Source organism: Pseudoalteromonas sp. P1-8 (genome assembly GCF_001399985.1).
In the GTDB taxonomy this organism is placed as follows: Bacteria; Pseudomonadota; Gammaproteobacteria; order Enterobacterales; family Alteromonadaceae; genus Pseudoalteromonas.
Genome location: NZ_LJSO01000001.1, coordinates 57,672 through 115,342 on the forward strand (window position 1 = coordinate 57,672; position 57,671 = coordinate 115,342).

Here is a 57,671-nt window from a genome sequence, read left to right on the forward strand (position 1 = left end):
GTTTTCACTACTACTTAGTGATTACCTAGGTTTGTTGCAAACAGACTTGAAACAAATATTAGCTGTTATTCTCATAAGCCATATTGTTATTACCACACTAACCGCCATGATCTGGCCATTAATGATGTTCTTAGAGCATGAGCAGGTACTGAGTGACCTTGCTAATCGTGATTCGCTAACAGGTCTATTGAATCGTCGAGCGTTTATTAGCGTTAGTAACAATTATTTAGAACAAGCAAACAACAACCTAACAAAACTTTGCGCTTTGATGATAGATATCGATTTTTTCAAGAGAGTTAATGATCAGCATGGCCACGAAACGGGTGATGAAGCACTTAAGTGGGTTGCTAAAAAGATTAAAAGCCAGCTACGTGAGCACGATCTAGTAGCTAGGATTGGCGGTGAAGAGTTTGCAGTAATACTACCCAATACTAGCCAAGCTCAAGGAGAAATCTTATCAGAGCGAATTCGTTTAGCCATTCATAATGATAGCTTTGTACACAATGACCATGAAATAAACCTGTCTATCAGTATCGGTATCATCACCCATAAGTCGGGCACCAATAATGTTAACGAATTACTGGCTGAGGCCGACAAAGGCTTATACAAAGCAAAATTAAATGGTCGTAATCAGGTTGTGACCATGGCATTTTAACGCAACAACTTGTTAGTTTAATTTAAGCTCTCATTTAGCTGGCTTAGCTCATTGGTCACCCACTGTTTATCTAAGCATTGCTCTAAGTTCAGTTGGGCAAATTTTAAAAAGTTGCGCGCCGCATGTGATAAATGGCGATCGGTGCGCACTACAAAATACCAATGGCTGGCCAAATTCACATCTTCAACATTTAGCATGCAAAAACTCGTATCGTGAGGTGGCAGTACATGGCGCGAAACCACCCCCAGCCCCATTCCTGAGCCAACAGCAACACGAATAGCCTCGTTACTCGCCATTTGAACTGTGTTGCTAAGGACAAAACCTCTGCTTTGCAGTTCACTCTCAAACAGCATTCGCGTAGCTGAACCTGGCTCGCGAAGTAAAAAACGTTCACTCACTAAGTCATGTAAAGTTACATGACTTTTACTCGCAAGCTTATGGTTATTTGCCGCAATAAATACAAGAGGATTTTGTAAAAACCGCCCCGCTTTTGCGTGTTCTAACGAAGGGGGATGACTAAATACATAAATATCGTCTTCGCCTCTTTCAAACCGGGCAAGCACCTCAGCACGATTACCAATTTCTAGTGGCAATTCAACATGCGGATGTAAATTACTATACGGACCAAGTAACTTAGGCAAAATATATTGTGCGGTGTTAACCATGGCTATTTTACAGCGCCCGCGCTCACCGCCTCTAAGCTCAGCTAAGTAATCTTGATAGTCATCAAAATGACCAAACACCTGCTGACATGTTTGAAACAACGCAAAACCTGCTTCTGTAACATGTATACGCTGCTGGTTAACCATCACTAATGGCTCATTAACTGTTTCTTGTAAGCGTTTAATTTGTTGCGAAACCGTTGGTTGCGTTAAGTGTAACTGCCTTGCTGTTTCACTGATAGAGCGCGTTTTTACCACACACATAAACACTTCTAGTAAGCGAAAAGAAATATGTCTTAAGTCCATAAAACCCAACCCATAGATTATTATCTATAAGATACTATCACTTATTTAATTATTTACTATGTGAATTTTTATCTAGAATAGCGGCGCTTTTAACCAAGAGGAGAACAAAGTGCCTGATATTGTGGTAATGTTTTTTGTTTTAGGACTCACAGCCGGATTACTTCGCTCTGACCTAAAAATTCCGCAAGCAACCTATGAAACTCTTAGCCTATTGTTGATGCTCACCATTGGCTTAAAAGGCGGCATGGTGCTACATGGCAATTTACATTGGCAACTCTTACCCGAAATGGGCGCTGTGTTACTGCTTGGCGGCTTAATACCTTTAATGCTTTACCCAGTTTTAAACAAACTGCTAAACCTCTCTGTTGCTAATAGCGCAAGTATTGCCGCCCACTATGGTTCAGTAAGTGCAGGTACATTCGCCGTTGCTTTAGCATATGCCGAATCGAACTCACTTAATGTGGGTGCTGAAGTCACGCTTTACTTAGTAATGCTTGAGTTACCTGCCATCATCGTTGGTTTGTTACTATTCCGCCGTCTGGGAAATGGGTCTGGGCAAAACCTATCACTCAAAGCGCTATGGCATGAAACACTGACTAACAAAAGCGTGATTCTGCTTGTAGGTGGTGTAATTATTGGCATGATGTACGGCACACAACAAGGCAGCCAAGTAACTAGCCTTTTAACAAACAGCTTTAAAGTTGTATTAGCGTTATTCTTGCTCGAAATGGGTTTAATGGCTGCACAAACACTGCGCCCTATTCCATGGCATCATTGGCGTTTAGCATTATTTGCACTTATAACACCTAACCTATTGGGTGCTATCGGCGTCTGTGTTGGTACTGCCCTTCAACTCGAACTGGGCTCGGTAGTAATATTAGCAAGCCTAGTTGCTAGTGCCTCTTATATTGCTGCTCCAGCGGCTATTAAAGCAGCGATTCCTGATGCTGATATAGGCTTAGCCATGTTATGTTCTTTAGGTATTACCTTTCCTTTCAATGTATTACTAGGAATTGGCTTGTATCATCAAATAGCATTGTATATGAATTAAAAGATTCGCTAACTATCACTTTATGCATGAGATTTTTTAAAAAGTCGTTTAATATAAATAAAAAAGCAGTGCAAGGACATGCTATGTTCAATCAAACGCTTAGCACTGAGCAACAGCATGTAAGTGATATTTTTATGCGCTTATGTACGCTTTGCCAGGTGCAAAATAATTTAGAATTAGAGCAACATTTATCATTACAACGTGGCTTTTGTGAGCAAAGCATTGAGCTTGCAACTGTTCCTTATGAGTTAATTGATAAAGTGACTAAAGCTTCTGAGGTTAGCTTTGATTCACTACTTAATGGTAATAACCAAACCACAGCTATACTCGATGGGCCGGTATTAGAAGCAGTGAGTAACGGTATTATCAAGAGTATAAAAAAGCTATCAATGGCGGGGTTAATTAAGGGTGAAAATCAAACGCAAGAAGCACTTAGTCAACTTGCAGATATTCAGCTAAAACAAATAGCAAAAGAGCTCAAAATACAAAGCCAGGTTAAATAACCTGGCTTTTTTACTAATTCTTACCTTTGTACATTTTCTCGTAAATGTCAGATATGTTGTTTTGCTTATCGTAGTATCGCTGCAGCTCTCCAAGCGATAACTCCTTTATTTTATCGCTACCAAGCCCAGTCGGTTCTGCTAATTTAAAATTTGCAGCGTGCGGTGAAGTGCCCATTAAGGTCGCAATTTCGTTCTTTAGTTGTTCAGCTTTATTGAATAGTTTAATTGCTTTGCTGATATCTGTTTCATGCTCGGCTTGTAACGTGCACCAAACAACCTCAACAGACTTAGACCTGATTTGATCTTCAAAGATATTTTTGCGCGCAATCAACCATGTACTTGCAATCAGCAAGATGGCTAAAACGGCAATGGCTATGTAAATTAGTTCAAGCATTACGATCCCTCGGTAAACTAAATGTTACTATACACCCAAACTTGGTCCGTAATACATCAGGAAAAAGCATTATAAATGCTAGTATGAGACTGAAAATCATCTAATAATTAATGTTAAGTTTTTGTTCCAAACGGCCAGCTTGGACTAAGTAATAGTTTTAATTTGGTTTTCAAAAGACCCGGAAACAACATCACAACAGCAAGCACAATACTAATGTAGAGCACAATAAAGCTATACATGTAGTGTATATAGGCGTGTTCTTCTTGAATGTTTAAGACAACAAATTTAACCCACACAATTAAATGTGCGATTGTTACTACGATCGTAAGCTTAAATACACTTAAAAACAGCTCTCCATACTTATAGCTGAATCGCTGATGCAATTTGTATAGGATATATAAACTTAATAGGTTTATCCCAGCCACAATCAGATAAACATTTTGAGCAATTCCACTTTCACCGGTTTCTTGCACGTAGATCAGTACTTTTTCCATCAGTAGAGATGTAAGTTGATATTTAAAAACAACCACGGCTATTGATAAGAAATCACTGAAGAGCTCTCTATTTCGTAGTGCTCTATAAAATGATAGGACTAAAGCAACTGCATAACTTATTGCAATGATAACTTGCACTGAAAACACTTTATGAACAGCTGTTGCTACAAGCAACTCATTGTATAATTCGACTAAATATTGCATGAATCATCCTACTAAAGATGTTCATAATCATAATCTTATAGTATAAAAAAAACCAGCTCTTGGCTGGTTTTCTTTAATTTATATTAATTTTCTTTTTTCTTCGGGTTAAGAATGATTATCCCACCAGTTCCCTGTAATTCTTGATTTTTCTTTTTAGGGTTTAGAATAATTATTCCACCAGTACCTTGAAGTTTTGTAGTATCAAAGCTTGAAACTGGTGCTGCGTCGAATGCTAAAGTAGATAGTAATAAAGCTGATAAAGTCATTTTTTTGTTCCTTCATTGTTAAAGATAGTTTTCGTTAGCAAATACCGAGCCACTAAAATACAAATTTGGGTAAAAACTAACGACTAGACCCTATATAAGCATAAAATTAAACCGTTAGGCCATTTTTTATACTAACCGTGTATACAAAACGTACGCTGAACGGCATCAAACCGTTTAGCTCTATAAACTAGCTAGGCTCTATGCCATAATTCTGTTAATTCAAAAAATAAGTCAAAGCGGTCCTACGCTTAGCAAGGTTTAATGCATGGCATATCCAGAACAACAGCAACCAACAATTTATTGGCACGACTACGAAACATTTGGCGCAAGCCCTCAAAAGGACCGACCGAGTCAATTTGCAGGTATTCGTACCGATCTCGATTTGAATATTATTGGTGAGCCGTTAATTGAGTATTGCAAGCCAGCTGCCGATTACTTGCCCCACCCTGAAGCGTGTTTAATAACGGGTATTACCCCGCAAGTTGCGATGCAAAAAGGCTTAGTTGAAGCTGAGTTTATGGCAAAGATCCATGCTGAATTTAGCCAACCTAATACCTGCGTTGCGGGCTATAACAGTATCCGTTTTGATGATGAAGTCACACGTTACAGCTTATATCGTAACTTTTATGACCCATACGAGCGTGAATACAAAAGCAATAATAGCCGCTGGGATATTATTGATTTAGTGCGTGCCTGTTATGCACTTCGCCCAGAAGGCATTGAGTGGCCGCTAAAAGAAGACGGGTCACCGAGCTTTAAGCTCGAGCATTTAACCGTTGCCAATGGCATTGAGCACGCTGCCGCTCACGATGCTTTAAGTGATGTAACGGCAACCATAGCGTTGGCAAAATTAATAAAAGAAAAACAACCTAAGTTGTATCAGTTTTTCTTTAGCTTACGTTCTAAAAAAGCACTGGCTGATTTAGTTGATGTGTTTAACATGACACCATTGGTGCATACCTCATCACGAATTCCGGCAAGCCAAGGCTGCACCAGCTGGATTGCACCAATGAGCTTTCACCCAGTCAATAAAAACGCCATTATTTGCTTTAATTTAACTGAAGATCCGCAAGTCTTATTAGATTTATCAGTTAAAGAGCTACGAACGCGTCTTTACACAAAACACAGCGACCTTGGCGAAGATGAAGCACCGGTAGGCTTAAAACTCGTGCATTTAAATAAGTGTCCTATTCTCGCACCAGCAAAAACCTTGTTACCAGAGAACGCAGCCCGTTTAGGTATTGACCGCGAAAAGTGCTTACAAAATCTCGCTATTTTAAAAGCCAACACTGAGCTTCGCGACAAAGTAACCGAAGTGTTTAACGAGCAGCGTGATTACGGCGAAACCACTAACCCTGATTATCAACTTTATGATGGTTTTACCAGCCATGCTGATAAAGCAAAATTTGCTATGATACGTGATGCAAGCCCTGAGCAATTAGCCTCAATGCAGCTTGATTTCGATGATAAAAAGTTTGCTACCTTGTTATTTAGATACCGCGCGCGAAACTGGCCACACACCCTTAGCCAAGATGAATTAGCCAGTTGGCGCCAATATTGCCAAAACAAGCTAATGCATGGTGAAGATAGCCCGTCGATCAGTGGGCAAGATTTCATGATCACCCTGGAAAATCTGGCTCATGAAAATGATGATAACGAGAAAAATCTGCATATTTTAAAAGCGTTATACAATTACGCACAAAGCATGTAATAAAAAACGCGACAATAATTGTCGCGTTTTTTATGAATATTACTTTTTATGTAACGCTTCGATGCGCGCTAATAAACTAGAGGTGTCGTAGCGGCCGCCACCTAACGCTTGTACATCGGCGTAATATTGATCAACCGTTGCCGTCATCGGCAAAGTTGCGCCGTTTGCCTTTGCCTCATCCAAAGCGATGCCTAAATCTTTACGCATCCAATCAACAGCAAAACCAAATTCATATTCGCCAGCCCACATTGTTTTGTAGCGGTTTTCCATCTGCCATGAGCCTGCAGCGCCTTTAGAGATGGTTTCAATTACTTTTTCACCATCAAGACCCGCTTGTTTAGCAAAGTGTAAACCCTCAGCCAAGCCTTGTACCACACCCGCAATACAAATTTGATTTACCATTTTACACAGTTGACCTGAGCCTACCTCACCTAATAATTGGCTAAAACGGCTAAAAGCAGCCATAACAGGTTGAACAACATTAAAGTCAGCTTCGTCGCCACCAACCATCACGGTTAATACACCATTTTCTGCCCCCGCTTGGCCGCCAGAAACCGGCGCATCTAAAAATGCGATACCTTGTAGTTTCGCTTGAGCACCCACTTCACGTGCCACTTCAGCTGATGTTGTAGTGTGGTCAACTAAATAGCTGCCCTCATGCATGCTTGCCAGCACACCATTTTCACCATAAACAACTGAACGTAAATCATCATCATTGCCTACGCACATGAAAACGATATCAGCCCCTTTTGCTGCTTCACTTGGCGTTTCAGAGTATTCACCTTGATACTCTGAAATCCACTTTTGTGCTTTAGCCGTTGTGCGGTTGTAAACTGTCACATTGTGACCTGCGTTGGCAAGGTGACCCGCCATTGGGTAACCCATTACACCTAATCCGATGAAGGCGACTTTCATTGACATAAAACTGACCTATTTGAGTGATAAATTAGTAACAATTTCATTATCTCAACCGAATAACTAAAAAGCGAATGAAAAAAAGTTCATTTAAACCGTTTAAAAACACACAGGTAAAACATGGATAGTATATATCGTTTCAATGCCCAGCTTGCATCTGGTGAAAACTTTAGCCTTGAATCGTTACAAGGAAAAACAGCGCTTATCGTCAATATTGCCAGCAAATGTAATTTTTCAGTGCAAATGGCAAGCCTTGAAAAGTTGTATCAAGAATATAAACAGCAAGGTTTTACCGTACTGGGTTTTGCCTGCAATCAATTTGGCCACAATGAGCCACTTGATGGCAATGAGCTTAAAGCCTTTTATCAGCAGCACTTTGATGTCAGTTTTCCTATTTTTAACAAGGTGTTAGTCAACGGCCCAGACGCCCACCCGTTATTTAATTATTTAAAGTGTCATACCCGTGGAATTGCACAAAACCGCGCAATTAAATGGAATTTCACCAAATTTCTTATAAACTCAGAGGGTCAACTCGTTGCGCGATATGCCCCGCGCACCAAACCCGAAACCCTCAAAATGGTGATAGAGAGTAATTTAAATGATGAAACTGGCTTTATTCAGTGCGCAAAAGTATGAGCAACCGTTTTTTGAAAGGAATCTAACTGAATACGCTGAGTCTGTTTCGCTCAGTTATTTTGAGCAATCCTTAAACAGCAATACCACGCCCCTTTGCCAAGGTTTCGATGCAGTGTGCGTGTTTGTAAACGATACGGTCGATAAACACGTCATTGCAGATATGGCGGCTGTTGGCATTAAAGCAATCTTATTACGCTGTGCAGGCTTCAATAATGTAGACCTTGATGCTGCCAAAGAGCATAACATCAAGGTTTGCCGCGTCCCTGCATATAGCCCAGAAGCAGTAGCAGAGCATTGTATTGCCCTTATGCTAACGCTCAACCGAAAAACCCATAAAGCCTTTAACCGCGTACGTGAAGGTAACTTTGATTTAAACGGTTTACTTGGTTTTAATCTGTTTAAAAAAACTATTGGGATTATAGGCTGCGGCAAAATCGGTTTAGCGCTGGTAAATATATTAAATGGCTTTGGAGCTAAGGTACTCGTTTGCGACCCAATGGCTGGTGAAGGCCCTTATACCCTGTGCGATTTAGACACTTTACTCACACAAAGTGATGTCATCTCATTGCACTGCCCGCTCAACGAGCATACTCATCATTTAATTGATGCTAGCGCATTTGAGAAAATGAAAGATGGTGTCATGCTGATTAACACCTCTCGTGGTGCACTTCTTGATAGCCAAGCATGTATTCAGGCGCTTAAGTCTAAAAAGCTCGGACACCTAGGGCTTGATGTGTATGAGCAAGAGTCAGAGTTATTCTTTAAAGATCACCGTGAAGAAATCATGCAAGACGATATTTTTTCACGTCTTATTAGCTTTCCAAATGTGTTAGTGACAGGCCACCAAGGCTTCTTCACCCAAGAAGCACTTAGCGAAATAGCCTGCACCACATTACAAAGTGCTAATGAGATAAGCCAAGGCTTACCATTAACTAACGAAGTTATTTAAAGCAAGCGCCCCTTAAATTAAAAAGGCGTGAGGTTTAACCCCACGCCTTTTACTTTTTGTCTTTTCACTTAAAACTAGCAACTCAAATCTCTATTTCAACAACGCCACGTTCACAAAAACCGCCGTCATTAATAACGGGCAGACAAAGCGAATGTACTGGGCAAACCAATAATGAGGACCGCTCGATACTTGATGCAATTTATTACCACGCTGCCATAACCAGCCAACAGTAATGAAATAGAACAGTCCCATTAAAGGTAATTGGTACTGTGTAAGCACCATAATGACTAAACCAAATAACCAGTCAAAGTTTAAGATAATCAGTGATGAGGCAATAAACACGATTAACGTTACAAATAAGGTTGCTTTTTTGCGCTCTACACTGTGATTCTCAACTAAAAATGCTACTGGAATTTCGGTCGATGAGATGGTTGATGTCACTGAGGCAATCGACATTAATACAAAAAATAATAAGCCAACGAGTAAACCCATTTGGCCCATCGTGCTAAACAGTTCAGGTAAAATTGCAAAAATTAACTGCCCTTCACCGACCAATTTACCGCCGCTAAATACCTCTACACCGTTGTGTTGAGCAACAAAAATAGCCGGAATAATCAATAAACCCGCTAAAAAGGCTACACCGGTATCAAGCAATGCCACAGTACCAGTTAATTTAGGCAGGTTGGCATCTGGCTTTAAATAAGAGCCGTAAACCATCATACAACCAACACCTAACGACAATGAAAAGAACGCTTGTCCCATTGCCGCAATAATTAAGTTTGCATCAAAAATTTGACTAAAATCTGGCACTAAATAGGCTGCAAAGCCATCCATCGCACCATCTAGGGTGGCGATATAAGCAATTAACGCCACTAATAACACTAGCAATAATGGCATTAAGCGGCGTGACCAAGTTTCGATACCTGATTTAACGCCTTTTAAAATAATACTCGCGGTAAGAATAAGCATCAGTGGCGTAAACACAAAATTACGTGCCATAGAGTCACTGTGTAAAAAGTTACTTAACTCAGTAAAACCAAAGAAGCTTGCGACTGGCTCGAGCGCATAAGCGAGCATCCACCCGGCAACTATCGAATAAAAGCTCAGCATTACAACCGCACCAAAGAGGCCAATATAACCAGCTGCTGCCCCCACTTTAGGCGCTGTGTCTTGCCATGCGTTAGATAATGCTTTTACTGGATTCGCTTGCGCTTGGTGGCCTAAATACAGCTCAGTATACAGAGCCGGAAGCGCTAATAAGAAGATAACAATGAAGTAAACGAGTAAAAATGCACCGCCGCCATGGTTTGCCGCTTGTGTTGGAAAGCCCCAAATATTACCTAAACCTACCGCCGCACCAGAAGCTGCTAAAACGAAACCTAATCGACTTTGAAAGCCGTCACGAACTTGTGCCATACATCTACAAATCTGTTATTATTTTTCATCATTAAACCATAATTACAGTCAACTGCGTAAACTATTTGCGTTTGTTCATGCCTATAAATGTGCATCTGCTGTAAAAATGAACAAAACTAAATACGAGCCTTCGTGTAAGCGTTAAACCATGAGCAGTGACTACTTTTCGAATACTCTTATCATCGAGCAGCAAAGCCAAATAACGGTCAAAAAAATTATGCTGATGGATGCAACACATATTGATGTTGCAAGTTTACCCCTTGATAAATTACTCAGTGAGTTTGAATTAAGCGTACTTGAAAAACGCAAAGTTCCTAGCGCCAAGCAAGAGTACTTAGCGACTCGCCTAACGTTAAAGTATTTGTATCAACATGCTTACCCTAGTGATGATTTAGCTCTCAATGAAATATCAAGCCAATTTAATGACAAAGACAGTAAGCTCAAATTACACACAAAACGCAGAGAACCTGTGTGGGCCTGTTTATCACATTCGAATGGTTTAATTGGCGCAGCCCTTAACCCCGAACAGCAGCGATTTGGTTTTGATATTGAACAAAGCAGTAAGCCTCGCCCTTTTATCAAACTCGCAAAGCATTTTTATCATCAAGATGAAGTTGACTTAATTAGCCGTTTTGACGCTCCCGATGAACAGGCACAGTGCTTTTTTAGAATTTGGACATTAAAAGAAGCGCTTGCCAAAGCAAGTGCTCAGCCAATTGCGAAACTACTTGCTCCTAATGTATTTGAAGAATTGAGCAAACATAATTTCAGCGCGAGTAGTAACTCTGTTGAAGGCTTTGATATAAGTGTTGTGGCACAAAAAAGCACTGACTGGCAGTGCTCTTTTATTAATTTTAACGACTTACGCCGCGACTTGGCTTTCTAATAGTCGGCTGTGAATAGCCTGCACGACTTCATCTGACTCACTTTGCTCAACTAAGAAGCACAGGTTATGTTTACTTGCACCGTGGCAAATTAAACGAATATTAAAATCACTCAATACCTGCATTAAGTTCATTTCTTGCTGACGTAATTGAATTTCAGAACCAATTAAAGCCACCAGCGTTAAGTTATTCTCAACCGACACATGACAAAACTCAGAAAGCTTATCTAAACAAGCTTGATCAAGCTCAGGGCGTGATGCATTTGGCGCGTTATCTAAAGTGATTGCAACACTGATCTCGGAGGTAGTAACCAAATCAACCGAAATATTAAACTCACTTAAAATGGTGAATACACGGGCTAAGAAACCACTCGCTAGGAGCATTTCTGGGCTTTTAACCGTTAACAGAATTTGATTTTTACGCTGTGTTACGGCACGAATACCTGGTTGCTGAGATTTTTCTTTTTCAATCCATGTACCACCTAACTGTGGTTCACGGCTTGAACCAACAAACACACTAATATGGCTACGGCTTGCAGGTAAAATGGTTGCCGGGTGCAGTACTTTTGCACCAAACGTTGCCATTTCTGCCGCTTCATCAAAGCTTAAGCGTGCAATTGGGCTTGCTTTAGCGCATAAACGCGGATCAGTACTGAAAATACCCACAACATCGGTCCAAATATGCACGCTTTTTGCGTTAATTGCTTCAGCTAGTAATGCAGCACTGTAATCTGAACCACCACGCCCTAAAGTGGTCGTTTGATTGTGCTCATTGCTTCCAATAAAACCTTGAGTTACCACAACATGGTCATCAAGTAATGGCACTAAATGTTCTTTAGCAGCCGCAGCGGTTGCTGCAACATTTGGGGTAGCTTTAGCAAATTGGCTATCTGTTTTTAGCACTTTACGTACATCAAAACGCACCGCATCAAGACCTTGACCGCGTAATACTTGAGTAAATAAATACGATGACAAACGCTCGCCAAAGCTAAGTAGTTCATCTTGATCTGCTACTGACTTAGCCCCGTCTGATGCTAGCTTTTGAAAAGCCTTAAGCGTTTCATTAAAGCCATGTGCTAAATCAGCATCCAGTGACAGCTCTGCCAAAATTGCTTCTTGAATGGCTACCACACCAGTAATATGTTCATCACGCTCAGCCGCGCTCAAATCAGCTTTACACAATGCAACTAAATGGTTTGTCACGCCTGCACTGGCACTCACAGCAACAATACGTACTTGATTATCAGCACAAATGATTTCAGCGCAGCGGCTCATAGCATCAAAGTTAGCTACACTGGTGCCACCAAATTTTGCAACAACGTAATCTGATTTTGTGTTGGCGGCTAATTGGGTATTCATGTCGTCTCCTTTTGTGGAAAACTATCCACAGTAATTCAAGAAGAACTCGGCAAGGGGGTGCTTTGAAAATAAAGAGTAGTCCATGCCAGAAGCTCTCCACCTAGTTTGGTGACAGTTTTGAGGATTCAGCCCCATAAACCGAAAAATAACCGTGACGTCCGGTTAATTTTCTCGGCGAGTACTTCCCTCATTAATGGTCATCGGCGTTCGTCACCTCACATTAATTACCTAAGTATCGCACCTCTTCTGAATGTTAAGTTAACACCTGGTTAAAATAACAAAGCCTGCTGTTAAAAGCAGGCTTCGAAAGTTAACGTTTAGACGTCTAGCTGTCAAGTTGTTTTATGAAATTAAACTGCCCGCTAAGTGCGAACCGTAATAACCAACGGTATAAGCAATTAATAAATAAACCGACATTTTAAGATAGCTCATAAAGGTCAGTGCCTTAACCTTACTCATGGCAATAATACCTGCCGCAGAGCCGATAATAAGCATTGAGCCACCTACCCCAGTTGCGTAAGTAAACGACAGCCATTGCTGAGGACTCATCACAATATCAGCTTTTAAAAGTGCTGCAGTTAGAGGTACGTTATCTACCGCCGCTGATAATAGCCCCATCAAGTAGTTGGCATATTCCGGTGCCATCAACTCATATAAGTGAGTAAATTTAGCAAGCATACCAACTTCTTTTAATGCGCCAACCAGCAATAACACACCAACGAAGAACAATAAGGTGTCGTATTCAATTTCACGAATATAATCGATGATTTTTTTGTTAACGTCTTTTTTGCGCATTAAGAATTGCGCAACCAAAAACATCAGAGATAAACCAAATAAAAAAGTTAATAACGGCGGCACACTATAAAGCACACTCAAAGTTAACGTAGCAATAATCGTCGAGAAGAAGATAACCGCAATGGTAATATCTGTCTTTTCGATACGACGGGCTGCTTGTTTTTCAAACACAACATTACCCGACATACCCACCGACAACATCGCCGCGAGCAGTGCAACACTTGTCAGTGCAGGGGCAATTAATAATAGTAGATTAGCAATCGTGACTTTTTCGTCTAAGAAAATCATCAGGGTTGTAACATCACCCGTGATCAACGACACCCCACCCGAATTAACACTAAATACAATTAAGGTCGCATATTTTATTAATTTTTTAGGATCTAACTTAAGTGACATCACCACCGCAAGCGAGATTAAAGTTGCAGTTATGTTGTCTGATATTGATGAAAATAGAAACGCAAACCCACCAATCAGAAACATCAGCTTTCGTTCACTGATTTGATTTGGCATAATTTTATGAACAATATTCTGGATAAAACCTTTAGAGTTTAAATACGCTACAAAGGTCATCGCAGCCATTAAGAACAGCCACAAAGTCGCGATTTCTAATATGTTGTGATCCAGTTGATGTTGTATTGTTTCTGGGCTTTGCCCATGAATTGGAGAGATAAATAAGATAATCCAGCATAAAGTGCCAAAAAAAAGCGTCGTTTTGGCCTTGTTTACATGGATAATATCCTCTATAACGATAAGCAAAAATGCCACCGCTATCAGGGTTAGGATAAGTGGGGTTACCATGGTGTTTGAACAACCTTTATAATAATGTAAAAATTGTAAGTCGAGTGTTTCGGCGCGGATTCTAGCAGCATAGAAAGCATAAAACTATTCTCAATTACATAATTTAATACTAATCGCTAACACCAAAGTCTGAATTTACTGGAGCCTTATGATCCCAGCTAAAAAGTTATTAAATACCCTTACTGAACATTGGGGGGTGTTAGAACTGCTATTTAAACGTTTTAAGATGGCTGATTTCAGCTTGAAAGACGTACAAAATGCGATAAAACAAAAACAACCTTCATGGTCAAATGAACGCATTTATAAAGAGACAAATCGTTTATTGAATCAAGATATTATCATTCCACTGGCAAAATCATCGCAGTTAGAAATCAACCGCGCGATCGCCGATTTTGCGACTTTCTTGCTACAAGAAGAACACTTAGGTCTTGCCCAAGAAATTAGTGTGCTTGTTGATGATTTAGCTCGCCTTGGTAATCGCCTTGCTAAAGCCGGTGAAATTGAAGATTACGACGAGCTTCGCCGCTTCAGCCGTATTATGGATGATCGGGTACGCAAAATAATGAAATTATTTGCCCACAATGAAAACGCAATTTTAAATATTGTTGAGCAAGCGAAAGCTGATAACGCGGTGCAATCACTGCAAAAACGCTATCAGGCTGTAATTGAAGCGTTCGATGAATACATCGAGCCTATGCTTGAAATGGTGGATATTCGAGGTGACTTCCACGCTTGCTTTAATACCATCGAAGCACAAATTAGCGCGCAAATAGAGCAAATTGACCGCCTTGGTAAGTCATATCAAGACAAGCGCATGCTTGAACAATTACGTACCCGTATTTTAGAAATGCATTTAGTTGGCCGTGAAAGCTTACGTAAAAGCGCCGATATGCTGATGCCGCTACGTGAAGAGTTACGTCGCAACAACCTAATTACTCGCCAAGCGGCTAAAGTGCTTGGTTTAGTGCGTAAAAATGGCGTCGATAACATGTTAAGTGCAGTACAGCCTAACTTTGTCTCAGACGCACAACGTTTTTCACTTGGTCAGCAACGTCATATCGTGGCTTATATGGCAGGCTTAGTTGACTTTGAGCACGATGAATATCAGCTTCCTGAACATGATGATGTGCCCGCCTATCAAAGCCCGCATATTCCTGATTACAACGACGTTAAAACACAATTTAGAAAACGCTTTAAAAAAGCCAGCAAAAAAGCTCAGCCGCTGCTTAGTTTCTTAGATGAAAGCTACCCAGACTTAGAAGCTGACGAAATGCTGTTCTTGTATCAAAAATTGATTAGCGATGGCGACCTTGAAATCAGCCAAAGCCAAGAGAAAGTAAAAATAAAAATTGCCCAGCAACACTTCTCTCTTTACCCATTTAACTCATCGATTGCTGACGATAAAAAAGCAACAGAGCAATAACCATGACAGATATTAATTTAGATGATTTAACGCATCTGCAAGCTATTAATAAAAAGCTCACATCAGGCTACCACATTAGCGAACAAGACACGCTGATGTGGCAAGAGCTTGACCAACACATTGATGCTTATCGCGCGTTATTTAACGCCCTTGGCCATGACCTACAACATGATAGCCGTGGCTTTTACTATTTTGGCAGCGACGAAAGCACCCCAAACATGGGGAAAATTTCGCGTGCCATCGCACTGACTATCTACATCTTAATTGAGCACTATGCCAATACCGGTAAAGATCCAATGCGTGCTTTGTTTGACGAAGTAAACGACCTTGAACTGATGCAAACCTTAGTGCAAATCAACAAGCACCTGTTTGATCAATTAGAAATCTTCTCAGGCTCAGATTTACGTAAAGACGTTTATCTACGTATGGTACGTTTAGGTCTTGCTCGCGAAGTAGAAAACGGCTTTATGCTGCAAGCACCTATTTATCGTTATATCGATGCATTAATGGAAGTAAACGAAGAAACCTACCTAGGAGATGACGACTAATGCAAAGCCAAAGCCTATACGGACTCAGCAAACTTGCGCTTTTAAATACCGCAGGCTATGCAAAATGCGTGATCCCACTGGATAAAAGTAGCTCTATTTGTGCACCGAATAATACCGGTAAAAGCTCGGTAATTAATGCCCTGCAATTTCCACTGATTAATGATTTGCGCTTAACAGAATGGGATGGCCACGATTTAGACGAAACCCGAAAATTCTACTTTTCGTCAGATCAATCCTATATTTTACTCGAAGCTGACCTGCCTAATGGCCCTGTGGTGATTGGTGTTGCCGGCCTTGGTAAAATTGCCGGTTACGCGCATCAGTTTTTTTGCTACCAAGGTAAGTTGAACCTTGATCACTACACTCAAGGCAAAACCATTGTAAAATTCACCAAGCTTTTTAATCACTTAAAAGAGCAAGGTTTTAATCCAATTGAATTAAAAGCGCAGGAGCTAAACGCCCTACTCACTGGCGGCGCAACACCGTTTGATGGCGATATCAACTTAAAGATGATCCCCCTCAATAACGTGCAAGACTCCGCGATTTACAAAGAAATTTTCCGCCGTATTCTTAACTTGCATAAGTTAGGTGCCAGTGATGTTAAACGCTTTATGCTACGTGTATTTGAGCGTCATATGTCAAACTCACGGGTCGACTTTTATGAAGTGTGGCGACGTTCATTCGATAAAGTGAATCACGCTAAACGTGAATTAAAAGCCCTTGAGTCAATGCAAGAGCCTATCGCAGCCCTTGAATCTATGCTTGAAAACCAAACGGTTTTAAAAGGCAAACTTGCTGCCTATGCGCCAAAAATTGACCAAGCACTGATTGACTTTGAAACCTATCAACAAGAGCAACTCGCTGAGCTAAATATTGCACTTGAGGATATCGAACACGAAAAGCACGAGTTCGACCAAAAGCAGCAGCTGTATATTCAGCAATCCCGTGATATTGAACGTAAACAAACTCAAATTGAACAGTGGTTTTTAGACTATCGAGCGCTTAAATCTGAGTTTGAACTAGTTAACAAAGCCACTTTAAAAGTAAGCCTTACTCAGCTTAAACAAGATTATGAATCGTTATCGCATTCATTAAGCAGTGCTCAAGGTCAAAGCTTACACACACTAGATTACCGTATCAGCGAAACACAAAAGCAAATTAAGAGCTTAAAACTGCAGTTAAAGAACCTCGAGTTTAATTTGTTCACTCGTATGCGTGAAGATTTGTCTTTAAAAGAAGTTGAAGAAATTTCGCGTATTTTAAACCCAGATATCTTATCGTTTGCCACCACCAGCAATGGTGATGTTGATATAACAGACGAAGATGCTTTTGGTGAGTTTTTAGAGCAGTTATCAGCTAACGTGAAAGGCGGTGTACTGACTCTTCCTGGCGCAACTATTAAACTTAAAAAGCTAAGCCCAGTGCAAATGCAAACGGGCGAAAATAAAGAGCAATTAACCGCGCAACTCGCTGCTCTTGAAAACTCACTGAAAGAGTTTAAACAACAGCGCGAAGTCGCTGCTAATGTGGCCGAAAAGCAAAAAGAAAAAGATGCCTTATATGATGAGCTAATGGCTTCAGAAGAAGCATTAAAACGCTTTGAACAATTTGAAGTGATGCAGCAATCTGTCGATGCACAAACTCTGCTAAAAGAGCAGTTAAATGCAGAACGCGAACAAGTTGACGACTATCTGCAAGACATTCAAAAAAATAGTGGCTCAATCAGCGATCGTCGCTCAATTATCAAGTCGAAAAAAGATCTGCTTGCCCGCCAAGCTGACCGTTTGCGTCAAGTTAAATCTGAACGTATCGATCACACGCTTGACTTTTACTCAGGCAAAGTCACTCCATACATGATTGAAATCAATATTGATTTTGATAACTTAAGTGACCTCATTCATCACTTTAACAAAGACTGCCAAGAGCTACGTAACTTTGATATCAACGTACGTAACACCTACATGCATATTTACAATGCGGGTATTACTAAATTTGATAACGAAAACGATGAGTTTACTAAATACGAAAAGCTCATCAGCGCGTTTCATAACATCGATAACGAGCGCGATGCGGTTGAACGTCAAGGCCGAGTTGCGTTAACCGAAGTAGCCGCCACTATTAAGGGCTTGCGTGAAGACTTAGACCGCCTACGCCGCGAAATGAACAGCTTTAATAAAGGCATTAGTCAGCACCGTATCTCTAACCTTCAAGCATTCAAAATTAATGTTATTCCGCGCAAGATGTTGGTTGATAGCATTGATACCATTATTAGTACCTCAAATCAGTTTGAGCAAGGCGATACCCTAGACCTATTAAGCCAAGAGCCTTATAGCGAATCTGCGGTAAACGAAGCGAAAGATCATTTGATTAAGCTTGCCTCAGAAAAAGCCGGTTTAACACTGACCGACTTATTTGATATTCGTTTTGAAGTAGTAAACCGTGCTGGTGAAACTGAGCACTTCGAAAAAATTGACTCAGCTGGTTCTAACGGTACGCGTATTACCATTAAGCTACTTTGCGGCATGCTGTTTATTCGTTACTTATTAAGCGACCAAGAACAAAACTTGTATCGTATTCCGATTTATATCGATGAAGCTGCCGATATCGACCCACAAAACCAAAAAGCAATTATCGAAACCGCTCTTAGCTTTGGCTTTGTGCCGATTTTTGCCTCAGTTAAACCACAAGTTAGCTGTGATTACATCGTCCCTATTCGTACTGTTAAAGATGGTGCACAAAACTGGGTGGATGAAAAAGACTGGATAGATGTGGAACACACTGTTTAATTACAAAAATTAATCATTGATTCAGTCAAGGATGACTATGTTTACAAACTATTACAGTACTTTTTTGTAAATGTGCCATAGTTTTTAAATAATCATTCAGTTGAGTATTATTTGTGTTATGTTATCAATCAAGTAGTGGAAATTTTGCCAAGGAGCAAACAATATGAAGAACTTATTAATCGCAACGGCTGTATTATTTTTAGCGGCTTGTGCTAAAACGCCTGATTGGGATTACGACAAATCAGCAGATTTTAGTAATTATAAAACCTTCTCTTGGGTACCTAATGCCAGCTTGACTAAAAACGTAGCGAACTACCAAATTAGCCCTTTAATGGAAAAACGTGTTCGTGACGCTGTAAATGCTGAACTTGAAAAAAGCGGTATGAAGCTAGTTGATTTAGCACAAGCAGATGTACTGATTAACTATCATGCCTCTGTTGATACTAAAATTGATGTAGATACCTTCAACGTAGGTTACGGCGCACGCTGGAATTACTGGGGTATGGGTTATAACACGCAAACAACCACTCGCGAATATGAAGTGGGTACGTTAATTCTAGACGTGGTAGACCGTGCTTCTAACCAATTAGTTTGGCGTGGTGCTAAAGAAGGTCGTTTGCAAAAGAACCAATCACCTGAAAAGCGCACTGAAGTTATCAAAGAGACTGTTGCTAACATTCTAAGTAACTTCCCACCGCAATCAATTAATCAAAACTAAACACTGTTTTAGTTAAAAGACCGCGCAATTAGCGCGGTTTTTTATTGCCTGTTTAAATCTGGTTGGAGTGGTATAACTCAGTGATTCAGATACAATACCCGCAATTTTCAGTGCGCCTAACTAGCCCACTACCCCAGATTAAACAAAATCAAGAGAGTTTTAGATGGTACGCGCAGTACAGCTTACACTTCCCGCATTATTCGTCACTTGCTCAGTGCTAGCAGAAGACACCAACAATATTGAACAAATCACCGTTGAAGTTTCAGCAACCGCAAATAAAGAACCTGTAGGTACTTTTGATGCGCCAGTATCAAACTTAGAATATGACCCGCGTGTCGATTTGCAATCGCGCAATATGGCTGAAGCACAAGCTGATGTAACCATTCGTGGTGGTATTTTCGAAAATACTGGCTTTCGTGTTGGTAGCAGTACATTATTTGACCCTCAATCTGGTCACTACTTTGCTGAAATTCCAATTGCGCCGCAGATGCTAACAGGCCCTTCAGTGCTTACAGGTGCTGATAATGCCCTTTATGGTATGAATAGCTCGGTTGGTACGGTTTCATTTGGCTGGCGCCCTATCACAAGTACTGGCAGCGTTTCTCTTGGCACAGGTACGAATGGCTTTAATTTACAAAGCATTCATGCTGCCCATAGCCAAAAGCTTGATAGCAAACCTGATTGGCGATTAGGTTTTGAAGGGGAATACTCTCACTCAAAAAGTGATGGCTCAATTGATAATGGCGACCACGACTTCGAACGTGCCTCAGCGCGTATTCAACTCGCAAGCTCTACCTCACAAACTGATTTAATGTTCGGACGCCAAGAGAAGTTTTTTGGTTGGCCAAACCTTTATACGCCATTTAACTTTAACGAAACAGAAGATCTTGAAACCAAGCTTTTCATGCTCAATCACAAGCAAATGTATGGTAAGAGCAATAGCCTTGAAGTGACTGGTTATTATCGTAAACATAACGACCATTACGTTTTGTCTCGTGAAAACCCAGCTATTTTTGAAGCGTTTCACGAAACCACGGTTAAGTCATTGGCACTCTCTGGACGCCACCGTTTAAATGACCACTATGCAATTAATTATGCTGGCCAATTTATTGCTGATGAAATTGAATCAACGTCTCTTGAAAACAACTTTACATCACGCAATTACACCAAGCTAAGTATCTTGCCTGAGTACAAGACAGCTCTTACAGCGAACAAAGAGCTTACTTTACGTGTTGGTGCTGCATTTGATGATACGAACCGTGATAGCTCAGATACCTCATTTATTGCCGATGCCAGCCTTAAAGTAGCTAATCAAAATGGCAGTGAACATACTTGGTATGCGTCATACGCAGAAGCATCACAAGTTCCCGGTTATACCGCCATCGGCGGCAGTGAAACGGGCGGATTATTCAGAAGTAACTACAGCCTTGAGCGCGAAACCACCGATAACCTTGAATTAGGTTTACTGATTGAACAGTCTTCATGGCGTTTAGATTCAGCTATTTTCTACCGTAAAGATAAAAACCTTACGGATTGGACATATCGCTTTGATGCAACCTCTGCACGTTTTGCAAACCCGGTTGATATAGACACCTTAGGCGTTGAGTTTTTAGCGAATAAAACGTTCGAAAGCACTGAGTTAATTGCCAGCTACACCTATTTAGAAAAGTCAGAAGACTATGGCACGGCAGATATTGATGCGAGCTTTTATGCGCTTAACTACCCTGATCACCGTGTAACACTGGGTGCAGTATGGCAACCAATGGATGTGCTTGAGCTACGTATCGATAACGAATGGCGTAAACAACACAGTAACCGCCTACGTAGCTCTGATGATGAAGCCTTCTTCACGCAGTTAACGCTAAAATTCACCCCAGCCCAGCTTGATAATGTATTTGTAACCTTTGCAGCTGACAACATTTGGGATGAATCATTCGAAGAAGTACCGGGTACCCCAGGCCGCGGCGAACAATATACTCTTAGCGCTACCTATACGTGGTAAGCAAAAACAATAATGCCAGTCAATTGACTGGCATTTTTTCGTTGAGGACTATTAATTATTTCATAATAATCTGTTTCACTTCATTTAGTTGCGAGCACTCAGATTGATGACATTCTCGTGTCGCGTTATCTTCTAAAACCTTTAAAACATCATAGCCAAAATTATTTTTAAGAGACGTATCTGCGCCTTGTTCAATTAGTAATTTCATCGCAGTGTAGTTACTCAATATAGCAGCATAAATTAATGGTGTTGAGTCTGTGCCATCCTTAACATCTAGTTTTGGAGAAAATCTAAGTAAAGTTCTTAGATGCTCTATTCTATCTGGCCCTAATACTTCAAAAATTAAATGTCGTCTTGCAGACACTCTGAAACTGTTCGGGTTGCCGCCCTTTTGAAGTAACACATTTAAAAAGTCAGAGTCGAGATTACTCGTGGCTAGGCTTAAAACACTACTCGATTGATTAATTTGATAATTTGGATCAGCCCCGGCTGCTAGCGCTTTTAAAAACTGGTCTTTATTATTTGATTTTAATGCATCAACGAGTTGTTGATTAGTATGCAATTGCGTTTCTGAGCTGTGATCAAGTTTGACTTGCAGTGGTATTGCATAAGTAAATGAGCTTGCTAAGAGTAAATAGATAATTACATGTTTTTTCATAGTTAATTTTGCAAGTATTGTTGGTTGTATTCTAAAACAGACAAGTCGTTCTTTATTATTTTTAAATACCATGAAGAAAACTTAAGCTATAAAACACAACTGATCCCAGCAACCGTTAAAAAGTGTTAATGGTTTAATCTTTTTAAGTCATCTGCTCAAGTTCAGTAATTAAATACAGTGCTTGTTCGTTAGTGGTGCCACACACATCAATCGTGGCAGAAAAGTCACTACACACCTTAGGCCTTGATTCATCACCAAATAATTTACATAGGTTATTATCATCAAGTTGAATACAGCGCTCTCCCGCTGCTTTGCCGTTGGGCATTCCTGGGATCGGTGAGCTAATACTGGGTGCAATACAACAGGCGCCACAGCCTAATCTACATGCCATTTTATCTGTCATTGAGTACCTCTTATAGAACCTTTGTAGCGCCTTTGTAATATGTGTAATGGTTTGTTACATCTTCAAACGCCTTGTAAACACTTTATTGCGTATGCTTAGCCTATCAAATTTATTTTTAATTACCGTCAACCGTGAGGGACTATCCCGTGGCTAGTAAAAAACAAATCATTCTCCCTATCGCCGTATTAGTCGGCGGACTTGGAATGGCATTCGCATTTGCCTCTATGAAGCAACCGCCAGTCGAAAAACCAGAACAAGATCTGCGCCCGCTTGTATCAATTAAACCGTTAAGCTTTGACGCCATTACCCTTGATGTAAAATCATACGGTATTGTTAAACCTAAACACCAAACTGAACTTGTTGCGCAAGTGAGTGGTCAGGTTGTGTCGTTATCAGATCAATTTGTACAAGGTGGATTTGTTAAGCAAGGCGACATTCTAGCACGTATTGACCCAAATGATTACGAAGCGGCACTCATTGAAGCTGAAGCCGGTTTGGCACAAGCAAGCTCTGCACTCGAGATTGAACGTGCACAGGTGTCAGTTGCGCAAGCTGAGTGGGACCGCATCAAAGGTGACTCAAACCAAGTTATTCCATCTGAGCTTTATTTACGTAAACCACAACTTGCTGAAAAACTTGCAAGTTACCGTGCAGCGCAAGCGAGTGTAAAACGAGCTAAACGTAATCTTGAACGTACATATATTAAAGCACCATACGACGCGATTATTGACGAGCGTCTAATTAGTTTAGGCAGTGTAGTAAACCCTGGTAACAGCTTTGGTAGTCTGAGCTCAACGTCACTGGCCGAAATTCGTTTACCTGTTGCTGATAAAGATCTGCAATACCTAAATAACCAAGGAATTGGTGCAAGCGTATCAATTAATGCTGAATTTGCAGGTAAACAAACAACCTGGCAAGCAACTATCGTACGTAGCGAAGGAGTTGTAGACCAACGTAGCCGCATGAATTACTTAGTAGCACAAGTAGCAACGCCTTATGAGCAAAAGCAGCCATTACGTTTTGGCTCATACATTAATGCCACTATCGAAGGCCGTGCGCTGTATAATGCGATTGTTGTTCCGCACCATTTAGTTAAAGACAAAAAAGTCGCTGTTTTACAAGATGGCGAAACGCTTACCTTTAAAACACTTAACATCGTTCGCGAACAAAATGGCATGGTGATCGCCGATAATGGCCTTGCTAATGGTGAGCAACTTATTACCTCGGCACTTGAATACCCAACTGAAGGCATGGCGGTCAAGCTAGATGACGCAAAACTGAGTGTGCCAACAACGCAGTTAGCGTTAAAAGAGGAATAAGCCATGACCACGCACAGAGAAAAAGGGCTTATTGCCTGGTTTGCTCGCAACCCAGTAGCAGCAAACTTACTTATGATTTTCATTTTAGTGGGAGGCTTATTGACAGCAATGTCGGTGCGTAAGCAAATGTTCCCACAATTTGAAAGTAACTGGATCAGTATTCAAGCTGTTTATCCGGGGGCTGCGCCGCAAGAGGTAGAAGAAGGCATCACCATTAAGGTCGAAGAGTCATTAGAAGGTCTCGAAGGCATTAAACGTTTAATTACCTATTCGAACCGTGGTTTTTCACAAGCTTGGATAGAAATCGAAGAAAAGTACGATCCACAAGAAGTACTCGATGAAATCAAGATGCAGGTTGATTCAATCAATACCTTCCCTGCAGAGATGGAACGCCCAATTGTTCGCCGTGAAAAGTTTGAGCAAGAAGTGATGATACTCGCGCTGTATGGCGATATGAGTAACTACCAGCTCAAAGAACTTGGTAACGACATAAAAGATGAGCTACAAGCTTTACCACAAATTAACTTGGTCAACTTTTACAGTGGCTTAAACTACGAAATTGGCATTGAAATCAGCCCAGATAAACTACGTGAGTATGGTTTAACTTTCCGTGATATTGCCACAGCCGTTCGCAGCTTTTCTGCCAATATGTCTGCAGGTCAAATTCGCTCTGAAAATGGCTACATTTCGATGCGTGTTGAAAATCAAGCGTATCGTGGTAAAGAGTTCGAAAATCTGCCTTTATTACACTTACCAGATGGTGCACAAGTTTTCTTAGGTGATGTAGCAACAATTAATGACGGCTTTGAAGAAGGCTTACAATACTCTAAGTACAACGGTAAAAACTCACTAACTTTTGAAGTAAATGCGTCGAAAGATCAAGACATCACTAAAGTTGCTGCGGTATTAAAAAAATATCTAGCAGATAAAGCACCACAGTTACCAGCAGGCGTAAAGCTATCACCGATTGTTGATTTAACTTACTACCTTGAAGGTCGTCTAAACATGATGATCGACAACATGATTTGGGGTGGTATTTTAGTGATGGTGGTACTGGCGCTATTTTTACCACTACGCTTAGCGTTTTGGGTAATGATGGGCTTACCTGTGTCATTCCTAGGTGCATTTTTAATGATGCCACTGGGCTTTATTGATATCACTGTTAACTTAGCTTCTTTATTCGCATTTATACTGGTGCTCGGGATAGTCGTTGATGATGCTATCGTCGTCGGTGAGTCTGCCAGTGCTGAAATTGAAAAACACGGTCACAGCCTAGATAACGTAGTGCGCGGCGTAAAACGCGTTGCTATTCCTGCAACCTTTGGGGTGTTAACCACAATTGCCGCATTCTTACCACAAACATTGGCATCAGGACCTGGCTCTGCGTTTTCTAAAGCCATTGGTGGTGTAATTATCCTATGTTTAATTTTTTCATTAATTGAGTCAAAACTAATTTTACCGGCTCACTTAGCAGCCATGAAAAATAAACCTGCGAACCCTAAAAATCCATTACACCGCTTACGTATAGGTATGGATAATGGCCTCAAGAACTTTGTTGATAATTACTACACACCATTTATTGGTCGCTGTATTCATTACCGTTACACCGTGATTGTTGGCTTTATCTGTGTGCTTATTGTTAGTGGCGGTATGTTCGCTGGTGGCTTAGTGAAATTTGTTGCGAATCCTAAAATTCCACATGATTTCCCGCGTATCTCAGTTGAAATGAATTTATCTTCTTCTGAGCAAGCAACCCTTGAGACAGCGCAAACCATTGAAAAGCTGATTTTAGATGTCGATAAACAACTTGAAGAGCAATATGGTCAAGCGATGATCCGCGACTTATCGGTTAGTTTACGTGGTCGTACAAGTGCACGCATTATGGCGATTTTGGTCGAACCGGACTTACGCCCTATTGATACTTTCCAGTTAAGTGCAATGTGGCGCGAACAAATGCCACCACTGCCAGGTGTGAAAACGCTGAATATTGAAGACAGTATCATGAATGGCGGCCGTGATGACGGTGATGTTAGCTTTCGCTTAGAAGGCAAAGATATCAATAAGCTCAAAGAAGTGGCTGCAAAGTTAAAAGAAAAGCTAAATAGCATGCAAGGCGTAGGTGATGTAAATGACTCGCTCCAATCTGCAACTGACGAGGTTCAACTTGAACTTAAACCGCTTGCTTACAGCTTAGGGTTAACCCTTTCAGATGTGGCATCACAAGTTAGCTTTAGCTACTACGGTTTAGAAGCACAACGTATTTTACGTGACGGTGAAGAGATTAAAGTGATGATCCGCTACCCTCGTGAATCGCGAAACGCAGTAAGTGACATCACAGATGCACGTATCATTACACCAACGGGTGTTGAAGTACCGCTTGCTGAAGTTGCTAAAGTCAACATTGTGGATGGTGTAAACCGTATTCGTCGTGAAAACGCTAAACGTACTGTAAACGTTTGGGCTGCGGTTAACACAGACCAAGCTGAACCATTTGCCATTGCAAAAGAAATTCGTGACGAATACTTACCTAGCCTACTGAAAAGCTACCCTGGTGTAGAAAGTAATGTGGCAGGTCGTATTCAAGAAGAAATGGACAGTGTGGCAGAACAAGTACGTGATTTTGCTTTATCAATGATGATTATCTTTGCGTTACTTGCTATTCCACTACGTTCGTACTCACAGCCATTTATCATCATGTCGGTTATTCCATTTGGTGTCATTGGTGCAATGTTCGGTCATATGATTTTAGGTATGACAATGAGCAGCTTGTCAGTATTTGGTATTATCGCGGTTGCAGGTGTGGTCGTAAACGACTCGCTAGTGATGGTCGACTTTGTCAATAAAGCTCGCGCTGAAGGTATAGCAATCAAAGAGGCTGTAATGCAAGCCGGTGCGCGTCGTTTTAGAGCAATATTACTGACCTCAATAACGACCTTTATTGGTGTATTACCAATCATTATGGAAACAAGCTTACAAGCAAAAATCGTTATCCCAATGGCTGTATCTCTAGCATTCGGGGTGTTATTTGCAACGGTCATTACGCTTATTTTAATCCCTTGCCAGTACGTCGCCTTAGAAGACTTTAAACGCTTAATTGGCAAGCTAAGAGGTAAAAAAGCAGAGCCAGAAGCAAAATTACAAACAACCAGTAATTAAACCCCTCTCAAAATCCCAACCGAACGCTTGGCAATAAATTTGCCAAGCGTTTTTTATTTAAAAAGATGTTCCTATAAATCGTATTGTTTTGCTAAGCTTAAATGAGCAAAAAAGAAACAATTCATCAAATTACTAAATACGTTATAAGGACATAGCTATGAAAATTCTACGCTACACAGCTTTGGTTAGTTGTTTATCCATTTGTATGCCTGTGCTGGCCGAAAACCAATACTTACAACAACAGCTTGAGCCTATTCTGATTGGTGAGTCTCACAGTATAGAAGGACAACAAATCCACTCCCCAGAAATGACCGTTGCTACTTATAAAGCAAATAGTTTTGAACGAGTGTGGGACAACGTAAAATATGCCAAGCAAGCGCTCAACTTAATTGCGCAAGCAGAACTTGAAGGGCTATCTCCTAACGACTATCACTTTGATACATTAATGGCGCTAGCCAGCGAAATAGATAAACGCGGAGCAGATGCCGTCGAAGCACAGTTTGATGTTCTAATGACTGATGCCGTGATGACCTATGCAAAACACTTAATTCGCGGAAAAGTAAACCCTAAACAACTAGCAGCCACATGGAACTATGAACAGTTTGATGTCAGCCCAGATGCTGCAGCGGCCTCATTACTTAAACATGTAAAATCAAAAAGCCTTGAAAAGGGGCTTGAAAACCTCAAGCCTGTTTTACCTCATTATAAGCGCTTAAAAGACGCCCTCGTGTTTTATCGAGAGCTTGATGCCACTGGCGAGTTACCTGACTTCGCACTGCAAAATAAAGCATTAAAACCCGGGCAATCAGCCCCAGCAGTGCCGCTTTTAAGACAAAAGTTAAAACGACTAAAGTATTTTGACGGCAGTAACAGTGATGCCACTGATTATAACGATGAGCTAGTCGCAGCAGTTAAACGCTTTCAAAATGCCCATCAAGTTGCTGATGATGGTGTGATTGGCAATGCAACGTTAAAACTACTCAACAAAGATTACAGTGAGTATGTTAATGATATTTTAGTAAACCTAGAGCGCATTCGTTGGGTTGATAACACGCTAACAGATCGCTTCTTAGTGGTAAATATCGCAGGCTATTTGCTGTATTTGTTTGAAGACAACAAATTGAAATGGCAAACCAATGTAGTTGTAGGCAGAAACTACACCAAAACCCCAATATTTAAAGGGCAAATGAGCTATATCGTGATGAATCCGACGTGGACAGTACCGCGGAGTATTTCAGGTGGCATCATTAAAAAAATGAAAGAAAACCCAAACTACTTAAACGAGAAAGACTTTGTTGTGGTTGATAGTCGCCGTAACCCAGTTGATAGCGAGAGTATTGATTGGCCGAATGCTAGCCGCAAAAACTTCCCGTATTGGTTTGTACAACAGCCATCAGAGAATAATTCATTAGGGCAAATCAAGTTTATGTTCCCTAATAAATACTCAATCTATTTGCACGATACCCCTGCAAAAAGTTTATTCCAGCAAGACCAACGTGCATTTAGCCACGGCTGTGTAAGAGTTGATGATCCATTCACCTTAGCTGAGAAAATATTAGAAACCTCGGATAATTGGAGCCGTAGTGAAATTGATGACGCCATTGCTGCAAAAGAAACTAAAAAAGTCAGCTTATCAAAACCGCTAGACGTACTTTTAATGTATTGGACCGTTGCGGGTAACGACGAAGGCCTACAATTTTATACCGACGTTTATAATCGCGATGGCGCGTTATTAAAAGCACTCACCACACCATTAGCAAACAATACAATTTAGAGGTCACTATGTATTTCAGCCGTATTATTTTTAGTGTGTGCTTAGCGTTAACTACATGCTCTGTTGCTGCCATTGAATTAACTGATTCGCTGCACAGCCTTGTACTTGATGCAAAACAAGTTCTAACACTTGATAACACGGCTGATTTTGCTCCAACTGCAGTATCAGATGTTGAGACTGAGCGATTAGGGCCAAATAGCATTGCCGTTTATGCCCCAGAAAATGCAGGGTTTTATAGCCTAGTACTGAGTAACAACAAAACGAGAAAACGCTTACTCGTTATAGTGAAAAAACCATTCAATGCTAACAATAAGCAATTGAATAATTATCAAATAGGCCTCTACCCTGCCCCTTATAAAGGCTATACACAATACAGTGCGCCAAACGGGTTTATAGAAATTTTTGAGAAAGACTTATCACGCCAGCTGACTCCTCATGTGCAAGTTAAAAACGTAATTTGTAAGCAATTGAGTGGCTTTCCAAAGTATCTTTATGTCAACAACGATGGCTTGATGATGCTCGAAGATCTGCTCAGGTTTGTACAAAATGAAGGGATTAAAGTCAGTAAATTTGCCTTTATCAGCGGCTATAGAACACCCCATTACAATCGCTCAATTGGTAATGGCAAACACAGCCGACACCAATACGGCGATGCCTTTGACCTATATATAGACGAAGATGGTGATGGCCGAATGGACGATTTAAACGGCGATGGCAAACTAACGGTTGCTGATGTTGATGTGCTTTATAAAGTGTTTGAAAAGTTCCAAAAACAGAGCCGCTATAATGGCGGTATTGGCCGTTATAAACCCGCCTCCCACCACGGTGGTTTTGTTCACATAGATAACCGTGGATTTACCGCTAGGTGGTAATTGCAAGCTACATATATTCCTTGTTTAAATATTATCCAATTGCATTATTACTGCTTGATTGGTAAGTTGTTGTGTGTAGTGAAAAAATCTCAGTAAAAGCGTGATTAAAGGCAGTGGTATTGATGAAACACAACTTGATTTAATCGCCCTACTGAACGGCAAACAATCAGCTAATAGAACCACACTCTATGTCAGTAACGTTGACCCAATAAGCTCCGCTGGTTATTGGCAAGCACTTCACAATAAGAGTGTATCCATAGTGCATTATAGTAATTTAGACCACACCAGAATGGTAAGCCTTATTAATCAAGCTATGCGCAATGAGGTTTTACATCGATTAATGTAACCAACAAATAACAAGGACAGCAATGAACATATTCTTTAATAAGCTAAGGTTGCTTGTAGTTTTTTATTTAGTCGCAATTTCAAGCCTCGCACATAGCCAAAACATGCAAGCAGAGATGGCTGACTTTATTAGTGGCTTTCATAACTTTAAGCAGTTTAATGGCAATGTATTAGTTGCTAAGGATGGAAAAGTACTGTTTGAACAAAGCGTTGGCTATGCCAACTTTGAATGGGATATAAGACATAGTAATAAAAGTAAATTTAGAATTGGTTCAATTACCAAACAATTTACCGCCATGTTAATTCTGCAATTGGCACAAGATGGAAAACTTAAACTCGATGATCACCTTGCAACATACCTCCCTGATTACAGAAAAGATATAGCCACTAAAATTACCCTTCGCCAAATACTTAATCACACCTCTGGTCTTGGAAATTATACTCAGGCAAAATCTTTTCGTGATGAGTACAGCCGAAACCCTTACAGTGTTGATGAATTTATTCGCTTGCTATGTAGTGATGATCTAGTGTTCGAGCCTGGCACTGAATTTCGTTATAGCAACTCTGGCTATTTTATTTTGGGTGCGGTAATCGAAAAGGTAACAGGTCAAAAATATCAAGATGTATTACAGAAGAATATTTTAGATCCACTCGATATGAAGGATACAGGCTATGATTCTCACAATAAAATCATTAAATTTCGCGTATCGGGTTATGACAATGGCCTAGGAGGTTATAGCAATACTGATTATTTAGATATGTCTATCCCATATGCAGCAGGATCAATGTACTCAACAGCACGGGATTTACTAAAATGGGATCAAGCTCTCTACACGGATAAGTTATTGAACAAAGAGTATAAGAAACAGATGTATCAAGTTTCTGAGCAAAGAAATTATGCGCTTGGTTGGGAAGTTACAAACCTTGATAAAAGCACCTACGGAAAACCGCTAACCCGTATTCAACATGGCGGTGGCATCAATGGTTTTAATGCGTTTATAAGTAGAATAATCGAAGACAAATTACTGGTTATTATTTTAAATAACACTGGTGGTGCGCCACTCACCCCCATGACTAATGGCTTACTTGCAATCTACTATGGCAAACCCTACGAAAAAGCGACAGAGCATGTAGATAGTAAACTTTATAACGTATTTAAACGTGAAGGTATTGCAGGGTTAAAGAATACCTATCAGCAAATGGTGAGTGAGGGTAATACGCCTAGAGAAAGGTCGCTAAACTACTTTGGCTATGAATTAATGCAAATGGATGAGCTAGGCGCCGCAATCACGGTGTTTGAACTCAATAATCAATCTTATCCAGAATCAGCAAATACATTTGACAGTTTAGGTGAAGCATATTTAGCAGCAGGTGATAAACAAAAAGCATTAGCAAGTTACAAAAGTGCGTTAAAACTTAATCCTGACAGTGAAAGTGCTAAGCAAGCGATTGAGAAATTACAATAAATATAGGCCACAAAAGTGGCCTCACTTTTTGACTTACAGCTCAAAGCATAAAGCTTTTAACAAGCCTGTTTTTGCGTTGCTTGGATATAAGCAACTAAATCTTCAATCGATACAACGGGCATATTGTGCTCACAGGCAAACTTGCTAACTTCAGGCAAGCGAGCCATTGAACCATCTGGATTCGTTAATTCGCAAATAACACCAAACGGTGTTAAACCCGCTAACTGCATTAAATCAACCGATGCCTCAGTATGGCCACGACGGACTAATACACCACCCGTTTGTGCACGCAGTCCAAACACATGCCCTGGGCGAGATAAATCTTCAGGCTTTGCATTGTCTGCTGTTGCCGCTTTAATGGTGGTTACACGATCAGCTGCTGAAACGCCAGTTGTCACGCCCGTTTTAGCTTCAATGGTCACTGTATACGCTGTTTTGTTCTGACTGGTGTTATGCTCAACCATTTGTGGTAAATCAAGCTGTTTAACACGCTCATCGCCCATGCAAAGACACACAATACCGCTGCCTTCACGGATCATCATGGCCATTTGCTCTGTGGTCAGGTGCTGTGCTGAATACACAAAATCACCTTCGTTTTCACGGTTTTCGTCATCTACTACAAGCACGCCTTCACCCTGCTGCAAAGCAGCAATGGCACGTTCAACGCGTTCAAGTGGTTCGCCAAATTGGCTGAGTAAAGAAGACTGAATCATCATTTTTAATACCTATTAAATTAAATATGAAAAGATTCAGGACATTGAAAGGCACAGCAAAAAAGACCACCCGCAGGCAGCCAATTACTGTTTTATAGATTTTCTACATCATCTTTCTCTTTCATCCGGACTATCACCGTCGGCTCTGGCCTCTCACCAGATCTGCTGACCTTTAACCAAAGTTAAAGCGCTCGCGGGCTCACTTTATTTCAAAGTATACCGCCGGTGGGGAATTTCACCCCGCCCTGAGAATGTTGCTTAATCAATAAGATGAATAAGCCAAGCTATTCTATACCTAAAGTAATTAGTTATCGAGTACCCGCTTATCTAATATGCCTTTTTCAATCAGTTGATTGAGTATCGCCTTGGTTTTTTCTCGGCATATATCACGCACTAGACGAACCGCGGGTGTAATAGATTGTCGACTTGGGCATATTAGCCAAAGCTCTGCACATAAGTGAGGATAATTTTGCATGACTGGCACTACCCGCCCACTTAGTAAATCATCACTAATATCAATGCAAGATTTAACCGCTAGGCCTTTACCAGCAACACACCAACGCCTTACCAAATCGCCATCATTAGATGCTCTACGGCCTTGCATTTTCACTTTAAAACGCTCGGTTCCATCGGTAAATTCCCAGACATTATTTATGATATCTTGCAGTTGATAAAATAGGCCTTGATGCTGATTTAATTCATCGGGATGTGTCGGCGCGCCATGTTCGGCAATGTACTCTGGGGTTGCACATAACAGCCGCGGAACATTACAAATTTTAAAGCCATATAAATTTGAGTCGGATGGCGAGCCATACCTAAGTGCAAAATCAACGGAGTCTCGGTAAAAGTCGACATTACTATCGCTAATATGCGGGCGCATACTCAGCTTTGGATACTCATCAAGTAACTCATCTAACCATGGGATAATGATGTTGCGGCCTAAGTCTGAAGATAATGCGACTCTAAGCTCCCCATCAATTTCATCATGCTCACCTTTTAAGGCAAGTGTGGCTTGGTCTAGCATGAGCACTGCTTGCTGACACTGAGGTAAAAAGCGCTCCCCAGCCGCAGATAACCGCAAATGACGAGTTGTACGAACAAATAACTCAGCACCCAGCGCTGCTTCAACACGCTTAATAGCAGCGCTGGCGGTAGCGGCTCGCATGTCTAATTTGGCTGCTGCGGTTGTAATACTACGAAACTCAGCAACCTTGAGGATTAATTTGAGATCTTCAACCAACATATTAACTAAAAATTTTTGATAATGTTTATTCGATTATGCGCTTTATCGTATAGTATGCAAGGCGTAAACTGCACCTAAATGTTATACATGCGGGAGCAAATCATGACACACCCAATCATTTCAGACTTACAACGCCGTTATACAAGTAAACGTTACGACGCTTCAAAACAAATTAGCCAAGCAGACTTAACTGTAATTTTAGAAGCATTACGCCTGTCGCCATCGTCTATTAATTCTCAACCATGGAAATTTGTGGTAATTGAATCAGAGCAAGGTAAACAGCGTCTGCATGATAGTTTTGCAAATAAGTTTCAGTTTAACCAAGTTCATGCAAAAGCGGCATCACACACCATTTTATTTGCTTATAACCCAAGCTATAAACGTGCTGATTATGAAAAAGTAATTGATGCCGATATTGCTAATGGCCGTACAAAAGCTGAAAACAAAGAGCAGGCTTTTGGTGCCTTCGCCTTTGTTGATTTAAATACAGATGAGCAAGGTGATAACGCCGCTTGGACTAAAGCTCAAACCTACATTGCATTAGGTAATACCATGCACACAGTGGCTCGTTTAGGTTTAGATTCAACACCGATGGAAGGTGTCGATAAAGACTTACTCGGTGAGCTATTCGCTGATGAGTTAGGTGGTTATGTATGTGAGGTGGCACTCGCTATTGGTTATCACGAGCCAGAGCAAGATTATAATGCTGCATTACCAAAATCGCGTTTAGATAAAGATGCGGTAATTACTGTAGTTTAAAGCGTAAAGATTATGCAGGCTTGGCCTGCATAATTGTTATTTAAGGTCAGTCTTCACAACCACATTACTCGCCATACCTTCACACAAATCTGCTGTTATTGTGGCAACAGCACCATTAATTAATGCTAAATTAGGGGCTACGTGGCCAATGTCGGCATCAACGATAACTGGGAACAAATTGCCTTTAAATGCAAGTTCTATTGCTTGGTATTCATCGAAGTAGCAGTCGTTATTAATTGCAGGGCTGCGGCCAAATACCACAGCATTTACATCAGTAAAAACATCATTCAACTTTAACGATAACAAACAACGTGCAAGGGCCATCGGACTAAGCTCTGCATTTTCTAGGTATAAAATTAACCCCTCTGGTGCATACTGTTTTTTAAACTCATGCAATGCATAGTAATTTGAGGGTAGCAACAGACCTAACGTATCTAAACAACCGCCAATTAATCGCCCAGACACTTCAATTTGGCGTTTATCTTTATAGTTAATACATCGCCATTGGCTAGGAGCAGTATAGTCAAATTGAGCCTCTGGCTTAGCTTTATAATCAATTGGCTTTTGCTGATAAAATGGCGACGCGACTTGATGGAGTTGCTGTTTTTCTTCAAGCGACATGGCACTGAATATATTTGCTAAATAAACATCGGGATCCTCAGGGTGAATTTGCATTAAATTTGCAGCGTGCAAAGTTGCCCAGCCACAACGAGTTGTTAATGCACATGCAAACGTGCTGATATCAGAAAAGCCAACCAACCACTTAGGCCTTGCTTTACTTATCGCATTGAAATCCAGAAGAGGTAAAATTTCCATAGTAAGATCACCGCCCCATGGCGGCATAATGGCTGCGATTGAATCATCAGTTAAATACTGCATTAGCTCATCAGCACGTTGCTTTGCACTGTTGTGTGACTGACGTAAGCAGGCACCTTCAATAACAGTAAAACCTTTGGCTGTTAAGCCATTAAGTACTATGTCTAAGCGCTCATAAAAGGCTTTATCAACACCAGATGAAAAAGCACATATGGCTATTTTATCACCTTGCTCAAGCGGTTTAGGATACTGAATTTTCGCCATTATTACTCCTTCATTACGACTGTCTTGTAGCCAACGTACCGAATAAATTCACGGCTGTAAACAGGCATAAAAAAACCGCAGTATGAACTGCGGTTTTTCTCAATGCTTGGTTAAGCTACTAAATATACTCAACTTCAATGATTTCGTACTCTACTTCACCGTTTGGCGTTTTAATGATAACGGCATCATCTACCTCTTTACCAATTAAACCACGCGCGATTGGTGAGTTAACAGAGATCAGATTGTTTTTGATATCTGCTTCGTCATCGCCTACGATTCGGTATTTTACTTCAGCATCGGTTTCAACATTAACGATAGTAACCGTTGTGCCAAAAATAACTTTACCTGTGTTAGGCATTTTAGTTACATCAATGATTTGCACATTTGAAAGCTTCGCTTCAATTTCTTGAATACGGCCTTCGCAGAAACCTTGTTGCTCACGAGCAGCATGGTATTCAGCGTTTTCTTTCAAATCACCGTGCTCACGTGCTTCAGCGATATCAGCAACGATTTTTGGACGGGTAACTGTTTTTAATTCGTTAAGTTCTTCGCGCAGTAATGCTGCACCACGAACTGTCATCGGAATTGATTGCATATTATTCTCACTTAATCCCAAGGGCGATTGCCTCGCCCTTGGCACATTTCCTTAGTTCATTCGCTGATGTAGTTCCTGAACTGACGTCACCTTGCTACGGTCGTCTGCTTGGTTTGCAGTACAGTTAGCAAATGCCGCGTTCAGAGTCGTTGTGTAGTTAGTCTTATGCTGTAACGCACCACGACGTAACACCTTCGAATCTTCAATCGCTTGGCGGCCTTCAGTAGTGTTTACAATGTAGCTGTATTCACCATTTTTAATTCTATCAAGAATATGAGGACGACCTTCGTATACTTTATTCACGCGACGAACTGCAATGCCTGCTTCTTCAAGTGCTTTTGCAGTGCCACCTGTTGCATCTAACTCGAAACCAAGATCAGTCATGGTTTTAGCTAGTTCAACGATACGTGGTTTGTCACTGTTGCGTACCGATAGTAACGCGCGACCACCGCGTGGTAAAGTGTTGCTTGCACCTAATTGTGCTTTAGCGAATGCTTCGGCGAAAGTTTCACCAACACCCATTACCTCACCCGTTGAGCGCATTTCTGGGCCACGGATTGGGTCAACACCTTGGAACTTAGCAAATGGCAGTACCACTTCTTTTACGCTGTAGTAAGGAGGGATTACTTCTTTTGTAATACCTTGGCTTGCTAGCGACTGACCCGCCATACAACGTGCTGCAACTTTAGCAAGTGCAATACCTGTCGCTTTAGAAACAAACGGTACTGTACGCGCAGCACGAGGGTTTACTTCGATTAAGTAAACTTTACCGTCTTTCACAGCAAACTGAGTATTCATCAGACCTACTACGCCAAGCTCTAGTGCCATATCAGTCACTTGCTTACGCATTACGTCTTGTACTTCAGCAGTTAGTGAGTGAGCTGGTAATGAACACGCTGAGTCACCTGAGTGAACACCTGCTTGCTCAATGTGCTCCATGATACCACCGATGATTACTTGCTCACCGTCACAGATAGCATCAACGTCAACTTCGATTGCGTTATCTAAGAAGTGGTCAAGTAGTACTGGCGCTTCATTTGACGCTGATACTGCTTCTGTCATGTAACGACGTAAATCGTCTTCATCATAAACTACTTCCATTGCGCGACCACCTAATACATATGAAGGACGTACAACAAGTGGGAAGCCGATTTCAGCAGACTTAACAATCGCTTCTTCTAAAGAAGTAACCGTTGCATTCTCTGGTTGAAGAAGATCTAGACGCTCAACAAGCTGTTGGAAACGCTCACGGTCTTCTGCACGGTCGATTGCATCTGGTGAAGTACCAATAACTGGCACACCATTCGCTTCAAGTTCACGAGCAAGTTTCAGTGGTGTTTGACCACCGTACTGAACGATAACACCTTTTGGCTTTTCAACGCGTACGATTTCTAATACATCTTCAAGCGTGATTGGCTCGAAGAATAAACGATCAGATGTGTCGTAGTCAGTTGAAACAGTTTCAGGGTTACAGTTAACCATAATTGTTTCATAGCCGTCTTCACGTAAAGCTAATGCTGCGTGAACACAACAGTAATCGAATTCGATACCTTGACCGATACGGTTAGGACCACCACCGATTACCATGATTTTATCTTTTTCAGATGGGTTCGCTTCACATTCTTCATCATAAGATGAGTACATGTAAGCTGTGTCTGAGCTGAACTCTGCAGCACACGTATCAACGCGCTTATATACAGGCACGATATCTAACTGGTGACGCTTCTTACGAATTTCTGCTTCAGAAACACCGGCAATTTCAGCGATACGCGCATCAGCAAAACCTTTACGCTTAAGCTTGCGTAAAAACTCAGCATTTAAACCAGCCATACCTACTTCGCTGATTGTTGCTTCGTCTTTTAAGATGTCTTCGATTTGTACTAAGTACCAAGGGTCAATCTTAGTTAATTCGAATACGTCTTCTACGCTCATACCGTGACGCATTGCATCAGCAACGTACCAAATACGCTCAGCACCTGGCTCACGTAATTCACGGATGATTTTTTCTTTTGCTTTCGGATCATCAAGGGCAACAATTGGGTTAAAGCCCGTTGCGCCTACTTCAAGACCACGTAATGCTTTATGCAGTGACTCTTGTTGGTTACGACCAATTGCCATCACTTCACCCACAGATTTCATCTGTGTTGTTAGACGGTCGTTTGAACCTGCGAATTTTTCGAAGTTAAAACGTGGGATCTTAGTAACAACGTAGTCAATTGACGGCTCGAAAGACGCTGGTGTTTTACCGCCAGTGATGTCGTTTTGTAGCTCATCAAGCGTGTAACCTACTGCTAGTTTTGCAGCGATTTTCGCAATTGGGAAACCCGTTGCTTTTGATGCTAGTGCTGAAGAACGCGATACACGTGGGTTCATCTCGATGATAACCATACGGCCATCAACTGGATTCACACCAAACTGTACGTTTGAACCACCTGTTTCAACACCGATTTCACGAAGTACCGCCATCGATGCATTACGCATGATTTGGTATTCTTTATCAGTTAGTGTTTGCGCAGGAGCAACCGTGATTGAGTCACCAGTGTGAACACCCATAGGGTCAAAGTTTTCGATAGAACATACGATGATACAGTTGTCGTTTTTGTCACGAACAACTTCCATTTCGTACTCTTTCCAACCGATTAATGATTCATCGATTAAAAGTTCATTTGTTGGTGATAAATCTAAACCACGCTCACAAATTTCATCAAATTCTTCTTGGTTGTATGCAACACCACCACCGGTACCACCCATAGTGAATGATGGACGAATGATACATGGGAAACCGATACGGCTAAGTACATCGTGTGCTTCTTCCATTGAGTGAGCGATTTCTGCACGCGGACACTCAAGGCCAATGTTCTTCATTGCTACGTCAAAACGCTCACGGTTTTCAGCTTTATCGATTGCATCAGCAGTTGCACCGATTAACTCAACACCGTGTTTTGCCAGTACGCCGTGCTTATCTAAATCAAGTGCACAGTTTAATGCTGTTTGACCACCCATAGTAGGCAGTACTGCATCTGGCTTTTCTTTTTCAATGATTTTCTCTACCACTTCCCAGTGAATTGGCTCGATGTACGTCGCATCCGCCATTTCAGGGTCAGTCATGATAGTTGCAGGGTTCGAGTTTACAAGAATTACTCGAAAGCCTTCTTCTCGTAGTGCTTTACACGCTTGTGCACCAGAGTAGTCAAATTCACAAGCTTGACCGATTACGATCGGGCCTGCGCCTAAGATAAGAATGCTTTTTATGTCGGTACGTTTTGGCATTGTTACTCCGGTTAAATTAGTTAGAACGTGCTTGCATCAGGTCGATGAAGTGGTCAAATAATGGCGCCGCATCATGTGGACCAGGGCTTGCTTCAGGGTGACCTTGGAAGCTAAATGCAGGCTTATCTGTGCGGTGAATACCTTGTAGCGTGCCATCGAATAATGATACGTGAGTTGCACGTAAATTCGCTGGTAATGTTGCTTCGTCAGCTGCGAAACCGTGGTTTTGCGCTGTGATCATTACAACATTGCGGTCAAGGTCTTTAACTGGGTGGTTACCACCGTGGTGACCAAACTTCATTTTCACCGTTTGTGCACCTGAAGCAAGTGCAAGTAATTGGTGACCTAAACAGATACCAAAAATTGGCGTGTCTGTTTCTAGGAAAGTTTTAATTGCTTCAATCGCGTATGTACACGGCTCAGGGTCGCCTGGGCCATTTGATAAGAAGATACCGTCTGGGTTTAATGCCAGTACGTCTTCTGCAGATGTTTGTGCAGGAACAACGGTTAATTTACAACCGCGGTCAACTAACATACGTAAGATATTACGTTTAACACCGAAGTCATAAGCAACAACGTGGAACTTCTCGTCTGCTGCTTCTAGCGTTTTAAAGCCTGAACCTAACGTCCAGCTTGATTCGCGCCACTCAAAATTTTCCTTGGTTGAGACAACTTTTGCTAAATCCATGCCTTTTAAGCCTGGGAAGGCTTGCGCAGCTTCAAGCGCTTTATTCTCATCTAACTCGTCGCCTGCAATGATACAACCATTTTGAGCGCCTTTATCACGTAAGATACGTGTTAATTTACGAGTGTCGATGTCAGCAATACCTAAGATATTGCGTTCTTTTAAGTAATCACTTAACGATTGCTCGTTACGGAAATTACTTGCTAGCAGTGGCAAATCACGGATCACTAGGCCTTTAGCCCAGATTTGACCCGCTTCTTCGTCTTCGCTGTTAGTACCCGTATTACCGATATGTGGGTACGTCAAAGTTACGATTTGTTCCGCGTATGAAGGGTCAGTCAAAATTTCTTGATAACCAGTCATAGACGTATTGAATACTACTTCACCGACTGACATGCCGTCAGCGCCGATTGCAGTACCGCGAAACACTGTGCCGTCTTCTAGGACTAACAGAGCGGATTTAGTCAAGTTAACCTCCTAACAGTAAAAAACGGGAGTAAAGTCATTTGCTCTACTGCCCGTTTATAGCGATTGGAAACACGCATTTATGAATTTTTGGCAAATTGGCGCTATTCTACAGTAAATTAGCATTCAGATCTAATCTTAATTAATAAAATAGTAAAAATAAGCGTTATTAACTAAAAATTCACTGAAACTGCCAAAAAAGAAACTAAACTACTTCAAGTCAAGCACATCTTGCATGTCATAAAGTCCAGCTGGTTTATTTTTCAACCAGCCCGCAGCTCTTACAGCACCTAATGCGAAGGTCATTCTTGAACTTGCTTTATGAGTTAATTCTAGCCTTTCGCCAGAAGTTGCGAAATATGCGGTGTGTTCACCTACTATATCTCCGCCTCTCATGACTGAATAACCGATTTCATTTTGCGATTTTGCGTGTTCGTCATTGCTTCTATCAAAACGCGCGACTTCATCATGCAGCCAACCTTTTGCCTCGGCAATAGCTTCACCAATTGCCAATGCAGTTCCTGATGGCGCATCGATTTTGTGACGATGGTGGGCCTCAAATATTTCGATATCCATATCATCGCCAAACTTCACAGCCGCAGTCTGCACTAAGTTAAGCAGTAAATTCACACCTACGCTATAGTTGCGGGCAAAAACAATCGGAATGTGTTTCGCCGCTTCATGAAGCGCATCAAGATCATCTTGGTTAAGGCCCGTAGTACCAATAACCATGGCGATATTTTTTTCGACCGCTATTTTTAAATGGTTGCGCATTCCTGCCGGTAAAGTGAAATCAATCAATACATCTGCATCTTTTACGTCTGTTTCTTTACTAAATGATACATCTGCTGATGCAGCGCTATTTAATTGATTAACCGCAATATCTAAAAGTGGCGAGTTATCACGCACGTACGCGCCCGTTAATGTTGCGTCATCTTTTTTTGAGACAGCTTCTAAAAGTGCAAGTCCCATGCGGCCGTTTGCGCCAAATACACCTATGCGGTTCATATAGTTACCTTATCTATTCTTCTTAGCTGGCTGGATTTTATCGAAAACTCATGTAATAGTCAGGTTAGCTTATAAAAAATACAGAGCTAATTTTAGATTTATTAATAGAACAACAATAATAACAGATAGTCTTTGCATTTAGCCATCTATACATTTAAACTTCTTCCTTTGCGCCGATTTGGTCTTTGGCTTGCGGGCGCTGTTGTTGTCTTTTAGACACAACTAAATACAGCTAAAAGAAGTGTTTGGCTGTGTTATTGGTTATCTAACGAGGAATATGATGCAGCCATCATTTAATAAAACAAAAGCAAAACTTTCTTTGCTGCCGCTTTTGGTGTTTGTCGGCTTATTTTTAGGCGCTGGCTTATACTTACAGTCTCAAGGTGTCGATTACGCCTTCTATCAATTGCCTGCTCCTGTTGCAATTTTGCCAGCCATCATGCTGGCGTTTATCTTAAATAAAAATACCATCAACCACAGTGTTGAAACCTTTATTAAAGGTGCTGGCCATAGCAACATTATCACTATGTGTTTGATTTATCTGCTGGCAGGTGCGTTTTCTGCGGTTGCTGGTGCGACCGGTGGTGTTGATGCCGTAGTTAATGCCGGTTTATCACTTATTCCACCTGCTCTGTTACTACCAGGGTTATTTTTAATTGCTGCGGTAGTGTCGACTGCGATGGGTACTTCAATGGGTACTATCGGTGCGATTGGCCCGATTGCTTATGCCGTCGCCCAAAAAACAGGCATTGATCCATCTCTGATGGCAGGCACGATTGTATCAGGTGCCATGTTTGGTGATAACTTATCAATCATCTCTGACACAACTATTGCTGCAACCCGCACGCAAGGCTGTGAAATGAAAGATAAATTTCGTGAGAACTTAAAAATCGCCTTACCTGCTGCGGCATTAACTATCGGCTTGTTATTCTTCTTAACGCCTGCAGCAGAAGCTGTAGAGACACAAGACTTCGATATCTTACTAGTATTACCTTATGCCTTTATCTTAGTGCTCGCGGTAATGGGCTTTAACGTATTCGTGGTGCTGTTTAGCGGTATAATCTTCGCTGCACTTATGGGCTTTACTGGCAGCTATGAAGGTGCAAGCTTTGTAAAAGATGTTTATAAAGGCTTTACTGATATGCAGGAAATTTTCTTGCTATCGATGTTTATTGGCGGTCTTTCAGAGTTTATCCGTATTAATGGTGGTCTTGATTATATTGCTAACAAAATTCAGGCAATTACAAAAATCATTGCAAAATGGCACCGTAAAGTAGCAGATCAATTAGGTATTGCTGCACTGGTTATGACTAGTAACTTATGTATTGCCAATAATACCGTATCTATTATTGTTGCAGGCCCAATTGCTAAAAAATTAGCAGATGATGGCGAAATTACAGGCAAGCGTTCAGCAAGCTTACTTGATATTTTTGCTTGTGTTACGCAAGGCTCATTGCCGTATGGCGCACAAGCACTTCTACTCGGCGCAACATTCAAAATTAGCCCATGGGAAGTCTCTACCTCTTCTTACTACTGCTTTATTCTTGCCTTTACTGCCGTTGCAGTAATTTGCTTACGCAGAAATAAAGCATAAGTTAAATAATTTTTCTCAAGATACGCCCAAATATGGGCGTATCTGCTATAATCCAACCTTTGTATCCCCCTTTACACCATCAATATTGAGATATGAACTTGAAAAAGATCCTTTCTGTTGCTGCGCTTTGTGCAGTAAGTACTTCGAGCTATGCCGCTAATTGGAGCTCTACGCAATTACACGTTAATAACGGTGAACACAAAAACCCGTTTTCATTAACTAAGTCAAATACCACGGTTGTATCACTACAGCATGCCTCTGGTTATGACTATGGCGACAATTTCTTTTTTATTGATTACAGCAATGACGACCGTCAAGATGGCTATCAAGATAAAGACTTTTACGGCGAGTGGTATTCAACATTTAGCTTATCAAAAATCTCTGGCAGTGATTTTTCATACGGCGCAATTGCTGATGTGGGTTTAACGGCAGGTTTTAATGCCGCAGGTGACTCGAAAGTTCTTAAGTATTTACCTGGTGTAAAGCTTAGCTGGCAAGCACCGGGCTTTAGCTTTTTATCTACTTTATTTACCGCTTACATCGATGACAGTGAAGGCGTAGCACGCGGTGGTGCACCAACTGAAACAAACAGCTGGATGATTGATGTTGCTTGGGGCTACCCATTCACTATTGGCTCACAAAAGTTCAACGTAACAGGCCATGTTGAATATATTGCAGAGCGTGAAAATGAATTTGGTGAAGACGTTAAAGCATGGATTTTAGCGCAGCCAATCATCACCTGGGATTTAGGTCACGCAATGAGCATGAAAGAAAATACGCTACTGCTAGGCCTTGAATGGCAATATTGGCACAACAAGCTAGGTACAGACACAACTGAGTCAGTACCACAACTTCACGTTGAGTGGACGTTCTAATAAGCTGAAAGCTGAAAGCTGAAAGCTGAAAGCTGAAAAATTAAAGCCTGTAGTCATCACTGAGTACAGGCTTTTTTTAATTTCTATAGATACTCTTTACAGTTTACACTGTGGGGTTTTGCCTTTTGCTTTAGCGGCTTGCTGGGCTTTTAATGCATCCGACATATGCTTTTGTAGCTCTTTAATACGGTTACCTGGTGCAGGGTGAGTCGACATAAACTCTGGGGTACCGCTACTACCAGCTGCACTCATATTTTGCCAAAGCGACACTGATTGCTCTGGGTTAAACCCTGCTTTTGCCATTAAATCTAAGCCAACAATATCTGCTTCTGATTCATGTGAGCGGCTAAATGGCAAAACAACACCATACTGTGCGCCTAAGCCTAAGGCTTGCATTATTTCGCCGCGATATTGCACATTCCCCATATCAAGTGCTGCACCACCAACTTGCAGACCTGTTTGTAACAATGCATTTTGTGATACACGTTCATTAGAATGCTCAGCAATAACGTGTGCAACCTCGTGACCTAGTACCGTTGCCAGTTGGTCTTGATTTACAGCAACTTTTAATAAACCTGTATGAACGCCAATATAACCCCCCGGTAATGCAAATGCGTTTGCTGAGTCTTCTTCAAACACAACAACTTCCCAAGACTGCTTTGCATACTCATTAGGTAAAACGGCAATAACATCATCGGCAATACATTTCACGTAAGCATTGACGCCAGGGTCGGTATTAACAGGCTGTGTTTTTTTCATTTCAGCAAAGCTTGCTTGACCCATTTGGCTCATTTGTTGGTCTGAATAAAGCGCGATTTGTGTACGCCCTGTTGGAGAGGTTTTACAGCCAGCTAAAACAGCGGTGGCTAACACTGCCATGATTAACTTTTTCATACTAGTCCTTCAAATACTTAGTGTAATTGTGGCTAATATAGCAAAGCATTGCTTAATTTTATATGAAAATGAACAATCACCCGCTCAGTTGTTATCATTTAGTTAATTCTTTTACTTAGCAGGCAAACTAAGTTCACCACAGTAACTCACACTGCTACAATAGTGACCTAATGTTTGATGAATGAGTAAACAATGCCTTCCCCTGAAACTTTAAATAAACGCATTTTATTACCTTTACTGGCAAGTATTGTCGCAATTACGCCTTTAGCAATTGATTTATATTTACCGGCGATGTTGGTGATTGCCAACGACTTACAAACTACCATGCCAAATGTGCAAATCTCGCTCAGTATTTATTTGGCGGGTTATGCCCTGGGTATGTTGTTCTTTGGCCCGATAGCCGATGAGCTTGGTAGGCGATTACTCGCTAAGGTGGGTTTAGCGCTATTTGGCATCAGCTCATTAGCACTGGCATTTTGTACCAACATCGAATTATTTTGGTCTTTAAGAGCCGTGCAAGCATTCACTGGCGCTGCTGCAACCGTCGTAGTGCCGGGTATTATTCGCCACATTTACCGAGAGAACACCGCCAAGGGCATGTCTTATGTCTCGATGATTATGATGGTTGCCCCGTTAATTGCCCCTACTCTAGGCTCATTAATCATGGGAATTTCGACATGGCAGGTCATTTTCATCGCATTAGCTGCTTATAGTTTTGCCATTTTAGCTTTGGTGCAAATTCATTTAATCGATATTCCAATCTTTAAGAGTCAGCAACGTGGTTTGGCACTGTTCTTTAATAGTTATAAAACGGTATTTTCTCGTCGTAGTGCCCTTGCCGATATTGCCAGTTCAATGTTTGCCTCATTCGCATTCTTTTGCTTTTTAACATCGGTACCTTATGTATATCTCGATTTCTTCAAAGTAGATGAGCAATTGTTCGGTGTGTTATTCGCCTTTAACGTGCTGGCTTTAATGTTCGGTAACTTTATGAATACACGTTTAGTGCCGCGCTTGGGTTCTCGTAAACTGTTATTTATTGGGCTAGGTATTGGCTTTGTGTCTGGCGGGGCATTGTTGTTATTCAGTGTGATGCATTTATCGCTGTATTTTATCGTTGCCACCATCGCACCACTGATGATGAGCTTGGGTATTGTCGCGAGTAATGCAGACTCATTAATACTGATGCAATTTGAGGAAAAGTCAGGCACTGCAACAGCTGTTATTGGTACCCTGAGATTCGGCAGTGGCGCTTTAGTTGGGCCTATCCTTGCTTTTGTTCACCCACAAAGTGCGATTCCATTTTCTGCTATGATGTTCAGCGCACTGATACTGATCTTGCTTGTACAGCTTTTGCATCGAAAACGATACCAATCGACTTAAATATTGAACACAATTGTAATAAAAAAATGCCTGTAATTAACAGGCATTTTTTATATCTCTTTAAAGCTTATTCAGCTTCTTTCGATACCATAACCATTGCAGGGCGTAATAAACGGCCATTTAATGTATAACCTTTTTGCATTACTGCAAGAACAGTATTTGGCGCTACATCATTGCTTGGCTGAATTGACATTGCTTGATGGAATTCAGGGTTAAATTGTTCACCCTGTGGGTTAACAATTTCAACACCGAATTTTGATACCGCATCATTAAAGCTCTTAACAGTCATTTCGATACCTTCAAGCACAGGCTTAAGCTGCTCATTTTCTTTATCAGAAAACTCAATCGCACGCTCTAGGTTATCGATAACAGGTAGTAATTCGTTAGCAAACTTTTCAAGTGCAAACTTATGCGCTTTTTCTACATCTTGAGCGGCACGACGACGCATGTTCTCAACATCTGCAGCAGCACGAACAACACTGTCTTTTTGATCGTTGATCGTTTGTTTAGCCGCTTCTAATTCGCTGTGTAGTAGTGCGATTTCAGCTTCAGGGCTCATTTCTTCGCCGTCAACTTGTTCAGCCGCTTTTTCTGCAGCTTCTACTTCAGCTTGCATTTGTTCAAATTCTTCGTTTAGTTCAACTTCTTGCTCTGGTGATTTTGTCTGCTCAGACATAGCTTACATGCTCCAATTCTTTACAACTGCGGTAATTATGGGGATTGAATTAAAAGATTCAAGAGGCTGATGAGCCGATTAACTTAAATTCTTGGATGATTGCTTCTATTTGCGCTGATTTTGGACAAATTACACAAAATCGGCTCTGGTATTCATGGTTATTAAAATAAGGAACGCTGATCACCATCAACTCATTACAGTCTGTAAATGGCAACTGTTCTGTGTTTAACACTGATAACCCATTTTTAAATGCGAGTTTATCTTCAACAAAATTTAAAAACGATACACCAATGTTTAAACTGGTTTGGCAATCAACTTGGCGGTAAAGGTAATTTTCACCTACCACAATGCTGTTATCTGAACCGAGTTTTTGACTTAATTGCCGAGTCCATTGTGTTAAAGAGTCATGGCAATTATGTGGTGCAGTGGCTGCCATTGCTTGCATTCGATATAAGCCTTCCATTAAGGTTTGCTGGCTAAACACCGTATTAAGCCAAGTAGCAAACTGGTAACGAACGGCATCAGATGAATCTTCAGGTTTGGTAATGCAAATGTTATGGCTTTGCCCTGCTCTATCGATGAGTAGAATAAGCCAATTGCTACCATCAAAATCAAGCACCTCTACTCGAAAGACCAGCTGAGAGCTGACTTGAGGTAAGCCCACACAACAACACACCTTATAACGCTGACTCAAACCATGGGCGAGCTCAACTAATTGTGCTTGCTCGGGCTGCCAATATGTTGCAATTTCAGGCAGAGCAAAAAACTCAGTAAGCCAATAATCAAACCCGGCATTGGTAGGTACGCGGCCAGCAGAAGTATGTGGCGAATAGAGTAAGCCCACTTTTTCTAGCCGAGCCATTGCATTGCGCACAGTAGCCGAACATACCGCCATACCTTTTTGCTTGGCAATACGGGTAGAGGCAACAGGCTGACCTTCACCGTTACAGTAAAGGCTCATTACAGCTGAAAAAATTTGTTGGTCACGCGGATTTAATTTCATAATTTATACATCTTGGTACTTGCCAGTGGATATTTGGGCGCAGCAAGTTTATTTCAAGTTATTTTCAAAGCATTAGTTTTTAATGTAATCTAGCGATATGAAAGTTTAAGTGCAAATAACATGGATTCACCGTTTAAAACCATAGGTTTAATTGGCAAACCTAATCACAGCGGGGCAGCTGCCACACTTGCTCGCCTGCACACATTTTTGCGAGCCTTGGGTTTTGAAGTGCTAGTAGAGCAGCGCACTGGCCGCCAACTTGAAGATCTTCCCCGAGAGAACCTTGTTAAATTGGTCGATTTAGGTGAACGTGCAGACTTAGCCATAGTCGTCGGCGGTGATGGCAATATGCTTGGCGCAGCTCGAGTTTTAGCGCGTTTTGATGTTGCCGTAATTGGTGTAAACCGTGGTAATTTAGGCTTTTTAACTGATTTAAACCCAGAAGGATTCGAAGCCAGCCTTGAACAAGTATTAAGTGGTCAATTCCTAGAAGAGAAACGCTTTTTGCTTGAAGTTGAAGTATATCGCCATGCCGAACTCAAAAGTGCAAACTTGGCAGTGAATGAAGCAGTACTTCATGCCGATAAAGTTGCTCATATGATTGAGTTTGAGGCCTTTATTAACAACGATTTTGTATTCTCGCAACGCTCAGACGGTTTAATTGTTTCAACACCTACAGGCTCAACTGCTTATTCATTATCTGGTGGCGGGCCGATTTTGACGCCAGAGCTTAATGCGATTTCACTTGTGCCTATGTTCCCGCACACATTATCAAGCCGCCCTCTTGTGGTTGATGCTGATAACGAAGTGCGTTTAAAGCTCAGTCTTGAAAATACTGATAGCTTGCAAGTCAGTTGTGACAGCCATGTGGTTTTAGCTGTATTACCTGGCGATGAAGTGGTGATAAAAAAAGCAGATAAGCGTCTGCGCTTGATCCACCCTAAAGAATACTCTTACTACAATGTATTAAGAAAAAAATTAAACTGGGGAAGCCGTTTATTTTAAGCGGCTTTTTTATCTCAATTGATTGCCAAGGCACATTGAATAGCGCAAAATAATCAAACTTAATGCTGTACTTTTTTAAGGATTCTAAGGCGAAATGAGCTATATCGTTTTTCTTGCTCTGTTATTACTGATCACCTTGCTAGGTTGTTACTGGATGGTTGAGAGCAACCGTCGCAAGGCTATTGAAGCTGAAAAAAAACGTTTTAATCAACGAGTAAAAGAAATCAATAATGATTTTAAAGATAAGTTAATTGATTTCAGCGAGAGTAAAATTATTCGTCCGAAGAACATCTCGCGTTTGAGCATGATCACTAGCAATTACTTTGTTGTACAAGCCCATAACGAAGAAAACCTCACATATCTTGAATACGTTAGTGATTTACTGCTCAACACAATAATTATGGAAGCCAGTAAAGCACAAAGCCCAGAACAGATTGATCAGCTTGCAGACAGATTACAGTATTTCATGGCTGAATTACCTTATAATGGTATTGAATATAACAAAGCGTTTTACCAAGAGTCCCTTCCATCACTGATTGAAGTAATTAAATATCAGCCCCCCGCCGATTTACAAGACGATCAGCCGTCAGCCCAGAGCACACAAGCGTCAGACGATTCCACACCAGAAAATCAATTGTCAGAATTAAGCAAAGCTTAAAAATTTAATTTGCAAAACCCGAAAACACTGTATAAATTAACAGTTAATTAGCTGGATGGATAAACAGTATGTTAATCGGGTTAGAAATTAAAAACTTTGCCATTGTAAGTAATTTAAGTACTGAGTGGCACAATGGTATGACAGCCATTACAGGTGAAACAGGTGCGGGTAAATCAATTGCAATTGATGCCCTCTCTTTATGTTTAGGTGAACGCGCTGATGCTGGTGCCGTTCGCCCTGGTACTGATCGTGCAGAAATATGCGCACAATTTGATATTAGCCAACTACCTCTTGCCCAACACTTTTTAGAGCAACATTTACTTTCAAACAGCGAAGGCGAATGTTTACTACGCCGTGTTATTTGCAAAAATGGCCGTAGCAAAAGCTATATTAATGGCAGCTCAGTTACCGCTGCACAGTTAAAAGAGTTAGGTCAGTACTTAATTTCTATTCACGGCCAACATGCCCATCAGCATTTATTAAAAGCTGAACACCAGCTACATCTGCTTGATGCCTATGCTGGCCATAATCAGTTATTAGCTGATGTTAAAGAACGCTTTAAAGCTTACCAAGCCTTACTCAAAGAATTTAACCAGCTTGAACAACAACAGCAGCAACAGGCAGCTCAAAAGCAATTACTTGAGTATCAAGTAGCCGAACTTGATGAATTTGCTCTGCAACCGGGTGAATTTGAAGAGATTGAAGCTGAGCATCATAAACTAAGCCATAGCCAGACTATTTTAGAGTCATGCCAACGTGAGCTACAACACTTATACGAAAGTGATGAGCAAAGTGCGTGTTCATTATTGCAACATAGTGCTCAACAATTTGCAGAACTAGCAAGCTACGATGAGAGCTTATCTAGCATAGCATCACTACTGAGTGAAGCTGCCGTTCAAGTTGAAGAAGCAAGCCGCGAGATACGCAGCTATGTTGATGTTACCGATTTAGACCCAGCACGCTTAGACGAAGTTGAAACTCGTTTAACAGGTGCTATGGATCTTGCCCGTAAACATCACATAAAGCCAGAAGAGCTTGTTGAGTTTCACCAGTCAATCTCTGAAGAATTAGCATCAATTAGTTATAACAGCGACCGCCTTGTGGCACTTGAAAGCGAAATCAGCAATGCCCTTGAGCAGTACAAACAAGCAGCTCAACTATTAAGTGAAAGCCGCCATAGTTATGCAGATACGCTTAATCAGTTAATTAGTGATAGCATGGCGAATTTATCGATGGAAAACGGCAAGTTTGCTATTGATATTCAACAAGCTAGCGATAAAGCACCAAGTGCAATGGGTTTTGATACTGTGTCGTTTTTAGTATCGACCAACCCGGGTCAACCGCTACAAGCACTGTCTAAAGTGGCCTCTGGTGGTGAGTTATCGCGCATTAGTTTAGCTATTCAGGTCATTATTGCTCAGCGAGTTACTACCCCGACCCTCATTTTCGATGAAGTTGATGTGGGTATTTCAGGCCCTACTGCTTCTGCAGTCGGCAAGCTATTACGCCAATTAGCTAAATCAACCCAAGTTATTTGTGTAACTCACTTGCCACAGGTTGCAAGTTCTGGACATCAGCAATTTTTTGTAGCCAAAGAAATTGCAAACGGCGAAACCTTTACGCAAATGAATAAACTTTCAAAAGATGGCCGTATCGATGAAATTGCCCGACTACTCGCTGGTGACAACATCAGTAAAATGGCAAGAGCGAATGCCAAAGAGCTTATTAGCGCACATGCATAAGTTAATAGTTAATACTGTTGAGAGTTTAAGTTGGTTAGAGTTTAGAAATGAATATTAAAAATATGGGTACCGCTTTAGTGCTTGGCTTGATTGCACTGAGTTCAAGCCATTCACAGGGTTCAACAGCTGATTCAGCTTATCAAGGTGCGCAATTAATCGTTATTTTATTTGAATGTATTTTAATTGCCCTCCCGACTACCGCATTTTTGTTGGTTATTTGGAGTCGTTGGAAGCATTTACGTTTTAAGCAGTTACTACAAACTGTGTTAAATTCATCGTTAGTTTTCATGCTTATTAGCCTAGTAACAATCAATCAATTAACACAGAGTATGTCGTCTTGGTTGATTGCTTTAGCAGTCAGCCATACATTGCTGGTTGGTATTAGTTATTTACTAGTTAAGCAACACACTAATAGAGTGAAAAGTACCCTCACAGGCTGTTGGTAAATAAAATCATCGTTAAATATACAAAATCGCGAAGCAAAAATGCTTCGCGATTCTTTAAGTACACATGACTTAGTTAGCTTACTCAATTTCGCTGGCGAAATTAATCAAGTTCATAAATAAACGGTCTGTCATACTTGAAACACCTGTACCCTCAGTATAGTTACCAACTTTACCTTGATTGGTAAGCATCCCACTATCTGATAAAAGAATGTCACCCGTTTCTGAATCAAGCACTATCGTTGGTAAGCCATCTTGGTTTACAGCTAACACTTGCGTACCCACTGGCATTTCAGAGAAGTATCCTTTAGCACCACCCGCTTGATAGAAACTAGTTACACCACCAAATGGACCAGCAAAAATAGCCTGTTGAGCTTGAGTACCTACACCTTCAGGATTTTGTGTATTTGGACCATCAACATAACCAACACGAGTAACCGTGTAGCCCCATTTCGCATACACTTTTTCATTTGGCATATCAGAATCGGCTGCAATAATAGTTACATTGCCTGATTTTTTTGACCAGTTATAAAGCTCTAGGATTTCAGCATCTGTGAAATCTGTATCATAGAAACTACCCATATAAAAGATATCTGTCTCATAACTATCGATAGCAGCTTCAGTGATAGAGTTTGCTGCAGCAAAATCATGATTTATTGAAACTGTTTTATTAACAATTCCACCTTCGCCAAAATTTGTAGAGCTCATAAGTTTTGCAATAGGCTCATAAAATAACTTCCCATTCAAAGTATAGTTTTGCCAAGTTGCTTTTCGCTCTTTATCGATACTCGTGATAACAAACGACTCCGCACCAGTGCTACAGGTTGGCTGAGCATAGCACGCAACCGGTTTTAATGTATTAAGTGCCAAATCGTTAATACGCATAGGGTAAGTACCCATTGCACATGTTTTCCCCGTTTCAATCGACGCTTTATACAGCTTAGTTACATTGTGATTACCTTGGTCATTTATTACTTCACGAGAAATAAGCAGCTCACCATTTTGATCAAGTGCAGCACCTGTTACCGTTGTTAAACCATGTTCAGACTTTTTCGATAACTCAAGTGTAGAAAGATCCAAAGAGAAAATGCTGGTTGCAGAAATCAAATAGACTTCACCATTTTTAACAACCATATCACCACGGAAAATATCTAAGCTATTACCATAGCCAGTCATATTACCTACAAACTGTGTCTCGCCAGAATCTGGATAAATAATATAAAACTTACTGCCTTTAGAGCCGTAGATAACATCACGGTTTGGATCATACGCTAAACGAGTCATTGGACTTGTTCTAGCAACTTCTGTATGTGTATTTGTTTCCATATCAACATAGGCTAATTTTGTGTATTTATACTTTTCGCCTTTGATTGGTAAGTCTTTTAATTCATCATCTGATAAATTCAATGAGCTTGGGTCTAACTTATATGTTAAAGCGCGTGGCGCCGAAACATAATATAAACGATTACGAGTACTATCGAACGCCATTGCAGCTGAAGAAAACTTCGCTTTAGAATGGATAGCTGCTGTTTGCGCTTGTTCATCAAGCGAAAAAACAACGCCTAAATGACCTCGACCAGAGTTAATACCATACAACTCGCCTGTGCAGCTATTTGCCGAAGCATCAGCAGTTACGGCTCCGCATACCATCAATACAGATAGAATAGATTTTTTCATTGTGTTTTCACCTGAAGAATTAACCAAAACTTTATTATTAGCAAAAATGATAAATAAATTATTTATCATTAACCTAATTATGTATAAATTATGTTCAAGCTAATTCTAGGCTTCAGTCGATTGAATACAATCAGAAATTTTTGATAATGGTATGAAAAGGCTAAAAACAATAAAATATAGGCCTTTAATACATAAAGGATACAACTTTTCTATTAAGCAGCTGTTAACTCACTTTAAAAGCAGTGATTACGTACTCCATAATTTGCACACAATTGCTGGTTAGTATAAGAACACATTAAGCTTATTCTAACCACAAATGAAATACTCTTTACTTATCGCTACGTGTTTACTGTCTTTTTCGTGTGTAGCAACCTCACTGCCCAGCTCTCTATTAAATCAAGTCACTGACCTTGAGAACCAAGGCAAGCTCAGTGAAGCACTCACTATTCTTGAGCAATACAAAGATAATAATACCGCTACATCGACCACCGAAATTGCTATGGCACAAGCGCCTCTTTTACGTAAACAAGGTCATTATAACGAGGCGATAGAACTGCTAACGCCATTACAAAAGCTTGCTAGCTTGAGTAAAAAAGACCAATACCACATTCAAAAAGAGCTAGGGATCAACTACCGTCGCCAAGTAAAAACAATAGAAGCAAAAAATCATTATATGGCAGCCTTAGCACTTGCAAATGAGCTTGAAGACAAAAACCTACAAGCACAAAGCCATAGCAATTTGGGTTCACTATACGACACGCTTAATGATCTTGAACAATCAATGCATCATCAAGTAAAAGCACAAGCGTTATTGGAAAACAGCGATAATTATGAACTAGTTGCCACTAATTTTTATAACTTAGCAAACCTTGCTCACAGGCTTGATGACCTCTCGCAATCTGAGTACTTCTATAAAAAAGCACTCGAGTTTGATATTAAAACCAAAAACCAAATGAATATTGCAGATACCAGCTTACAGCTAGCCAAGCTGGTGTATAAACGAGGCGATTTAGAGCAGGCTCTTCCCTTATTAAATACCGCCTATACACGATTAGCCGACGTTAATGCCTATGAGAATATGGCGACGGCGAAGCATACGTTGATGCAATTGTATTTGAAAATAGGCAACCAGCATATGGCATTGAGTAGTGCTGAGTCTGGGCTTAACGCAGCGCTTAAATCTGGCTCGGCTTTAAGTAAAATTTACTCTTACTTTAACTTAGTTGAATTACATTTAGCACTTAAAAACTCTGAGCTAATTGGTCTCTATTTAAGTCGAACAAAAGAGTTGTTAACTGATATTGATAACCGCTTATTGAATCAAAAACAGCACGGCTATACCGCAATTTATGCTGAACTTATCGGTGATTACAAGCTAGCTGCTGAGCAGCTAAAGCTTGAAAATAAACTGGCCGAGTCTTTATTTGAAGAGCATTTAAATAAAGCCGTGGAAAAGAATAAAAAGCAATTAACAGCAATCGAGCAACAGCAACGTATTGATGATGAAATTCAAAAAAACAAACTCGCAACTGCACAAATGAATAACCAGCGACTAGAAAAACAAATTTGGTTGTTATCTGCTGGTATTGTTTTGTTGTTTAGTACCCTTGCGTTAGTACTCTATTACTTCAAGCATCGAAAAGCGTTATTTAAAGCCAAGCTTTATCAATATAACTTAATTGAAAAAGACAAAATGCTTGCTGATATCTCTCATGAATTACGCACTCCACTGAGTGTATTGAAACTGCATATAGAAGCGCTTGAGCTCGATATTCAGGAAAACCGCGATCTCGCCTACAGCAAAATTAATGGCAAGATAGCGCAACTTAATAACTTAATTTCAGATGTGTACCAGTTATCTCAAGCTGAAAACAAAACCCTGACATTGAACCTTAAACAATATAATGCCGCGCAAATTTTTGCTGAATATGAGCAAGACATGCGCCGTTATGTTTGTAGTCATCAGCTCACATTTTTTGCTGACATTGTTATTGCTAATGATGTTGAGGTCACGGTAGATAAACAAAAACTAGACCAAATCCTCAACAATATTTTTACTAATGCGTGTCTATACACAGACACGCCAGGCCATGTCCGCCTTAAAGTTCGGACCAACAAGCAAGAGCTGTTTATTCAAGTCGATGATACTTCTCCGGGTGTCGGTAAAGCTCATATAGGTAAACTCTTTGACCGTTTATATCGTGTTGAAGAGTCTCGTAGCCGCGCATCGGGAGGGTCTGGTTTAGGACTGTCAATTTGCCAGAGTTTTGTCGAATTGATGTCAGGTACTATTAACGCATTACCAGGTAAGTCAGGTGGCTTATGTATCAGAATATTACTGCCTTTAGGCAATAAATAAGCCTCTCCATTTTTCCACCACATTTTATTGCTTAAATAGCACTATAAACTACAGTGGAATGGAACCATGTCAGAGTCATTAAAGCACGCTCAATGGGCAAAATCTGTTGAGCGTAAACACCGCCAAAGCAAAGTTAAAAAAGCCAAAAAGTCGCCACGGCCAATTTACGCGGCCCTTGCCAGCATACTGTTAAGTGCAGGGCTCTATTATGCAAGCTACGAAAAGCCAATAGAGTACCCTCCACTATCTGAAGCAGCTAAACAACGCATCTCCCAGTTCTTTGCAAAGCAATTCTTAATGGGCCAGTGGCGCTTAAATCAAATAAAGTACTCAACTAATGCGATTCAGGTCTATGTACAAACACCTACCGCGATAGCCCTTGAAGGTGAGGCGTTAAGTCAATATTTACATTATGCGTTGTGCCCTAATCCTAGCAAACGCATTTGGCAAGATATTCAAGCAAGAGAATTATCAGTGTATGTGTTCAGCCATTCTATTCGAAAAGGTGAACGTACTATGTGTAACTGATATGAAAGCGATGAACGCCAAATCAATTGATTTGACGTTCATCATAGCGATAGCCTGCACCGTAAACGGAAGCGACTATCTTAGGAGAGAACTGTAAATTCTTTAGTTTTTTGCGAATATTTTTGATATGACTGTCGATTACGCGGTCGGTAATATCAAAGTTATTTGGTTGGATATGATCAAGTATCTGCTGTCTTGAAAAAACGCGCTTAGGGGCTTTATACAAAAGCTTAAATACGTCAAATTCCACTTTAGTTAAACCCAAAGACACGCCTTTAATCTCAACTTCAAGCGCATCTTCGTTTAAACAAATAGTAGCTGGCGTTTCAACAGTTTCATTGCTATTAGATACCGGCGCGCAGCGCCTTAAAATAGCTTTAACACGCATCACCAGCTCTGCACCGCTAAAAGGTTTACAGACATAGTCATCAGCACCATGTTCTAACCCTTTTAACCTATCAGCCTCTTCGACTTTAGCGGTTACCATAATAATAGGCACCATAGAAAAAGCGCGGATCTGCTTCATGCACTCCACGCCATCTAAATTGGGTAACATTACATCTAGAATTATTGCATCAGGATTATTTTCTTTAACCCACGACACCACAGCACTGCCATCAGTGATGTGGTGAGTAGTAAAGCCAGATGCATTGAAGAACAACAGCACTTGTTCTGCAATATCTAAGTCGTCTTCAACGACTAATATCTGCGGCATTTTTATTTCCGTTTTATATTTTTTTTATTGTTTTTAGTTGTTGCTTCACCATCGCTTTAAGGGCGTCTGATAAGGTCTCATCTAGTAAAACCATAGTCAGAATATCGTGCAGGTCTTCACTATTCATGACCTCATTGAGTAAATCATTTTCAGATTTTGAACTTGGCTGAAAAAAGCTTAACTGCTCGTTATTTGTGTGTTCGCAAAACATTTTCTTTTTATCCATGTTGTTAGCATCAAATATTCAGATGGGCTTCTGCCTCTGATAAACATTAAAACGCAACAATATGGAGCAAATATGGAGCTAGTACGAAATAATGAATTTTTTCTATTTAACTGTAAAATTCATTCGTAGATTGTAGGTAATAAGCGTTATTTTTTCATTATTTTTCTGAATCTTGATTTGATTCTCAAAACAGCTAATACCATTTCGCTTAATTAAGTGATGCAATAAAACCTCGTTGATAGCAAGGCAAAAATTTCGTTATTTAGTTGTTCTAAATCAGATATTTTTAACGCAGATAGCGACAGGTTTAATCCCTCTAAATGATTAAGCATTATTGCGGATTGGTATAAAACTAGGCAATAAAAAAGCAAGCTAGGCAGCTTGCTTTTAAAAATGTTGAATGGCGCTTTAGAATTAAACGTCTAAGTAATCCATAATCCCTTCAGCGGCATTTCGGCCTTCGAAAATAGCCGTTACCACTAAATCTGAGCCGCGGACAATATCGCCACCAGCAAAGATTTTCGGGTTAGTTGTTTGGTGAGTAAACTCACCTTTTTCTGGTGCATTGATACCACCCCAATGATTGATTTCAACACCGTACGGTTCTA

52 protein-coding genes and 2 riboswitches (2 of these 54 cut by a window edge) are annotated in these 57,671 nt (G+C 40.8%); of the genes, 28 read left to right on the forward strand and 24 right to left on the reverse strand.

From position 1 onward, the window contains the following. Positions 1–655 carry the 3' portion of a GGDEF domain-containing protein gene (locus AN213_RS00210; RefSeq protein WP_055196756.1) on the forward strand. 488 nt of this gene lie to the left of the window's left edge, so only the last 655 of its 1,143 coding nucleotides appear in the window; its start codon lies beyond the left edge, outside the window; its stop codon occupies positions 653–655. A gap of 17 nt (positions 656–672) precedes the next feature. Here the strand turns inward: AN213_RS00210 and AN213_RS00215 are convergent, their stop codons facing one another. Further along, positions 673–1,623 (reverse strand): LysR family transcriptional regulator, encoded by a 951-nt coding sequence (locus AN213_RS00215; RefSeq protein WP_054561674.1) that lies wholly within the window; start codon positions 1,621–1,623, stop codon positions 673–675. A gap of 109 nt (positions 1,624–1,732) precedes the next feature. Here AN213_RS00215 and AN213_RS00220 point away from each other — a divergent pair, with 109 nt between their 5' ends. Both AN213_RS00220 and AN213_RS00225 read left to right on the forward strand, forming a co-directional pair. Further along, a complete protein-coding gene (locus AN213_RS00220) occupies positions 1,733–2,674 on the forward strand; it encodes a sodium-dependent bicarbonate transport family permease (protein ID WP_054561675.1) in 942 nt (313 codons plus the stop codon). 83 nt (positions 2,675–2,757) lie between these two features. Beyond that, entirely contained in the window at positions 2,758–3,177 is a 420-nt protein-coding gene (locus AN213_RS00225; protein WP_055196758.1) for a hypothetical protein, read from the forward strand. A gap of 13 nt (positions 3,178–3,190) precedes the next feature. Here the strand turns inward: AN213_RS00225 and AN213_RS00230 are convergent, their stop codons facing one another. From AN213_RS00230 to AN213_RS00240, 3 genes are all read right to left on the reverse strand, one after another. Further along, complete coding sequence (locus AN213_RS00230) at positions 3,191–3,571, reverse strand: hypothetical protein (protein ID WP_055196760.1); 381 nt, start codon at positions 3,569–3,571, stop codon at positions 3,191–3,193. Positions 3,572–3,684: 113 nt separating this feature from the next. Continuing rightward, positions 3,685–4,269, reverse strand: a complete 585-nt coding sequence (locus AN213_RS00235; protein WP_055196762.1) for a hypothetical protein — start codon at positions 4,267–4,269, stop codon at positions 3,685–3,687. 83 nt (positions 4,270–4,352) lie between these two features. Continuing rightward, positions 4,353–4,535 carry a hypothetical protein gene (locus AN213_RS00240; RefSeq protein ID WP_055196764.1) on the reverse strand — a complete coding sequence of 61 codons (183 nt, stop codon included), beginning with the start codon at positions 4,533–4,535 and terminating at the stop codon, positions 4,353–4,355. 265 nt (positions 4,536–4,800) lie between these two features. Here AN213_RS00240 and sbcB point away from each other — a divergent pair, with 265 nt between their 5' ends. Then, complete coding sequence (gene sbcB / locus AN213_RS00245) at positions 4,801–6,246, forward strand: exodeoxyribonuclease I (RefSeq protein WP_055196766.1); 1,446 nt, start codon at positions 4,801–4,803, stop codon at positions 6,244–6,246. A 39-nt stretch (positions 6,247–6,285) separates the two neighbouring features. Here the strand turns inward: sbcB and AN213_RS00250 are convergent, their stop codons facing one another. Next, complete coding sequence (locus tag AN213_RS00250; RefSeq protein ID WP_055196768.1) at positions 6,286–7,167, reverse strand: NAD(P)-dependent oxidoreductase; 882 nt, start codon at positions 7,165–7,167, stop codon at positions 6,286–6,288. Between the two features lie 114 nt (positions 7,168–7,281). Between AN213_RS00250 and AN213_RS00255 the strand changes: the two genes are divergently transcribed. Next, a complete protein-coding gene (locus tag AN213_RS00255; RefSeq protein ID WP_055196770.1) occupies positions 7,282–7,797 on the forward strand; it encodes a glutathione peroxidase in 516 nt (171 codons plus the stop codon). Next, a complete protein-coding gene (locus AN213_RS00260) occupies positions 7,763–8,746 on the forward strand; it encodes a 2-hydroxyacid dehydrogenase (RefSeq protein WP_054561682.1) in 984 nt (327 codons plus the stop codon). The genes AN213_RS00255 and AN213_RS00260 overlap by 35 nt, the downstream gene beginning before the upstream one ends. A gap of 90 nt (positions 8,747–8,836) precedes the next feature. On the opposite strand, the gene AN213_RS00265 is transcribed toward AN213_RS00260, so the two are convergent. Continuing rightward, positions 8,837–10,162 (reverse strand): sodium-dependent transporter, encoded by a 1,326-nt coding sequence (locus AN213_RS00265; RefSeq protein WP_055196773.1) that lies wholly within the window; start codon positions 10,160–10,162, stop codon positions 8,837–8,839. Between the two features lie 148 nt (positions 10,163–10,310). Here AN213_RS00265 and AN213_RS00270 point away from each other — a divergent pair, with 148 nt between their 5' ends. Then, entirely contained in the window at positions 10,311–11,048 is a 738-nt protein-coding gene (locus tag AN213_RS00270) for a 4'-phosphopantetheinyl transferase superfamily protein (protein ID WP_055196775.1), read from the forward strand. Here the strand turns inward: AN213_RS00270 and lysC are convergent. Further along, complete coding sequence (gene lysC / locus AN213_RS00275; RefSeq protein ID WP_055020817.1) at positions 11,025–12,404, reverse strand: lysine-sensitive aspartokinase 3; 1,380 nt, start codon at positions 12,402–12,404, stop codon at positions 11,025–11,027. The two genes, AN213_RS00270 and lysC, sit on opposite strands and share 24 nt — an antisense overlap. Before the next feature lie 81 nt (positions 12,405–12,485). Beyond that, positions 12,486–12,658: riboswitch (Lysine riboswitch) on the reverse strand. Positions 12,659–12,746: 88 nt separating this feature from the next. Continuing rightward, entirely contained in the window at positions 12,747–13,997 is a 1,251-nt protein-coding gene (gene nhaD / locus AN213_RS00280; RefSeq protein ID WP_054551492.1) for a sodium:proton antiporter NhaD, read from the reverse strand. Positions 13,998–14,145: 148 nt separating this feature from the next. On the opposite strand from nhaD, the gene AN213_RS00285 reads away from it, so the two are divergent. From AN213_RS00285 to AN213_RS00305, 5 genes are all read left to right on the forward strand, one after another. Next, positions 14,146–15,420, forward strand: a complete 1,275-nt coding sequence (locus AN213_RS00285; RefSeq protein ID WP_055196777.1) for a hypothetical protein — start codon at positions 14,146–14,148, stop codon at positions 15,418–15,420. Between the two features lie 2 nt (positions 15,421–15,422). Beyond that, the gene (locus AN213_RS00290) at positions 15,423–15,968 is read left to right on the forward strand and encodes a condensin complex protein MksE (RefSeq protein WP_054561687.1); all 546 of its coding nucleotides are present in this window, start codon (positions 15,423–15,425) and stop codon (positions 15,966–15,968) included. Beyond that, positions 15,968–18,754, forward strand: coding sequence for a hypothetical protein (locus AN213_RS00295; protein WP_055196778.1), 2,787 nt, complete (start codon positions 15,968–15,970; stop codon positions 18,752–18,754). Before AN213_RS00290 ends, AN213_RS00295 begins: the two co-directional genes overlap by 1 nt. A gap of 163 nt (positions 18,755–18,917) precedes the next feature. Then, positions 18,918–19,472, forward strand: a complete 555-nt coding sequence (locus AN213_RS00300; RefSeq protein WP_054561689.1) for a DUF4136 domain-containing protein — start codon at positions 18,918–18,920, stop codon at positions 19,470–19,472. Between the two features lie 163 nt (positions 19,473–19,635). After that, positions 19,636–21,474 (forward strand): TonB-dependent siderophore receptor, encoded by a 1,839-nt coding sequence (locus AN213_RS00305; RefSeq protein ID WP_055196782.1) that lies wholly within the window; start codon positions 19,636–19,638, stop codon positions 21,472–21,474. Positions 21,475–21,529: 55 nt separating this feature from the next. Here AN213_RS00305 and AN213_RS00310 read toward each other — a convergent pair whose 3' ends face one another. Both AN213_RS00310 and AN213_RS00315 read right to left on the reverse strand, forming a co-directional pair. Then, complete coding sequence (locus AN213_RS00310; RefSeq protein ID WP_150114690.1) at positions 21,530–22,204, reverse strand: ankyrin repeat domain-containing protein; 675 nt, start codon at positions 22,202–22,204, stop codon at positions 21,530–21,532. 70 nt (positions 22,205–22,274) lie between these two features. After that, a complete protein-coding gene (locus AN213_RS00315) occupies positions 22,275–22,523 on the reverse strand; it encodes a YkgJ family cysteine cluster protein (RefSeq protein ID WP_054562006.1) in 249 nt (82 codons plus the stop codon). Between the two features lie 158 nt (positions 22,524–22,681). On the opposite strand from AN213_RS00315, the gene AN213_RS00320 reads away from it, so the two are divergent. The 6 genes from AN213_RS00320 (at position 22,682) to AN213_RS00345 (ending at position 31,467) form a co-directional block, all read left to right on the forward strand. Beyond that, positions 22,682–23,854 (forward strand): efflux RND transporter periplasmic adaptor subunit, encoded by a 1,173-nt coding sequence (locus tag AN213_RS00320; RefSeq protein WP_054561692.1) that lies wholly within the window; start codon positions 22,682–22,684, stop codon positions 23,852–23,854. Between the two features lie 3 nt (positions 23,855–23,857). After that, positions 23,858–27,010: an efflux RND transporter permease subunit gene (locus AN213_RS00325; RefSeq protein WP_055196784.1), complete on the forward strand. Its 3,153-nt coding sequence runs from the start codon at positions 23,858–23,860 to the stop codon at positions 27,008–27,010. 157 nt (positions 27,011–27,167) lie between these two features. Further along, on the forward strand, positions 27,168–28,784 hold the full coding sequence (locus AN213_RS00330) for a murein L,D-transpeptidase (protein ID WP_055196787.1): 1,617 nt from the start codon (positions 27,168–27,170) through the stop codon (positions 28,782–28,784). Between the two features lie 8 nt (positions 28,785–28,792). Next, positions 28,793–29,656: a D-Ala-D-Ala carboxypeptidase family metallohydrolase gene (locus AN213_RS00335; RefSeq protein ID WP_055196788.1), complete on the forward strand. Its 864-nt coding sequence runs from the start codon at positions 28,793–28,795 to the stop codon at positions 29,654–29,656. Positions 29,657–29,756: 100 nt separating this feature from the next. Beyond that, positions 29,757–30,002, forward strand: a complete 246-nt coding sequence (locus AN213_RS00340) for a hypothetical protein (RefSeq protein ID WP_055196791.1) — start codon at positions 29,757–29,759, stop codon at positions 30,000–30,002. Positions 30,003–30,024: 22 nt separating this feature from the next. Next, positions 30,025–31,467, forward strand: a complete 1,443-nt coding sequence (locus AN213_RS00345; RefSeq protein ID WP_055196793.1) for a serine hydrolase domain-containing protein — start codon at positions 30,025–30,027, stop codon at positions 31,465–31,467. 56 nt (positions 31,468–31,523) lie between these two features. Here AN213_RS00345 and ribB read toward each other — a convergent pair whose 3' ends face one another. Together ribB and AN213_RS00355 are read right to left on the reverse strand one after the other, a co-directional pair. Continuing rightward, positions 31,524–32,177, reverse strand: a complete 654-nt coding sequence (ribB, locus tag AN213_RS00350) for a 3,4-dihydroxy-2-butanone-4-phosphate synthase (RefSeq protein ID WP_095209697.1) — start codon at positions 32,175–32,177, stop codon at positions 31,524–31,526. 112 nt (positions 32,178–32,289) lie between these two features. After that, a riboswitch (FMN riboswitch) is annotated at positions 32,290–32,437 on the reverse strand. A gap of 47 nt (positions 32,438–32,484) precedes the next feature. Beyond that, the gene (locus AN213_RS00355) at positions 32,485–33,423 is read right to left on the reverse strand and encodes a LysR family transcriptional regulator (protein ID WP_054561698.1); all 939 of its coding nucleotides are present in this window, start codon (positions 33,421–33,423) and stop codon (positions 32,485–32,487) included. A 102-nt stretch (positions 33,424–33,525) separates the two neighbouring features. Between AN213_RS00355 and AN213_RS00360 the strand changes: the two genes are divergently transcribed. Next, positions 33,526–34,182 (forward strand): nitroreductase family protein, encoded by a 657-nt coding sequence (locus AN213_RS00360; protein ID WP_055197431.1) that lies wholly within the window; start codon positions 33,526–33,528, stop codon positions 34,180–34,182. A 36-nt stretch (positions 34,183–34,218) separates the two neighbouring features. Here AN213_RS00360 and AN213_RS00365 read toward each other — a convergent pair whose 3' ends face one another. From AN213_RS00365 to dapB, 5 genes are all read right to left on the reverse strand, one after another. Next, positions 34,219–35,262 (reverse strand): S66 peptidase family protein, encoded by a 1,044-nt coding sequence (locus AN213_RS00365; protein WP_055196795.1) that lies wholly within the window; start codon positions 35,260–35,262, stop codon positions 34,219–34,221. Between the two features lie 118 nt (positions 35,263–35,380). After that, a complete protein-coding gene (gene greA, locus AN213_RS00370; protein ID WP_054561700.1) occupies positions 35,381–35,857 on the reverse strand; it encodes a transcription elongation factor GreA in 477 nt (158 codons plus the stop codon). Between the two features lie 51 nt (positions 35,858–35,908). After that, positions 35,909–39,127: a carbamoyl-phosphate synthase large subunit gene (gene carB, locus AN213_RS00375; RefSeq protein ID WP_055020806.1), complete on the reverse strand. Its 3,219-nt coding sequence runs from the start codon at positions 39,125–39,127 to the stop codon at positions 35,909–35,911. A gap of 16 nt (positions 39,128–39,143) precedes the next feature. Next, positions 39,144–40,280 carry a glutamine-hydrolyzing carbamoyl-phosphate synthase small subunit gene (carA, locus tag AN213_RS00380; protein WP_055020805.1) on the reverse strand — a complete coding sequence of 379 codons (1,137 nt, stop codon included), beginning with the start codon at positions 40,278–40,280 and terminating at the stop codon, positions 39,144–39,146. 207 nt (positions 40,281–40,487) lie between these two features. Beyond that, positions 40,488–41,285 carry a 4-hydroxy-tetrahydrodipicolinate reductase gene (gene dapB, locus AN213_RS00385; RefSeq protein WP_055196797.1) on the reverse strand — a complete coding sequence of 266 codons (798 nt, stop codon included), beginning with the start codon at positions 41,283–41,285 and terminating at the stop codon, positions 40,488–40,490. A gap of 280 nt (positions 41,286–41,565) precedes the next feature. On the opposite strand from dapB, the gene AN213_RS00390 reads away from it, so the two are divergent. Next, the gene (locus tag AN213_RS00390; protein WP_054561704.1) at positions 41,566–42,879 is read left to right on the forward strand and encodes a Na+/H+ antiporter NhaC family protein; all 1,314 of its coding nucleotides are present in this window, start codon (positions 41,566–41,568) and stop codon (positions 42,877–42,879) included. Between the two features lie 92 nt (positions 42,880–42,971). After that, positions 42,972–43,754 carry an outer membrane protein OmpK gene (locus AN213_RS00395; protein ID WP_054561705.1) on the forward strand — a complete coding sequence of 261 codons (783 nt, stop codon included), beginning with the start codon at positions 42,972–42,974 and terminating at the stop codon, positions 43,752–43,754. A 96-nt stretch (positions 43,755–43,850) separates the two neighbouring features. Here the strand turns inward: AN213_RS00395 and AN213_RS00400 are convergent, their stop codons facing one another. Then, positions 43,851–44,648, reverse strand: a complete 798-nt coding sequence (locus tag AN213_RS00400; protein ID WP_054561706.1) for a M48 family metallopeptidase — start codon at positions 44,646–44,648, stop codon at positions 43,851–43,853. A gap of 192 nt (positions 44,649–44,840) precedes the next feature. Between AN213_RS00400 and AN213_RS00405 the strand changes: the two genes are divergently transcribed. Next, positions 44,841–46,031 (forward strand): Bcr/CflA family efflux MFS transporter, encoded by a 1,191-nt coding sequence (locus AN213_RS00405; protein ID WP_054561707.1) that lies wholly within the window; start codon positions 44,841–44,843, stop codon positions 46,029–46,031. Between the two features lie 67 nt (positions 46,032–46,098). On the opposite strand, the gene grpE is transcribed toward AN213_RS00405, so the two are convergent. Further along, a complete protein-coding gene (gene grpE / locus AN213_RS00410; RefSeq protein ID WP_054551515.1) occupies positions 46,099–46,707 on the reverse strand; it encodes a nucleotide exchange factor GrpE in 609 nt (202 codons plus the stop codon). A gap of 58 nt (positions 46,708–46,765) precedes the next feature. After that, positions 46,766–47,710 (reverse strand): HrcA family transcriptional regulator, encoded by a 945-nt coding sequence (locus tag AN213_RS00415; RefSeq protein WP_055022172.1) that lies wholly within the window; start codon positions 47,708–47,710, stop codon positions 46,766–46,768. Positions 47,711–47,830: 120 nt separating this feature from the next. Between AN213_RS00415 and nadK the strand changes: the two genes are divergently transcribed. From nadK to AN213_RS00435, 4 genes are all read left to right on the forward strand, one after another. Next, a complete protein-coding gene (nadK, locus tag AN213_RS00420; protein WP_054561709.1) occupies positions 47,831–48,715 on the forward strand; it encodes an NAD(+) kinase in 885 nt (294 codons plus the stop codon). 94 nt (positions 48,716–48,809) lie between these two features. Next, positions 48,810–49,373: a hypothetical protein gene (locus tag AN213_RS00425; RefSeq protein WP_055196799.1), complete on the forward strand. Its 564-nt coding sequence runs from the start codon at positions 48,810–48,812 to the stop codon at positions 49,371–49,373. A 68-nt stretch (positions 49,374–49,441) separates the two neighbouring features. Beyond that, the gene (gene recN / locus AN213_RS00430) at positions 49,442–51,115 is read left to right on the forward strand and encodes a DNA repair protein RecN (protein WP_055196800.1); all 1,674 of its coding nucleotides are present in this window, start codon (positions 49,442–49,444) and stop codon (positions 51,113–51,115) included. A 47-nt stretch (positions 51,116–51,162) separates the two neighbouring features. Further along, positions 51,163–51,561 (forward strand): hypothetical protein, encoded by a 399-nt coding sequence (locus AN213_RS00435; RefSeq protein ID WP_054561712.1) that lies wholly within the window; start codon positions 51,163–51,165, stop codon positions 51,559–51,561. 78 nt (positions 51,562–51,639) lie between these two features. Here AN213_RS00435 and AN213_RS00440 read toward each other — a convergent pair whose 3' ends face one another. Then, positions 51,640–53,235 carry a hypothetical protein gene (locus tag AN213_RS00440; protein ID WP_150114691.1) on the reverse strand — a complete coding sequence of 532 codons (1,596 nt, stop codon included), beginning with the start codon at positions 53,233–53,235 and terminating at the stop codon, positions 51,640–51,642. A 316-nt stretch (positions 53,236–53,551) separates the two neighbouring features. Between AN213_RS00440 and AN213_RS00445 the strand changes: the two genes are divergently transcribed. Together AN213_RS00445 and AN213_RS00450 are read left to right on the forward strand one after the other, a co-directional pair. Further along, complete coding sequence (locus AN213_RS00445) at positions 53,552–55,594, forward strand: ATP-binding protein (RefSeq protein WP_055196804.1); 2,043 nt, start codon at positions 53,552–53,554, stop codon at positions 55,592–55,594. A 66-nt stretch (positions 55,595–55,660) separates the two neighbouring features. Further along, positions 55,661–56,122: a hypothetical protein gene (locus tag AN213_RS00450; protein WP_055196807.1), complete on the forward strand. Its 462-nt coding sequence runs from the start codon at positions 55,661–55,663 to the stop codon at positions 56,120–56,122. A gap of 22 nt (positions 56,123–56,144) precedes the next feature. On the opposite strand, the gene AN213_RS00455 is transcribed toward AN213_RS00450, so the two are convergent. The 3 genes from AN213_RS00455 to AN213_RS00465 all read right to left on the reverse strand — a co-directional run. Further along, positions 56,145–56,837, reverse strand: a complete 693-nt coding sequence (locus tag AN213_RS00455) for a response regulator (protein WP_054561716.1) — start codon at positions 56,835–56,837, stop codon at positions 56,145–56,147. A gap of 13 nt (positions 56,838–56,850) precedes the next feature. Further along, the gene (locus AN213_RS00460; RefSeq protein WP_235575464.1) at positions 56,851–57,063 is read right to left on the reverse strand and encodes a hypothetical protein; all 213 of its coding nucleotides are present in this window, start codon (positions 57,061–57,063) and stop codon (positions 56,851–56,853) included. Positions 57,064–57,477: 414 nt separating this feature from the next. Next, positions 57,478–57,671, reverse strand: partial view of an FAD-dependent oxidoreductase gene (locus AN213_RS00465; RefSeq protein WP_054561717.1) — the 3' portion only. It continues 1,222 nt past the right edge of the window; only the last 194 of its 1,416 coding nucleotides appear in the window; its start codon lies off the right edge, out of view — the gene reads right to left on this strand; its stop codon occupies positions 57,478–57,480.

Bases quoted from the DNA above. Each gene is read 5' to 3' on its own strand.
- AN213_RS00215 (WP_054561674.1), bottom strand. From the start codon at position 1,623: ATGGACTTAAGACATATTTCTTTTCGCTTACTAGAAGTGTTTATGTGT.
- AN213_RS00225 (WP_055196758.1), top strand. From the start codon at position 2,758: ATGTTCAATCAAACGCTTAGCACTGAGCAACAGCATGTAAGTGATATT.
- AN213_RS00230 (WP_055196760.1), bottom strand. From the start codon at position 3,571: ATGCTTGAACTAATTTACATAGCCATTGCCGTTTTAGCCATCTTGCTG.
- AN213_RS00235 (WP_055196762.1), bottom strand. From the start codon at position 4,269: ATGCAATATTTAGTCGAATTATACAATGAGTTGCTTGTAGCAACAGCT.
- AN213_RS00240 (WP_055196764.1), bottom strand. From the start codon at position 4,535: ATGACTTTATCAGCTTTATTACTATCTACTTTAGCATTCGACGCAGCA.
- sbcB (WP_055196766.1), top strand. From the start codon at position 4,801: ATGGCATATCCAGAACAACAGCAACCAACAATTTATTGGCACGACTAC.
- AN213_RS00250 (WP_055196768.1), bottom strand. From the start codon at position 7,167: ATGTCAATGAAAGTCGCCTTCATCGGATTAGGTGTAATGGGTTACCCA.
- AN213_RS00255 (WP_055196770.1), top strand. From the start codon at position 7,282: ATGGATAGTATATATCGTTTCAATGCCCAGCTTGCATCTGGTGAAAAC.
- AN213_RS00260 (WP_054561682.1), top strand. From the start codon at position 7,763: ATGAAACTGGCTTTATTCAGTGCGCAAAAGTATGAGCAACCGTTTTTT.
- AN213_RS00265 (WP_055196773.1), bottom strand. From the start codon at position 10,162: ATGGCACAAGTTCGTGACGGCTTTCAAAGTCGATTAGGTTTCGTTTTA.
- AN213_RS00270 (WP_055196775.1), top strand. From the start codon at position 10,311: ATGAGCAGTGACTACTTTTCGAATACTCTTATCATCGAGCAGCAAAGC.
- lysC (WP_055020817.1), bottom strand. From the start codon at position 12,404: ATGAATACCCAATTAGCCGCCAACACAAAATCAGATTACGTTGTTGCA.
- nhaD (WP_054551492.1), bottom strand. From the start codon at position 13,997: ATGGTAACCCCACTTATCCTAACCCTGATAGCGGTGGCATTTTTGCTT.
- AN213_RS00285 (WP_055196777.1), top strand. From the start codon at position 14,146: ATGATCCCAGCTAAAAAGTTATTAAATACCCTTACTGAACATTGGGGG.
- AN213_RS00290 (WP_054561687.1), top strand. From the start codon at position 15,423: ATGACAGATATTAATTTAGATGATTTAACGCATCTGCAAGCTATTAAT.
- AN213_RS00295 (WP_055196778.1), top strand. From the start codon at position 15,968: ATGCAAAGCCAAAGCCTATACGGACTCAGCAAACTTGCGCTTTTAAAT.
- AN213_RS00300 (WP_054561689.1), top strand. From the start codon at position 18,918: ATGAAGAACTTATTAATCGCAACGGCTGTATTATTTTTAGCGGCTTGT.
- AN213_RS00305 (WP_055196782.1), top strand. From the start codon at position 19,636: ATGGTACGCGCAGTACAGCTTACACTTCCCGCATTATTCGTCACTTGC.
- AN213_RS00310 (WP_150114690.1), bottom strand. From the start codon at position 22,204: ATGGTATTTAAAAATAATAAAGAACGACTTGTCTGTTTTAGAATACAA.
- AN213_RS00315 (WP_054562006.1), bottom strand. From the start codon at position 22,523: ATGGCATGTAGATTAGGCTGTGGCGCCTGTTGTATTGCACCCAGTATT.
- AN213_RS00325 (WP_055196784.1), top strand. From the start codon at position 23,858: ATGACCACGCACAGAGAAAAAGGGCTTATTGCCTGGTTTGCTCGCAAC.
- AN213_RS00330 (WP_055196787.1), top strand. From the start codon at position 27,168: ATGAAAATTCTACGCTACACAGCTTTGGTTAGTTGTTTATCCATTTGT.
- AN213_RS00335 (WP_055196788.1), top strand. From the start codon at position 28,793: ATGTATTTCAGCCGTATTATTTTTAGTGTGTGCTTAGCGTTAACTACA.
- AN213_RS00345 (WP_055196793.1), top strand. From the start codon at position 30,025: ATGAACATATTCTTTAATAAGCTAAGGTTGCTTGTAGTTTTTTATTTA.
- AN213_RS00355 (WP_054561698.1), bottom strand. From the start codon at position 33,423: ATGTTGGTTGAAGATCTCAAATTAATCCTCAAGGTTGCTGAGTTTCGT.
- AN213_RS00360 (WP_055197431.1), top strand. From the start codon at position 33,526: ATGACACACCCAATCATTTCAGACTTACAACGCCGTTATACAAGTAAA.
- AN213_RS00365 (WP_055196795.1), bottom strand. From the start codon at position 35,262: ATGGCGAAAATTCAGTATCCTAAACCGCTTGAGCAAGGTGATAAAATA.
- greA (WP_054561700.1), bottom strand. From the start codon at position 35,857: ATGCAATCAATTCCGATGACAGTTCGTGGTGCAGCATTACTGCGCGAA.
- carB (WP_055020806.1), bottom strand. From the start codon at position 39,127: ATGCCAAAACGTACCGACATAAAAAGCATTCTTATCTTAGGCGCAGGC.
- dapB (WP_055196797.1), bottom strand. From the start codon at position 41,285: ATGAACCGCATAGGTGTATTTGGCGCAAACGGCCGCATGGGACTTGCA.
- AN213_RS00390 (WP_054561704.1), top strand. From the start codon at position 41,566: ATGCAGCCATCATTTAATAAAACAAAAGCAAAACTTTCTTTGCTGCCG.
- AN213_RS00395 (WP_054561705.1), top strand. From the start codon at position 42,972: ATGAACTTGAAAAAGATCCTTTCTGTTGCTGCGCTTTGTGCAGTAAGT.
- AN213_RS00400 (WP_054561706.1), bottom strand. From the start codon at position 44,648: ATGAAAAAGTTAATCATGGCAGTGTTAGCCACCGCTGTTTTAGCTGGC.
- AN213_RS00405 (WP_054561707.1), top strand. From the start codon at position 44,841: ATGCCTTCCCCTGAAACTTTAAATAAACGCATTTTATTACCTTTACTG.
- grpE (WP_054551515.1), bottom strand. From the start codon at position 46,707: ATGTCTGAGCAGACAAAATCACCAGAGCAAGAAGTTGAACTAAACGAA.
- AN213_RS00415 (WP_055022172.1), bottom strand. From the start codon at position 47,710: ATGAAATTAAATCCGCGTGACCAACAAATTTTTTCAGCTGTAATGAGC.
- nadK (WP_054561709.1), top strand. From the start codon at position 47,831: ATGGATTCACCGTTTAAAACCATAGGTTTAATTGGCAAACCTAATCAC.
- AN213_RS00425 (WP_055196799.1), top strand. From the start codon at position 48,810: ATGAGCTATATCGTTTTTCTTGCTCTGTTATTACTGATCACCTTGCTA.
- recN (WP_055196800.1), top strand. From the start codon at position 49,442: ATGTTAATCGGGTTAGAAATTAAAAACTTTGCCATTGTAAGTAATTTA.
- AN213_RS00435 (WP_054561712.1), top strand. From the start codon at position 51,163: ATGAATATTAAAAATATGGGTACCGCTTTAGTGCTTGGCTTGATTGCA.
- AN213_RS00440 (WP_150114691.1), bottom strand. From the start codon at position 53,235: ATGAAAAAATCTATTCTATCTGTATTGATGGTATGCGGAGCCGTAACT.
- AN213_RS00445 (WP_055196804.1), top strand. From the start codon at position 53,552: ATGAAATACTCTTTACTTATCGCTACGTGTTTACTGTCTTTTTCGTGT.
- AN213_RS00450 (WP_055196807.1), top strand. From the start codon at position 55,661: ATGTCAGAGTCATTAAAGCACGCTCAATGGGCAAAATCTGTTGAGCGT.
- AN213_RS00455 (WP_054561716.1), bottom strand. From the start codon at position 56,837: ATGCCGCAGATATTAGTCGTTGAAGACGACTTAGATATTGCAGAACAA.
- AN213_RS00460 (WP_235575464.1), bottom strand. From the start codon at position 57,063: ATGGATAAAAAGAAAATGTTTTGCGAACACACAAATAACGAGCAGTTA.